49 protein-coding genes and 1 pseudogene (1 of these 50 cut by a window edge) are annotated in these 52,352 nt (G+C 60.4%); 18 read left to right on the top strand and 32 right to left on the bottom strand.

Annotated elements, in window-relative coordinates; genetic code table 11:
- Nucleotides 1–348: 348 nt before the first annotated feature.
- A complete protein-coding gene (copD, locus tag AACY18_RS18545) occupies nucleotides 349–1,206 on the bottom strand; it encodes a copper homeostasis membrane protein CopD (RefSeq protein WP_339434172.1) in 858 nt (285 codons plus the stop codon).
- Between the two features lie 3 nt (nucleotides 1,207–1,209).
- On the bottom strand, nucleotides 1,210–1,575 hold the full coding sequence (copC, locus tag AACY18_RS18540) for a copper homeostasis periplasmic binding protein CopC (RefSeq protein ID WP_339434171.1): 366 nt from the start codon (nucleotides 1,573–1,575) through the stop codon (nucleotides 1,210–1,212).
- Between the two features lie 140 nt (nucleotides 1,576–1,715).
- Here copC and AACY18_RS18535 point away from each other — a divergent pair, with 140 nt between their 5' ends.
- Nucleotides 1,716–2,336: a TetR/AcrR family transcriptional regulator gene (locus AACY18_RS18535; RefSeq protein WP_339465641.1), complete on the top strand. Its 621-nt coding sequence runs from the start codon at nucleotides 1,716–1,718 to the stop codon at nucleotides 2,334–2,336.
- A 122-nt stretch (nucleotides 2,337–2,458) separates the two neighbouring features.
- Here the strand turns inward: AACY18_RS18535 and preA are convergent, their stop codons facing one another.
- The 3 genes from preA to hydA form a co-directional block, all read right to left on the bottom strand.
- Nucleotides 2,459–3,733 carry an NAD-dependent dihydropyrimidine dehydrogenase subunit PreA gene (preA, locus tag AACY18_RS18530; RefSeq protein ID WP_339432749.1) on the bottom strand — a complete coding sequence of 425 codons (1,275 nt, stop codon included), beginning with the start codon at nucleotides 3,731–3,733 and terminating at the stop codon, nucleotides 2,459–2,461.
- Nucleotides 3,734–5,101: an NAD(P)-dependent oxidoreductase gene (locus AACY18_RS18525; RefSeq protein ID WP_339465640.1), complete on the bottom strand. Its 1,368-nt coding sequence runs from the start codon at nucleotides 5,099–5,101 to the stop codon at nucleotides 3,734–3,736.
- Nucleotides 5,102–5,257: 156 nt separating this feature from the next.
- A complete protein-coding gene (gene hydA / locus AACY18_RS18520; RefSeq protein WP_339432747.1) occupies nucleotides 5,258–6,697 on the bottom strand; it encodes a dihydropyrimidinase in 1,440 nt (479 codons plus the stop codon).
- 623 nt (nucleotides 6,698–7,320) lie between these two features.
- On the opposite strand from hydA, the gene AACY18_RS18515 reads away from it, so the two are divergent.
- The 3 genes from AACY18_RS18515 (at nucleotide 7,321) to AACY18_RS18505 (ending at nucleotide 11,191) form a co-directional block, all read left to right on the top strand.
- Nucleotides 7,321–8,805, top strand: a complete 1,485-nt coding sequence (locus AACY18_RS18515; protein WP_339465639.1) for an NCS1 family nucleobase:cation symporter-1 — start codon at nucleotides 7,321–7,323, stop codon at nucleotides 8,803–8,805.
- A gap of 77 nt (nucleotides 8,806–8,882) precedes the next feature.
- Nucleotides 8,883–10,166: a Zn-dependent hydrolase gene (locus AACY18_RS18510; RefSeq protein WP_339465638.1), complete on the top strand. Its 1,284-nt coding sequence runs from the start codon at nucleotides 8,883–8,885 to the stop codon at nucleotides 10,164–10,166.
- 83 nt (nucleotides 10,167–10,249) lie between these two features.
- Nucleotides 10,250–11,191, top strand: coding sequence for a DHH family protein (locus AACY18_RS18505; RefSeq protein WP_339465636.1), 942 nt, complete (start codon nucleotides 10,250–10,252; stop codon nucleotides 11,189–11,191).
- A gap of 77 nt (nucleotides 11,192–11,268) precedes the next feature.
- Here the strand turns inward: AACY18_RS18505 and AACY18_RS18500 are convergent, their stop codons facing one another.
- Complete coding sequence (locus tag AACY18_RS18500; RefSeq protein ID WP_339432743.1) at nucleotides 11,269–12,039, bottom strand: alpha/beta hydrolase; 771 nt, start codon at nucleotides 12,037–12,039, stop codon at nucleotides 11,269–11,271.
- Between the two features lie 112 nt (nucleotides 12,040–12,151).
- On the opposite strand from AACY18_RS18500, the gene AACY18_RS18495 reads away from it, so the two are divergent.
- The gene (locus AACY18_RS18495) at nucleotides 12,152–13,096 is read left to right on the top strand and encodes an aldo/keto reductase (protein WP_339432742.1); all 945 of its coding nucleotides are present in this window, start codon (nucleotides 12,152–12,154) and stop codon (nucleotides 13,094–13,096) included.
- Nucleotides 13,097–13,102: 6 nt separating this feature from the next.
- Here the strand turns inward: AACY18_RS18495 and AACY18_RS18490 are convergent, their stop codons facing one another.
- A complete protein-coding gene (locus tag AACY18_RS18490) occupies nucleotides 13,103–13,996 on the bottom strand; it encodes a LysR family transcriptional regulator (protein WP_339465635.1) in 894 nt (297 codons plus the stop codon).
- 96 nt (nucleotides 13,997–14,092) lie between these two features.
- On the opposite strand from AACY18_RS18490, the gene AACY18_RS18485 reads away from it, so the two are divergent.
- Complete coding sequence (locus tag AACY18_RS18485) at nucleotides 14,093–14,569, top strand: (R)-mandelonitrile lyase (RefSeq protein ID WP_339465634.1); 477 nt, start codon at nucleotides 14,093–14,095, stop codon at nucleotides 14,567–14,569.
- 58 nt (nucleotides 14,570–14,627) lie between these two features.
- On the opposite strand, the gene paoC is transcribed toward AACY18_RS18485, so the two are convergent.
- From paoC to AACY18_RS18465, 4 genes are all read right to left on the bottom strand, one after another.
- Complete coding sequence (gene paoC / locus AACY18_RS18480; protein ID WP_339465633.1) at nucleotides 14,628–16,826, bottom strand: aldehyde oxidoreductase molybdenum-binding subunit PaoC; 2,199 nt, start codon at nucleotides 16,824–16,826, stop codon at nucleotides 14,628–14,630.
- Nucleotides 16,823–17,779 carry an FAD binding domain-containing protein gene (locus tag AACY18_RS18475; protein ID WP_339465632.1) on the bottom strand — a complete coding sequence of 319 codons (957 nt, stop codon included), beginning with the start codon at nucleotides 17,777–17,779 and terminating at the stop codon, nucleotides 16,823–16,825. Before AACY18_RS18475 ends, paoC begins: the two co-directional genes overlap by 4 nt.
- A complete protein-coding gene (paoA, locus tag AACY18_RS18470) occupies nucleotides 17,776–18,399 on the bottom strand; it encodes an aldehyde dehydrogenase iron-sulfur subunit PaoA (RefSeq protein WP_339432737.1) in 624 nt (207 codons plus the stop codon). The genes AACY18_RS18475 and paoA overlap by 4 nt, the downstream gene beginning before the upstream one ends.
- Nucleotides 18,400–18,673: 274 nt before the next feature.
- On the bottom strand, nucleotides 18,674–18,949 hold the full coding sequence (locus AACY18_RS18465) for a hypothetical protein (protein ID WP_339432736.1): 276 nt from the start codon (nucleotides 18,947–18,949) through the stop codon (nucleotides 18,674–18,676).
- 211 nt (nucleotides 18,950–19,160) lie between these two features.
- Between AACY18_RS18465 and AACY18_RS18460 the strand changes: the two genes are divergently transcribed.
- Both AACY18_RS18460 and AACY18_RS18455 read left to right on the top strand, forming a co-directional pair.
- Nucleotides 19,161–20,240 carry a hypothetical protein gene (locus AACY18_RS18460; RefSeq protein ID WP_339465630.1) on the top strand — a complete coding sequence of 360 codons (1,080 nt, stop codon included), beginning with the start codon at nucleotides 19,161–19,163 and terminating at the stop codon, nucleotides 20,238–20,240.
- A 2-nt stretch (nucleotides 20,241–20,242) separates the two neighbouring features.
- Nucleotides 20,243–20,596: a DUF1428 domain-containing protein gene (locus AACY18_RS18455; RefSeq protein WP_339432734.1), complete on the top strand. Its 354-nt coding sequence runs from the start codon at nucleotides 20,243–20,245 to the stop codon at nucleotides 20,594–20,596.
- Nucleotides 20,597–20,714: 118 nt separating this feature from the next.
- Here AACY18_RS18455 and AACY18_RS18450 read toward each other — a convergent pair whose 3' ends face one another.
- Nucleotides 20,715–20,909 carry a hypothetical protein gene (locus AACY18_RS18450; RefSeq protein WP_339432733.1) on the bottom strand — a complete coding sequence of 65 codons (195 nt, stop codon included), beginning with the start codon at nucleotides 20,907–20,909 and terminating at the stop codon, nucleotides 20,715–20,717.
- Nucleotides 20,910–21,014: 105 nt separating this feature from the next.
- Between AACY18_RS18450 and thpR the strand changes: the two genes are divergently transcribed.
- Nucleotides 21,015–21,554: an RNA 2',3'-cyclic phosphodiesterase gene (gene thpR / locus AACY18_RS18445; RefSeq protein ID WP_339432732.1), complete on the top strand. Its 540-nt coding sequence runs from the start codon at nucleotides 21,015–21,017 to the stop codon at nucleotides 21,552–21,554.
- A 239-nt stretch (nucleotides 21,555–21,793) separates the two neighbouring features.
- Here the strand turns inward: thpR and AACY18_RS18440 are convergent, their stop codons facing one another.
- The 5 genes from AACY18_RS18440 to AACY18_RS18420 form a co-directional block, all read right to left on the bottom strand.
- The gene (locus tag AACY18_RS18440; RefSeq protein ID WP_339465629.1) at nucleotides 21,794–22,891 is read right to left on the bottom strand and encodes a polyamine ABC transporter substrate-binding protein; all 1,098 of its coding nucleotides are present in this window, start codon (nucleotides 22,889–22,891) and stop codon (nucleotides 21,794–21,796) included.
- An 86-nt stretch (nucleotides 22,892–22,977) separates the two neighbouring features.
- Nucleotides 22,978–23,856, bottom strand: a complete 879-nt coding sequence (locus AACY18_RS18435; RefSeq protein WP_339432730.1) for an ABC transporter permease subunit — start codon at nucleotides 23,854–23,856, stop codon at nucleotides 22,978–22,980.
- Entirely contained in the window at nucleotides 23,853–24,734 is an 882-nt protein-coding gene (locus AACY18_RS18430) for an ABC transporter permease subunit (protein ID WP_339432751.1), read from the bottom strand. The genes AACY18_RS18435 and AACY18_RS18430 overlap by 4 nt, the downstream gene beginning before the upstream one ends.
- A 29-nt stretch (nucleotides 24,735–24,763) precedes the next feature.
- Nucleotides 24,764–25,906 (bottom strand): ABC transporter ATP-binding protein, encoded by a 1,143-nt coding sequence (locus AACY18_RS18425; RefSeq protein ID WP_339465627.1) that lies wholly within the window; start codon nucleotides 25,904–25,906, stop codon nucleotides 24,764–24,766.
- Nucleotides 25,907–26,277: 371 nt separating this feature from the next.
- The gene (locus tag AACY18_RS18420) at nucleotides 26,278–27,039 is read right to left on the bottom strand and encodes a gamma-glutamyl-gamma-aminobutyrate hydrolase family protein (protein WP_339432728.1); all 762 of its coding nucleotides are present in this window, start codon (nucleotides 27,037–27,039) and stop codon (nucleotides 26,278–26,280) included.
- A 282-nt stretch (nucleotides 27,040–27,321) separates the two neighbouring features.
- On the opposite strand from AACY18_RS18420, the gene AACY18_RS18415 reads away from it, so the two are divergent.
- The 3 genes from AACY18_RS18415 to AACY18_RS18405 all read left to right on the top strand — a co-directional run bounded on the left by AACY18_RS18415 (nucleotide 27,322) and on the right by AACY18_RS18405 (nucleotide 31,711).
- Nucleotides 27,322–28,698: a glutamine synthetase family protein gene (locus AACY18_RS18415; RefSeq protein ID WP_339432727.1), complete on the top strand. Its 1,377-nt coding sequence runs from the start codon at nucleotides 27,322–27,324 to the stop codon at nucleotides 28,696–28,698.
- A 189-nt stretch (nucleotides 28,699–28,887) separates the two neighbouring features.
- Nucleotides 28,888–30,378 (top strand): aldehyde dehydrogenase, encoded by a 1,491-nt coding sequence (locus AACY18_RS18410; RefSeq protein WP_339432726.1) that lies wholly within the window; start codon nucleotides 28,888–28,890, stop codon nucleotides 30,376–30,378.
- Nucleotides 30,379–30,427: 49 nt separating this feature from the next.
- A complete protein-coding gene (locus tag AACY18_RS18405; RefSeq protein ID WP_339432725.1) occupies nucleotides 30,428–31,711 on the top strand; it encodes an NAD(P)/FAD-dependent oxidoreductase in 1,284 nt (427 codons plus the stop codon).
- Between the two features lie 93 nt (nucleotides 31,712–31,804).
- On the opposite strand, the gene AACY18_RS18400 is transcribed toward AACY18_RS18405, so the two are convergent.
- Nucleotides 31,805–32,044: a hypothetical protein gene (locus AACY18_RS18400; RefSeq protein WP_339432752.1), complete on the bottom strand. Its 240-nt coding sequence runs from the start codon at nucleotides 32,042–32,044 to the stop codon at nucleotides 31,805–31,807.
- Here AACY18_RS18400 and AACY18_RS18395 point away from each other — a divergent pair.
- The 4 genes and pseudogenes from AACY18_RS18395 to AACY18_RS18380 form a co-directional block, all read left to right on the top strand.
- Nucleotides 32,000–32,158 (top strand): annotated as a pseudogene (locus AACY18_RS18395) (LysR family transcriptional regulator); the annotation flags it as partial. The gene AACY18_RS18400 and the pseudogene AACY18_RS18395 sit on opposite strands and share 45 nt — an antisense overlap.
- 258 nt (nucleotides 32,159–32,416) lie before the next feature.
- Nucleotides 32,417–33,913 carry a helix-turn-helix transcriptional regulator gene (locus AACY18_RS18390; RefSeq protein ID WP_339465626.1) on the top strand — a complete coding sequence of 499 codons (1,497 nt, stop codon included), beginning with the start codon at nucleotides 32,417–32,419 and terminating at the stop codon, nucleotides 33,911–33,913.
- Nucleotides 33,914–34,051: 138 nt separating this feature from the next.
- Nucleotides 34,052–34,309 (top strand): DUF1652 domain-containing protein, encoded by a 258-nt coding sequence (locus AACY18_RS18385; RefSeq protein ID WP_339432723.1) that lies wholly within the window; start codon nucleotides 34,052–34,054, stop codon nucleotides 34,307–34,309.
- A gap of 324 nt (nucleotides 34,310–34,633) precedes the next feature.
- The gene (locus AACY18_RS18380) at nucleotides 34,634–34,855 is read left to right on the top strand and encodes a hypothetical protein (RefSeq protein ID WP_339432722.1); all 222 of its coding nucleotides are present in this window, start codon (nucleotides 34,634–34,636) and stop codon (nucleotides 34,853–34,855) included.
- 169 nt (nucleotides 34,856–35,024) lie between these two features.
- Here the strand turns inward: AACY18_RS18380 and AACY18_RS18375 are convergent, their stop codons facing one another.
- On the bottom strand, nucleotides 35,025–35,792 hold the full coding sequence (locus AACY18_RS18375; protein WP_221732683.1) for an SDR family oxidoreductase: 768 nt from the start codon (nucleotides 35,790–35,792) through the stop codon (nucleotides 35,025–35,027).
- Between the two features lie 22 nt (nucleotides 35,793–35,814).
- On the bottom strand, nucleotides 35,815–36,882 hold the full coding sequence (locus tag AACY18_RS18370; protein WP_339432721.1) for a phosphotransferase family protein: 1,068 nt from the start codon (nucleotides 36,880–36,882) through the stop codon (nucleotides 35,815–35,817).
- 190 nt (nucleotides 36,883–37,072) lie between these two features.
- Between AACY18_RS18370 and AACY18_RS18365 the strand changes: the two genes are divergently transcribed.
- Nucleotides 37,073–37,468, top strand: coding sequence for a DUF4280 domain-containing protein (locus AACY18_RS18365; RefSeq protein WP_221732681.1), 396 nt, complete (start codon nucleotides 37,073–37,075; stop codon nucleotides 37,466–37,468).
- 115 nt (nucleotides 37,469–37,583) lie between these two features.
- Here AACY18_RS18365 and AACY18_RS18360 read toward each other — a convergent pair whose 3' ends face one another.
- The 12 genes from AACY18_RS18360 to tssB all read right to left on the bottom strand — a co-directional run bounded on the left by AACY18_RS18360 (nucleotide 37,584) and on the right by tssB (nucleotide 51,923).
- Nucleotides 37,584–38,126 (bottom strand): toxin-antitoxin system YwqK family antitoxin, encoded by a 543-nt coding sequence (locus tag AACY18_RS18360; RefSeq protein WP_339432720.1) that lies wholly within the window; start codon nucleotides 38,124–38,126, stop codon nucleotides 37,584–37,586.
- 12 nt (nucleotides 38,127–38,138) lie between these two features.
- A complete protein-coding gene (tssI, locus tag AACY18_RS18355) occupies nucleotides 38,139–40,148 on the bottom strand; it encodes a type VI secretion system Vgr family protein (RefSeq protein ID WP_339465623.1) in 2,010 nt (669 codons plus the stop codon).
- Between the two features lie 31 nt (nucleotides 40,149–40,179).
- On the bottom strand, nucleotides 40,180–40,848 hold the full coding sequence (locus AACY18_RS18350) for an endonuclease/exonuclease/phosphatase family protein (protein WP_339465622.1): 669 nt from the start codon (nucleotides 40,846–40,848) through the stop codon (nucleotides 40,180–40,182).
- A gap of 49 nt (nucleotides 40,849–40,897) precedes the next feature.
- A complete protein-coding gene (locus tag AACY18_RS18345; RefSeq protein WP_339465621.1) occupies nucleotides 40,898–41,845 on the bottom strand; it encodes a hypothetical protein in 948 nt (315 codons plus the stop codon).
- Between the two features lie 107 nt (nucleotides 41,846–41,952).
- Nucleotides 41,953–43,449, bottom strand: coding sequence for a hypothetical protein (locus AACY18_RS18340; protein ID WP_339465619.1), 1,497 nt, complete (start codon nucleotides 43,447–43,449; stop codon nucleotides 41,953–41,955).
- Between the two features lie 78 nt (nucleotides 43,450–43,527).
- On the bottom strand, nucleotides 43,528–46,071 hold the full coding sequence (tssH, locus tag AACY18_RS18335) for a type VI secretion system ATPase TssH (protein ID WP_339432716.1): 2,544 nt from the start codon (nucleotides 46,069–46,071) through the stop codon (nucleotides 43,528–43,530).
- Nucleotide 46,072: 1 nt separating this feature from the next.
- On the bottom strand, nucleotides 46,073–47,098 hold the full coding sequence (gene tssG / locus AACY18_RS18330; protein WP_339432715.1) for a type VI secretion system baseplate subunit TssG: 1,026 nt from the start codon (nucleotides 47,096–47,098) through the stop codon (nucleotides 46,073–46,075).
- A complete protein-coding gene (tssF, locus tag AACY18_RS18325; protein ID WP_339465617.1) occupies nucleotides 47,062–48,855 on the bottom strand; it encodes a type VI secretion system baseplate subunit TssF in 1,794 nt (597 codons plus the stop codon). Before tssF ends, tssG begins: the two co-directional genes overlap by 37 nt.
- Entirely contained in the window at nucleotides 48,839–49,282 is a 444-nt protein-coding gene (tssE, locus tag AACY18_RS18320) for a type VI secretion system baseplate subunit TssE (protein WP_339465614.1), read from the bottom strand. Before tssE ends, tssF begins: the two co-directional genes overlap by 17 nt.
- 15 nt (nucleotides 49,283–49,297) lie before the next feature.
- Nucleotides 49,298–49,795: an Hcp family type VI secretion system effector gene (locus AACY18_RS18315; RefSeq protein ID WP_221732671.1), complete on the bottom strand. Its 498-nt coding sequence runs from the start codon at nucleotides 49,793–49,795 to the stop codon at nucleotides 49,298–49,300.
- A 73-nt stretch (nucleotides 49,796–49,868) separates the two neighbouring features.
- Nucleotides 49,869–51,350 carry a type VI secretion system contractile sheath large subunit gene (gene tssC / locus AACY18_RS18310; protein WP_339432712.1) on the bottom strand — a complete coding sequence of 494 codons (1,482 nt, stop codon included), beginning with the start codon at nucleotides 51,348–51,350 and terminating at the stop codon, nucleotides 49,869–49,871.
- 30 nt (nucleotides 51,351–51,380) lie between these two features.
- Nucleotides 51,381–51,923, bottom strand: a complete 543-nt coding sequence (gene tssB / locus AACY18_RS18305) for a type VI secretion system contractile sheath small subunit (RefSeq protein ID WP_339465613.1) — start codon at nucleotides 51,921–51,923, stop codon at nucleotides 51,381–51,383.
- Between the two features lie 228 nt (nucleotides 51,924–52,151).
- Between tssB and AACY18_RS18300 the strand changes: the two genes are divergently transcribed.
- On the top strand, nucleotides 52,152–52,352 hold the 5' end (the start) of the coding sequence (locus AACY18_RS18300; protein ID WP_339432710.1) for a type VI secretion protein. The gene runs 246 nt beyond the window's last position; 201 of the gene's 447 nt are visible here — the first part of the coding sequence; the start codon lies at nucleotides 52,152–52,154; its stop codon lies beyond the right edge, outside the window.

Raw genomic sequence — 52,352 nt, 5'->3', positions numbered from 1 at the left:
ACATCGTTGGGTTTTACAACAACGAACGACTGCACTCGAAACTGGGATATCTGCCACCGACCGTTTACGAACGGGCGATGGCGTCAAAATCACCTATCGAGGTGTCCGGAATTAGTTGACCACTACAATCAAAAGCTTACCCCCTCACCCCAACCCTCTCCCCCAAGGGGGCGAGGGGGAAAGGGAGCAGATTTTGTAGTTTACGGCACATTCAAGCCAAATCAGCACAAGGCCTTTCAATGGATTGATGCGCCCTGGGATGTCGGTGGTGGTGAGTATTGATACGGCGGCGGGCGACACGCAGCCTCATTGATCAACACAACGCCTACAAAGGCTTTGCGGTGGTGTTCAGGCCGCAATCATCGGCGGCAGGGTGCCGAGTAGCGAGACGGCGGCAACTGCCCCGATCCCCAGCAACCATTCGATCATCACACTGCGTCTGAGCGCGCCGATCCGCTGTTCGCAATCCTCGCTTCGCGAGCGATTGAACAACGCCAACCCCAGCATTCCCAGCACCAGCAATGCCTTGATCAACAGAATCAGGGCGAACCCGCTGAACAATGGTGTTGGCCACCACTGGCCGGTCAGCACGCGAACGTTGATCAACCCGGTGATCAACAGGCCTGCAACCAGCGCATAGCCGACACCACTGAAGCGCCGCAGGATCTGGCCCATGGGTTCGCTTGGCGCGCGCAGCAGCATCACCAGCAACAACAGCCCGCCGAGCCACGCTGCCACACAAATCAAATGCAGGGCCTGATTGAGGATCAGCAGTTGTCCGCTCAGACCCTCCAGCATCGCGCCGTGACCGACCGGCGCCAGTGTCACCGCCAGCAGCGCGCTCAGCCCCAGCCGCAAGGGTGTGCTTGAACGCCAGGGTGTAAACAGCAACGCCAGCAGCGCTGCGTTGAGCAGCAAATGCCAGCGCCAGACTTGACCAAAAAATGTTTTGCCAAACACCAGCGCAAGCGTGTCCGGATCGAATGCCGCCGCCGTTGAACCGGCCATACTCGCGGTGATCAGCAACGCCCAGGCCACCCCGCTGAGCAGCGCAACGGTCGCCAGCCAACGGGCCAGTCGCGCGGTACGAAGGTCTAGCACCCGCGCTTCGCCCTTGAGCAGCAACGGTCTGAACAACCAGACCCCGAACAACATCAACACCACGCTCAAATGCAGGAACCGGCACAGCACCAGCGCTTCACTCATGAATTACTGACCAACCTTGAACTGATAGGCGCCTTCGCTCTTGTGCGTGTCGACCGACACCGCGTGCCATTCGACTTTGTACTCACCGCCAGTCAGCGGTGCCGCAGGGGTGACGATCAGGGTTTTCTTGTCTTTGTCCTGGGTGGTCAGCGCTTTGACCGCGACCGGCACGCCATCCTTGGTCAGCGTGACTTTGGTGAAACTGGCTTCCACACCCTCGGAGAACGTCAGGCGCAGATCCGCAGGTGCGGCGACGGTGCTGTCGGCAGCCGGGGTCTGGCTTTTCAGGTGGGCGTGGGCCCATACCGAAGAGGCGGCGAACAGCGAGGCGAGCAAGGCCGTGGTGGTCAGAACGTTCTTGAACAGCATCGCAGGTACCTCTGGGGCAGGATCGAATAAGGGGGCAGTTTAGCCATGCGACTGCGTCTATACGAAGTTTTGTTTTCAGCGGTCGCCCCAGTGGCAGAGCGGGTGCTAGTCTTGGGCGAGGTTGTTGTCAGGGAGCCCACATGGGCAATCACAAGATCGAGATTCGTCGCAGTAACGTCGAAAAAATTCTCCTGGCGGCGGAAAAGGTTTTCGCCGAAAAAGGTTTCGGTGGCACCGCCATGGCCGACATCGCCGCCGAAGTGCAACTGCCGCGCTCCAACCTGCACTACTACTTCTCAACCAAGAGTGAGTTGTACAGCGCCGTGCTGTTCGACCTGCTGGAAGTGTGGAAGCAGGATGCGTTGTGCTTCGAGATGTTCGACGATCCGCGTGTGGTGCTCAGCAGCTATATCCGCGCCAAGATGAACCACTCGCGCAGCCGGCCGTACGGTTCAAAAGTCTGGGCCAACGAAATCATCCACGGCGCGCCGACGCTGGGCGAAGCGCTGGACGCCAGCCTGTACGACTGGGCGAAGATGAAGGAAGCGAAGATTCGGCAGTGGGTCGATGACAAGCGGATTTTGCCGGTGGAACCGTCGAGCCTGCTGTTCATGATCTGGGCTTCGACCCAGCACTACGCCGACTTCGACCATCAGGTGAATATCTTGAATGATCACCAGCCACTGTCGGACATGCAGTTCGAGCGGGCGGTGCAGACGGTGACCAGTGTGATCTTGCGCGGGATCGGGTTGGAGCCCTGAGACGTGGGGCGCGGCTGCCAGCCTCTTCGTAAGCAAACCCGCTCCCACAGGAAAATACATTCCAACTGTGGGAGCGGGCTTGCTCGCGAAGGCGTCAGGTCAGACGCCTCAAGCCTCAAGCCTCAAGCCGAAACGTGATACGGATTGCGCGGATCATGATTCCAGTCCAGAAAGGGCTTGCCCGTCTCCATCGGTACCATCTCGATGCAATCAGCCACCGGACAGGTGATCTGACACAGATTGCAGCCCACACACTCGTCATCGATCACTTCGTATTTATGCGTCCCGTCGGCCTGCTTCAGGCTGCTGATCGCCTGATGTGAGGTGTCCTCGCAAGCAATGTGGCAACGCCCACAACCAATGCACGCCTCCTGATCAATTTTCGCGATGACCTGATAGTTGATATCCAGGTACTTCCAGTCGGTGGTATTGCCCACCGCACGCCCGGAAAACTCGGCGATGTTGGCGTAACCCTGACTGTCCATCCACCGCGACAAGCCGTCTTTCATCTCCTCGACAATCCGGAAGCCATGCAACATGGCCGCCGTACACACCTGTACCGCGCCGCTGCCCAGCGCCATGAATTCCGCCGCATCGCGCCAACTTCCGATGCCGCCAATCCCGCAGATCGGCAGGCCTTGGGTCTGCGGATCGCGGGCGATTTCCGCGACCATGTTCAGCGCAATCGGCTTGACCGCCGAGCCGCAGTAACCACCGTGGGTGCTTTTGCTGCCGACGGTGGGCAGGGCGACCATGTGTTCCAGATCGACGCTGGTGATCGAATTGATGGTGTTGATCAGCGACACCGCATCGGCACCACCGCGATGGGCGGCGCGGGCGGCGACGCGGATGTCGGTGATGTTCGGGGTCAGTTTGACGATCACCGGCAGCGAGCTATACGTCTTGCACCAGCGGGTGACCTGCTCGACATATTCCGGCACCTGACCGACTGCCGCACCCATGCCACGCTCGGGCATGCCGTGAGGGCAGCCGAAATTCAGTTCGATGCCATCGGCGCCTGTGGCTTCCACCAGCGGCAGGATGTGTTTCCACGACTCCTCCACACACGGCACCATCAACGACACGATCAGTGCGCGATCCGGCCAGTCCTTTTTCACCTGAGTGATTTCGCGCAGGTTGATTTCCAGCGAGCGGTCGGTGATCAGTTCGATGTTGTTGATGCCCAGCACTTCGCGGTTGTTGCCGTAATGGGCTGAGTACCGTGACGACACGTTGACCGCCGCCGGGTCTTCTCCCAGGGTCTTCCAGACCACGCCGCCCCAGCCCGCCTCGAAGGCACGCACCACGTTGTAGGCCTTGTCGGTCGGCGGCGCGGAGGCCAGCCAGAAGGGGTTGGGGGCTTTGATGCCGGCGAAGACAATCGAGAGATCGGCCATTTACGCAGCCTCCACATTGAGCATCAGTTGAGCGTTGATGGCCTCGGCGGCCCGTTTGCCGTGCTGCACGGCTTGCACGGTCAGATCCTGGTCGAGGCTGGTGCAGTCGCCACCGGCATACACGCCTTGAATGCTGGTGCGCAGATTGGCGTCGACCTGGATTCGTTCGCCCTGACGCTTGAGTTCGCGAGCCAGCGGGTCGGTGAGGGCGCTGCTGTCGAAGGCCTGGCCGATGGCTTTGAAGATCGCATCGGCGGCCAGTTCGAAGGTTTCGCCCGTGGTTTGCAGGCGACCGTCGACCAGATCGGTGCGGGCAAAACGCATACCGCACACGCGGCCCTGATCGTCGAGCAAGACTTCTTCCGGCTGTGCCCAGGTCAGCAGGCGTACCTGATTGGCTTTGGCGATGTCCTGTTCGTGACCGGTCGCGCCCATGTCCGCCGCGCCACGGCGATACACCAGATTGACGTCTCGGGCACCGAGGCGGGCCATTTGCACGGCCATGTCGATGGCGGTGTTGCCAGCGCCGAGGACGATGCAGCGCTGCGCCAATGGCAGTTGCGTGAGGTCATCGGCCTGGCGCAGTTCGCGGATGTAATCGGTGGCGGCGAGCAGCCCTGGCGCCTCTTCGTGGGCCAGACCGAGTTGTTTGCTGGCATTGAGGCCCAGGCCAAGGAACACCGCATCGAACTGTTGGTGCAGTTCGCTCAGAGTCAGATTGTCGCCGAGTTTCTGCCCGTGACGGATTTCGATGCCGCCGATCTGCAGGAGGAAATCCAGCTCCTTTTGCGCGTAATCGTCGACCAGTTTGTACTTGGCGATCCCGTACTCATTGAGGCCGCCGGCCTTCTCCCGCGCTTCGAAAATCACCACGTCATGGCCGTGCATCGCGCTGCGGTGCGCGCAGGACAACCCGGCCGGGCCGGCACCGACCACGGCAATCCGTTTGCCGGTGGTGGCAGCGCGCTGGAACGGGTGTTCGCTGAAGTGTGCGTTGTCCACGGCGTAGCGCTGCAACAGGCCGATCAGCACCGGCGCGCATTCCTGGGCGTTGTTGCGCACGCAGGCTTGCTGGCAAAGGATCTCGGTCGGACAAACCCGCGCACAACTGCCGCCGAGGATGTTCGCCGAGAGGATTTTCTGCGCCGCGCCGGGCACGTTGTCCTGATGGATATTGCGGATGAACGACGGGATGTCGATCTCGCTCGGGCACGCATTGACGCAGGGCGCGTCGTAGCAATACAGGCAGCGCGACGCTTCCAGATGCGCCTGCCGGGCATTGAGCGGCGGCGCCAGATCGGTGAAGTGGCCGGCGAGGGCGGCTGCGCTTTCGTGCGGATGCGGAAGATGGTTCAGGGTCTCGATCACGGTTTTTTGCCTCACGGTTATTGAGGTGCTCTGCCTCTGATGGGCAGTGGTTTTTGTAGTGTCCGGGCGGGCCCCTTCGCGAGCAGGCCGCTCCCACATTTGGAATGCGTTCCCCTGTGGGAGCAGGCTTGCTTGCGAAGGCCGAAGGCCTGGTTCTCAGCGTTTCACCGCAGTGGGCTTGTGCATCTGTGCCCGTTTACTCAGCAAATCAAACACCGCCGGATACGCCGGTCGTTCGATATACCGTCCGGCACCACGCTCGGCGCGCAGGTCGCCATCGGCCCAGACCACTTTGCCCTGGCTGACGGTATGGCTCGGCACACCGCGCACGGTCTTGCCTTCGAAGATGTTGAAGTCCACCTGCTGATGGTGGGTTTTGGCGGAGATGGTGCGGGTGCCCTGCGGATCCCACAGCACCAGGTCGGCATCGGCACCGACGCGAATCGCGCCTTTGCGCGGGTAGAGATTGAAGATTTTTGCGGTGTTGGTGGAGGTGAGGGCGACGAAGTCCTGCATCGACAAGCGCCCGCTGTTCACGCCTTCATCCCAAAGCACGGCCATGCGGTCTTCGATGCCGGCGGTGCCATTGGGAATCTTGCTGAAGTCGTCGCGCCCGGCGGCTTTTTGCTCGGCACAGAAGCAGCAGTGATCGGTGGCGGTGGTGTGCAGGTTGCCGTTTTGCAAGCCGTGCCACAGCGCCTCTTGGTGACCCCGCGGACGGAACGGCGGACTCATCACGTAACCGGCGGCGGTTTGCCAGTCCGGGTGTTGGTAGACGCTGTCATCCAGAAGTAAATGCCCGGCGAGCACTTCGCCGTACACCGGTTGACCCTTGCTGCGGGCGTAGGTGATTTCGTCGAGGGCTTCTTTGGTCGAAACGTGGACCAGATACAGCGGCGTGCCAAGGGTTTCGGCGATACGAATGGCGCGACTTGCCGCTTCACCTTCGACCTGCGAAGGACGCGACAGAGGATGCGCTTCCGGCCCGGTAATGCCCTGCGCCATCAACTTGCGTTGCAGGTGATAAACCAGTTCGCCGTTTTCCGCGTGGACGGTCGGCACCGCCCCCAGTTCCAGGCAGCGTTCGAAGCTCGCCACCAAGGTATCGTCGGCGGCCATGATCGCGTTTTTGTAAGCCATGAAATGCTTGAAGCTGTTGACCCCGTGATGGCTGACCAGTTCGGCCATTTCCTCACGCACCTGCTCGCTCCACCAGGTGATTGCAACGTGAAAGCCGTAGTCCGAGGCGGATTTTTCCGCCCAGCCGCGCCATTGATCAAACGCCTCCATCAGCGACTGCTGCGGGTTGGGAATCACGAAGTCGATGATTGACGTGGTGCCACCGGCCAGACCGGCCGCCGTGCCACTGAAGAAGTCTTCACTGGCCACGGTGCCCATGAAGGGCAGTTGCATATGGGTGTGCGGATCGATGCCGCCGGGCATCAGGTATTGGCCGCTGCCGTCGAGCACTTCGGCACCGGCGGGAACATCAAGGTTTTCACCCATGGCTTTGATCACGCCATCAGCGCAATAGACGTCGGCGCGGTAACTTTCATCGTGGGTAACAACGGTGGCGCCACGGATCAACAGAGACATTCCGAGTTCCTCGCAGGCATGACCGACTTGTGTCGGTTCTAGATGTTTTATTGAGGTACAGCGTTGATCGGTGTATTCCTGTCATCGCTGTCAGGAATAGAAACTAGTCGCAGTTTTGCAATAGTTCAAGATAATTTTTTATAAGCTTATTGTTGGACTAAGACATTGATAAATAAGGATAAAAAGCAAAAATCACCAAAATGGTGAGGCCTCTCACCATTTTGACGCACTTGACAGGATGGAAATATGGTCAAGATTTCTTATGTGAAATCAGCCGCTTGAAGTTGAGCTGCGGTTGATCGCTCATGAATAAAAAAATGCAGTGCACCAGATTGAGTCCTGACCATTCGGACAACTTGCCAAGTGTTTAGCCTGAGCGCTCAGACAAGTTTTACCGGATACCTCGGGTGAATAATTAAAACTGATGAATATCAGAAAGTTGCACCACGTTTGAAGCTCGGCGCGAGGGGCAGGCGGAGTACCCGGCACGTTTATTGATGCCGCCGCTGACACCATGGCCGGTGCATGAAAGTTGTCAGTTCCTCCGGCCATCGTCCGGCTTGTGCGTTCATACGTCAGCCGCCTGATGAGCAAAAAATAATCAGAAGAACAGTGGAGCGGCCATGCAACAGAACAGATCGCAAGTGACCGAGCGCGACGGCTTGTTTGAACTCGAAGCCGGCAGCGACGTCCTCGACAGTCCCCGTTACAACCACGACATGGCACCGACCAAGGTGCACGAACGAACCTGGAACAAATGGCATATCACCGCGTTGTGGGTCGGCATGTCGATCTGCGTGCCGACCTACACCCTGGGCGGCGTGCTCACCGCGTATTTCGGCCTGTCGGTGGGCGAAGCGTTGGTGGCGATTCTGTTTGCCAACCTCATTGTGCTCATCCCCCTGACCCTTAATGCCTTCCCCGGTACCAAGTACGGCATACCGTTTCCGGTGTTGCTGCGCTCATCCTTCGGCATCCTTGGGTCCAACGTGCCGTGTCTGATTCGCGCCTTGGTGGCCTGTGGCTGGTTCGGTATTCAGACAATGTTTGGCGGGTTGGCCATTCACCTGTTTCTCGGTTCGGTGTTCGACGGTTGGAAATCGCTCGGTGGAACCGGGGAGGTGATCGGCTTCATGATTTTCTGGGCGTTGAACCTGTGGGTGGTGATCCGCGGTGCCGAGTCGATCAAATGGCTGGAAACCTTGTCTGCGCCGTTGCTGGTCGCGGTCGGCATCGGCTTGCTGGTGTGGGCGATGCCCAATGTATCGATGACCGAGCTGATGGCGATCCCGGCCAAGCGTCCAGAAGGGGCAAGCGTGGTCAGTTACTTCGCTGCCGGACTGACCGCCATGGTCGGGTTCTGGGCCACGCTGTCGTTGAACATTCCTGACTTCAGCCGTTACGCCAAGAGCCAGAAGGATCAGATCCTCGGGCAGATCATCGGTCTGCCGTTGACCATGTTTCTGTTCGCCGCCCTCGGTGTGGTGATGACCGCCGCGTCGGTCAAACTGGTTGGCGTCACGGTCTCCGATCCGGTCACGTTGATTGGCCATATCCAGAGCCCGGTGTGGGTGGCAGTGGCGATGGCGCTGATCATCGTCGCCACGCTCTCGACCAACACCGCCGCCAACATTGTTTCGCCAACCAACGATTTTCAGAACATTGCCCCCAAGGTGATCAACCGCACCAAAGCCGTGTTGCTGACGGGCGTTGTCGGCCTCGCGCTGATGGCCCATGAACTGCTGAAAAAACTCGGCTGGATTGTTTCCGATGTCAGCCTGGAGTCTGTGTATTCCAACTGGCTGCTGGGTTATTCGAGCCTGCTAGGGCCGATTGCCGGGATCATGGTGGTGGATTATTTCCTGATCAGGAAACAACGACTGGATCTGGCCGGGCTGTACCGCGACGACGTCTATCCGGCGTGGAACTGGGCCGGTTTTGTTGCGTTTGGCGTACCGGTGGTGTTGACCCTGATGTCGCTGGGCAGCGATGCGTTCAGCTGGTTCTACAGCTATGGCTGGTTCACCGGCTCGGCGCTGGGCGGGATTATTTATTACGGGTTGTGCGTGATGCGTGCGCAGCCCTCTGCCGTTAAAACAGCGGTGTAGCGGATGGCCTGTTCGCGATAGCGGTCTACCCGACACCACAGCAATATCCATAAGAAAAGCAGCCTGAGGAGATCCCCATGAACGCAGCCGTAGACGTTCTGCAATCGAGCCATCAGCACATCAACCGTGATCGCCTGTGGGCCTCGCTCATGGAACTGGCCAGGCTCGGTGCCACGGTCAAGGGCGGGGTTTGTCGCCTGGCCCTGACCGATCTCGACCGCCAGGCCCGCGACCTGTTTGTGCAATGGTGCAAGGATGCCGGATGCAGCGTCACCGTCGATGCCGTCGGCAACATCTTCGCCCGGCGCCCCGGGCGCAATCCCGATTTGCCACCGGTGATGACCGGCAGCCACATCGACACCCAGCCCACCGGCGGCAAGTTCGACGGCTGCTTCGGCGTGCTTGCCGGCGTCGAAGTGCTGCGCACGCTCAACGACCTCGGCGTGGAAACCGAAGCGCCGCTGGAAGTGGTGGTCTGGACCAACGAAGAAGGCTCACGATTTGCCCCGTGCATGATGGGCTCCGGGGTGTTCGCCGAGAAATTCACCCTCGAAGAAACCCTCGCCAAAGTCGATGCCGACGGCGTGACCGTTGGCGAAGCACTCAATGCCATTGGCTATGCCGGTCCGCGAAAAGTCAGCGGGCATAAGGTTGGCGCCTATTTCGAGGCGCACATCGAACAAGGTCCTATCCTCGAAGACGAACAGAAAACCATCGGCGTGGTGCTCGGCGCGCTGGGGCAGAAGTGGTTCGACCTCAAGCTGCGCGGCGTAGAGGCGCATGCCGGTCCAACGCCGATGCACTTGCGTAAAGACGCGCTGGTCGGCGCCTCGGTGATCGTCGGTGCGGTCAACCGCGCCGCCCTCGGTCATCAACCCCATGCCTGTGGCACCGTCGGTTGCCTGCAAGCCTATCCCGGCTCGCGCAACGTCATTCCCGGCGAAGTGCGTATGACCCTCGACTTCCGTCATCTGGAACCGGCGCGGCTGGACTCGATGATTGCCGAGGTGAAGCACGTCATCGACGCCACGTGCGAAGAACATGGCCTGACTTACGAACTGACCCCGACTGCCGATTTCCCGCCGCTGTACTTCGAAAAAGGCTGTGTCGAAGCCGTACGCGGCGCGGCGAAAGGTTTGGGGCTGTCGCACATGGACATCGTCAGCGGCGCCGGCCACGACGCGATCTTCCTTGCCGAGTTGGGGCCTGCCGGGATGATCTTCGTGCCGTGCGAAGGCGGCATCAGCCACAACGAAATCGAAAACGCTGCACCGGATGATCTGGCGGCGGGCTGTGCGGTGTTGTTGCGGGCGATGCTCGCGGCTTCGGCGATGGTGGCGCAAGGGCAGCGGGCGGCTTGAAGATCAAAAGATCGCAGCCTGCCGCAGGCTGCGATCTTTTTGCTGTCACCCAAATGTCATCAATCCATGCGATGTTGCCGCCCATGAAAATCATCACCTCGGGCGCGGCCTATCTGGATATCGATGCCTATGCCTGCTGTATCGCCTACGCAGAACTGTTGAACCTGCAAGGCATTCCCGCTCGTGCCGTCAGCAGCACACAACCCAACGCCAGCGTGTCGAAAACCGTGCTCGGTTGGGGCCCCAGTCTGCACGTTTACGCCGCGAAGCCGAACGACGAATTCGTCCTGGTCGACGTGTCCGACTATCACCATGTCGACCCAATAGTGGTGCTCGATCAGGTGGTGGAAGTGATCGACCATCATCCGGGTTATGAACATTACTGGGCGCAGAAGCTTGGGACTGCCGCCGATATCCGACCGATTGGCGCGGCGGCGACGCAGGTTTTTCAGCGTTGGCAGGCGGCAGGTTTGGTGTCGCAGATCAGCGAGCAAAGCGCCGCGTTATTGGCCACGGCGATTCTGGATAACACGCTCAATTTCACCGGGCAGACGACTACGGCGGCAGATATCGGGGCGTATGCCGAACTTGCGCCAAGAGCCAAGCTTTGTGCTGACTGGGCCGAACAGTATTTCCTTGAATGCCAGGCCGGCATCGAAGCTAACCTCGCCGCTGCGTTGGCAGCCGATTTGAAACGGATGAAGCCCGACAGCCATTTGCCACATAACTTCGCGCAAATGACGGTGTGGGATGCCGATGCCTTGCTGCAAAAACACCGCCCGACGATCAACTGCTGGATCGCAGAGCAGGGCGAGGACGGGGTGCTGAATGTCATCGGTATCCGCGACAGGAAAAGCTGTTTTCTGGCGCCATCCACCGTTAGCCAACAAAAATTGAATAGGTTGTTGGCTCTCGATTGGGAGGCTGGAGTGGCTGTTGTAGCGCCTTCAATGCTGCGCAAGGAATTGTTGAAACTGGGGCTTTTTGCTGCCAGTCAAGGCGCGCCAAACAGCATCGTCCAGTAACCCTCTGCATCGCTGCGCGCTAGGCTTGCTCGCGAAGGGGCCAGTCCCGGTAACACAAATTCCCAGGCCCACCATCCTCACCGGTTTAACACATCCCCCATCCACTCCAGATACTGCCTGCGCTCGGAAATCGAGTTATGCCCGGAATCCGGCACCACTTTGAGCACGGCCACGCCCTTGGGGAAATACCCCAGCAAGCGCTCGGTGCTGGCCCGGGGAATCACCTCGTCATCACTCGCCGCCAGCAGCAACGTCGGCACACGAATATGCGCAGCGTACTTGCCCGACTCGAAACGATCCTTGAGCAACCACTTCACCGGCACCCACGGGTATTGCCGCGCCGCAATTTCTTCGAGGCTGTTGTACGGCGTCACCAGAATCAACTGCGCCGCCGGACGCTCACTGGCCAGGCGCACGGCGACGCCCGACCCCAGACTGCGCCCGACCACGGCAATCTGCGGATGGCGGGCAGATACCTGATCGAACAACGCCAGCGCATCTTCGGCAATCGCTTCTTCGGATGGCGAACCGCCGCTACCACCAAAGCCCCGATAGTGCAGGAAAAACAGCGCGTAATCGGGAAACGCTTCGGCAAACGCCGGCAGATTGCGCGATACATCCTCGGCATTGCCGCCGAAATAGATCAGCGCCCGAGGCCCGACGCGCTCGCGCGTAGCGACCCAGATGTCGGCGTCCGGCATCGACAGTTTCAAACGCGAATCGGCGCTCTCGACGGCAGCGGGCTGCGGAAAATAGATCAGCGAGCGCTGGAAAAAGAACAGCGCGGCGCACAGCACCACGTAAACGGCGACGATCAATGCGACGAGTGACATCAGGGTTCGGGACATTCGGCTACTTTTAACGGGGTGTGAGGGTTTGCTGTCGCAGTGTAGTCCAGCGGTTCGCCCCGGCAGCCCTCCAACACAACATGCAACAGACTCACGCAGCGGGGGAGGCAGCATGAGCCACACTGAGGGTTACTCCCGTCGCCGATTGCTCACGCTGGCTGCCGGGGTTTCGGCGGTCTTCACCTTTGAACGGGCGCTGGCCGCTGTCACATCGTGCGCCGCTACCGGAGGCCAAGCCATGCAGACCCGTGTCATCCCTTCAAGCTCGGAGCCCCTGCCTATGGTGGGACTGGGCACCTATCGCGGTTTTGATGTTGTGCCGGGCGATCTGGCCTACAAGCAACTACCGGCGGTGCTCGATGAATTGTTCGCCAAGGGCGGTACGGTGGTCGATAGCTCACCCATGTATGGCCGCGCCGAACAGACCACCGGCGAATTGCTGTCGATCCACGAACCGCGCTCGCCGGCGTTTCTGGCCACAAAGGTGTGGACGCGCGGGCGCAAGGAAGGCATCGCGCAGATGGAGCGGTCGTTCAGCCTGCTGCGCACCGAGCAAATCGACCTGATGCAGATCCACAACCTGCTCGACTGGCAAACCCACCTGCCCACCTTGCGTGAATGGAAGGAGCAGGGGCGCATCCGCTACATCGGCATCACGCATTACACGCCTTCAGCCTATGACGAAGTTGAAGCGCTACTGAAGGCCGAACAGCTGGATTTCCTGCAGATCAACTACGCCCTCGACGACCGAGGCGTGGAACAACGCATCCTGCCACTGTGCCGCGAACGCGGGGTGGCGGTGATCTGTAATCGGCCATTCGGCGGCGGTGGTTTGCTCGCCCGGCTCAAGGGTAAACCGCTCCCGGCGTGGGTCTCGGATGTGCAGGTCAACAGTTGGCCGCAACTGGCGCTGAAGTTTTTGCTGGCGCATCCGGCGGTGACTTGCGTCATCCCGGGTACCGGGAATCCGCGTTACATGGCCGATAACGTCAAGGCCGGATTCGGTCCGATGCTGACTGATGCGCAACGCCATCAGTTGATTGCATGGGTCGGTTAGGCCCGTTCAACCGCGAAACCGCAGCGCCTCCAGCAACAACGCAAACGCCGGTGCCGCCTGGCGCCGACTCGGGTAGTAGAGGTGATAACCGGCGAAGCGCGGGCACCAGTCTTGCAGAACTTGCACCAGCCGACCCTCTGCCAGATGCGCCGTGACGAGGTTCTGCGGGATGTAACTCAGGCCAAAACCGTCCAGTGCCGCGTCGAGTAACGGGTAGACACCATTCAGCGTGATCTGCCCGGACACCCGCACCTTGAGGCTTTCGCCGTCCTTTTCAAACTCCCAGGTGTACAGCCCGCCATTGGTGGGCAGGCGCAGGTTGTTGCAGGCGTGGTCGGTCAGGTCACGTGGCGTTTGTGGCGGTGGACGGCTGGCGAAGTAGGCCGGTGAGCCGACGACCACCATGCGCATGTCCGGGCCGATGCGCGTGGCGATCATGCCTTGGGCAACGTCTTCGCCCAAGCGCACGCCGGCATCGAACCCTTGCCCGGCGATGTCAACGAAGCCGTAATCGCAGCAGACTTCGACGGCGATGTCGGGGTATTTCGGCAGGAACGCCTTGAGTACCGGGCGCAGCAGCCAGTCCAGCGAGTGATCGGTGGCGCTGATGCGAATCTTGCCCGCCGGGGTTTCACGCAGGTTGCTCAGGGCGGCGAGTTCCAGTTCGATCTCTTCGAAGCGCGGGCCGATGGTTTGCAGCAGGTGCTCGCCGGCCTCGGTGGGGGAGACGCTGCGAGTGGTGCGCATGAGCAGGCGCAGACCAAGGCGCGCTTCGAGGGCGCGGATGGTGTGGCTGAGCGCGGACTGCGAGATGCCAAGTTTGGCGGCGGCTTTGGTGAAGCTGCGCGCGCGCGCCACGGCGAGGAAGGCGAGCAGGTCACTGGCGTTTTCGCGAAGCATTAATGAGTTTCCTGCATAAGTTATTTCGAACTCTAGTCGATTATCTGAAGAGTCGGCGCCGGTAAAGTTCAGGCATTACTTGCTGGAGAGACCGCCATGAACCCGATTGCCGCTTCTGCGTTGACCCTTTCCTTGCTGGCCGCCGACGCCCAAGCCAGCGAAATCCCGCGAGTCACCGTTACGCCCAACGGCTCACAACCGTCGGCCCAGGGGCCGGAGGATTGGTTCACCGGAACCGTGCGGATCGATGCGCCGTTCAAGGGCACTGATCGGGCGCGGGTCAGTGGCGCTACCGTGACGTTTGAGCCGGGTGCGCGCACGGCGTGGCACACCCATCCGCTGGGGCAGACGTTGATCGTCACGGCCGGAGCGGGGTTTGTGCAGGAGTGGGGGCAGCCGGTGCGGCAGATTCGCCCTGGCGATACCGTGTGGATCGCGCCCGGCGCCAAGCACTGGCATGGCGCCGCACCGACCACGGCGATGACGCATATCGCCATCGCTGAAATGCAGGATGGAGAAGTGGTGAAGTGGATGGAGCAGGTTGGTGAGGCGCAGTATCCGCGCAGCGAGTGAACCCATGGCCCTCGTCCCAGGCCTCTCCCTGAGTGAGAGGCCTGGGCCGAGGGGTTTTTCAGATCATTTCCGGTAATGACGAAAGAATCTTGTCCAGCGTAATCGGATACTCACGCACCCGGGCACCGGTGGCGTTGTAGATCGCATTCGCCACCGCCGCGCTCACACCGCAAATCCCCAATTCACCGACACCTTTGGCCTTCATCGGCGATGAAACCGGATCGGTTTCTTCAAGGAAAATGACCTCCTGATGCGGGATGTCGGCATGCACCGGCACTTCATATCCGGCCAGATCATGGTTGACGAAAAAACCCAGTCGCGTGTCCACCGCCAACGCTTCCATCAACGCTGCGCCCACGCCCATGGTCATCGCGCCGATGACCTGACTGCGCGCTGCTTTCGGGTTGAGAATCCGTCCGGCCGAACACACCGCCAGCATGCGCCGAACACGCACCTCTCCCGTAGCGGCATCCACCGCGACCTCAACGAAGTGCGCTCCAAACGTCGACTGCTGATATTGCTCGGCGAGGTCAGCAAACTCGATGCTGTCTTCAGCCTGCAGCGCACCATCCTGTGCGGCGTTGCGCAGCGCAACCTGCTGGTCGCCGACGCGCACCAGACCGTCGCTAAACTCAGCCTTGTCGGCAGCCATGCCCAACTTGCCTGCCACTGCTTCGCGCAGTTTCATGCACGCGGCATACACCCCGGCCGTCGAGCAGTTGGCACCGAACTGGCCGCCTGATCCGGCAGACACCGGGTAACTCGAGTCGCCCAGCCGTACGGTCACGTCCTGGAGTCCAACGCCCATCATTTCAGCGGCGGTCTGGGCAATGATCGTGTAACTGCCGGTGCCGATGTCGGTCATGTCGGTTTCCACCGTGACCTTGCCGTCGCGCTCCAGTCGCACCCGCGCGCCGGATTTCAACAGCAGGTTGTTGCGGATGGCCGCAGCGACGCCCATGCCGATCAGCCAGCGGCCCTCGCGGCGCGTGCCGGGTTGCGCATTGCGCTTGTCCCAGCCGAATTTTTCGGCACCGGTTTGCAGGCACTCAATCAAATGACGTTGCGAGAAGGGCCGCTCGGTGTTCACCGGGTCGACTTGCGTGTCGTTAAGGATGCGGAACTGAACCGGGTCGAGTTTGAGCTGCTCAGCCATTTCGTCCATGGCGATTTCCAGCGCCATCAGGCCCGGGGTTTCGCCGGGGGCGCGCATGGAGTTGCCTTCGGGCAGGTCCAGCGGCGCCACGCGCATGGTGACCAGACGGTTTTCGGCGGCGTAGAGTAATTGGCTCGGTTGCGCCGCGACTTCCACCTTGCCGTCCTCCAGATTGCCAGACCAGCCTTCGTGGGCGATGGCCGTGAGCTTGCCATCCGCTGTCGCGCCCATGCGAATGCGCTGGAGGGTGGCGGGGCGGTGGGTGGTGTTGTTGGCGATCTGCGGGCGGGCGATGGAGAATTTCACCGGGCGGTTGGCCATGCGCGCACCGAGGGCCGCGAGGATCGCGTCGGCGCGGATGAACAGTTTGCCGCCGAAGCCACCGCCAATGTATGGCGAGATCAAACGGACGTTCTCCTTCGGCAGACCGAGGGTTTGGGCAACGTCGCCGACGCTCCAGGCGATCATCTGGTTGGAGGTCCACAGGGTCAGTTGATCGCCTTTCCAGGCGGCCAGTGTCGCGTGGGGTTCCATCATCGCGTGGGACTGATCGGGGGTGGTGTAGGTCTGATCGAACTGCACCGGCGCGGCAGCGAAAGCCTTGGCGAAATCGCCGTGGGTGACGTCCGGCAATTCGTCCTTCGCTTCGACACCCTGGTCGCGCACGCTGGCCAGATCGAACTCGCCTTTGGTCGCGACGTAATCGACTTTGACCAATTGCGCGGCGGCCCGTGCCTGTTCAAAGGTTTCGGCCACCACCAGCGCCACGGCCTGGTGATAGTGCTGAACCTGAGGCCCGGCCAGCAAGTGCGCCGAGTTGAATTTGCCTTTGCCGAGTTTGCCGGCGTTGGCCGCGGTGACGATCGCCAAAACCCCTGGCGCTGCGTTCGCCTCCTCCAGATCAATGTGGCTGATTCGGCCCTTGGCGATGGCCGCACCGACCATAAATCCATAAGCCTGATTGGCCACCGCTTCATGTTGCTCGTAGGCGTAAGGCGCCTGGCCGCAGGTTTTCAGTTTGCCTTCGATACGGTCGGTGGGTTTGCCGATGACCTTCAGTTGGTCGATCGGGTTGGTGGTGGCGGGCGTGTCGAATTTCATGCTTGCTCCCTCGCTTGCGCCAACACCGAGCCGAGTGTGCGCTCGACCAGGGTCAGTTTGAACTGGTTGTCGTGGGTCGGCGTGGCGCCGTCTAGCAGGCGCGCGCTGACGGCTTTTGCGCCCTGGGGCAGCAGGGCTTCAGCCGCTTCCACCCGCCACGGTTTTGGCGCGATACCGCCAACGGCAACGCGGCCGCTACCGTCCTTTTGCAGAATCAAACCGACGGACACCAGGGCAAACGCGTAGGACGAACGATCACGCACCTTGTGATAAATGTGGGTGCCGCCCACCGGCGCCGGCAAAGTCACTGCGGTGATGAACTCGCCAGCGGTCAGGCTGGTTTCGATGTGCGGCGTGTGCCCCGGCAACTGATGAAAGTCCGCCATGGCGATGCGACGGGTGCTGCCATCGGGCTTGACCGTTTCAATCTGTGCGTCGAGGGCGCGCATCGCAATCGCCATGTCGCTTGGGTGGGTGGCGATGCAGGCATCGCTGACGCCGATAATGCCCAGTTGCCGACTGACCCCGCCAATCGCCGCGCATCCGCTGCCGGGGTTGCGTTTGTTACAGGCTTGATTCGTGTCGTAGAAGTAGGGGCAGCGGGTGCGTTGCAGCAGGTTGCCCGCCGTGGTCGCCATGTTGCGCAACTGCCCGGAGGCTCCGGCAAGCAAGGCACGGGAGAGCAGGGCGTAGTCCTTTCGCACGCGCGCGTCGGCGGCCAGATCGGTATTGCGGACCATGGCGCCGATACGCAAACCGCCCTCGGGCGTGGCTTCGATCTGATCCAGCCCCAGGTGATTGATATCAATCAGGTGCAGCGGAGTTTCGATGTCGAGTTTCATCAAATCCAGCAGGTTGGTGCCGCCAGCGATGAACTTTGCGCCTTCGACTTGCGCGGCTTGCGCTGCGGCTGTGGCGGGGGAGTCGGCGCGGCTGTAATTGAACGCTCTCATGCCGGCACCTCTGCGACTTCAGTGATGGCTTCGATGATGTTCGAGTAGGCGCCGCAGCGGCAGATGTTGCCGCTCATGCGTTCCTGAAATTCAGCGGCGATCATTTGCGGTGGTTCGGTCAGGCTGGCGCTGACGTGGCTGGGAATGCCGTCGCGGATCTCCTTGAGCACCGCCACCGCCGAACAGATCTGCCCCGGTGTGCAATAACCGCACTGATAGCCGTCGTGCTTGATGAACGCGGCTTGCATCGGATGCAGGTTGTCCGGCATGCCGAGGCCTTCGATGGTGGTGATCTCGCTGCCTTCTTGCATGACCGCCAGGGTCAGGCAGGCGTTGATTCGCCGGCCATCGGCGATCACCGTGCAGGCGCCGCACTGGCCGTGGTCGCAGCCTTTTTTGCTGCCGGTCATCTGCAGGTTTTCGCGCAAGGCATCGAGCAGGGTGGTGCGATTGTCGACCTCAAGGGTCTGAGGTTTGCCATTGACGTTTAAGGTGATTTTGCTCATGGCCGATTGCTCCAGGTTGGCCGCATAGGCCTTGAGGCTGATAAAGGGGGGCATCGCAAACGCCGTCGCGGTCACGGCGCCGAGGATCAGAAATTTACGTCGGGAAATCGGCATGGTTCGATTCCTTTACTCTCATCAGGGCAGCAGGGTCACAAAAGGCCCAGAGGGGCGCGCCGGCATGTTTGCCAGTCTCGTTTGAGGAATGACCGCTGGAGAGAGGAAAAGGTTTTTGCGGATTTGCGCTATAGAGTTATGCGCATGGCTCATGAATCTTCAGATTTATTGTGGGAACGGGCATGCTGGCGAAGGGGCGTTTCAATCAACGAGAGGTTGAATGATCCACCGCTTTCGCGAGCACGCCCGCTCCCACAGGGGTTGCCTTCAGCCGTTATAAAAAATGAGCGCTCGCCTGGACGCGGGATCGCGCAGGCGTCGAGGCCTCGAGATCCAGCAAATGGGTGGCGAGAATGTCGCTCAGAAAGCGGAACTGATCGTTGATGCCGACCACTTCATTGCTGAAATGATGGGTCGCGGCGGGCATCAGCAAATCGTCGAAATCGTCGTTGAACACCAACGCCTGCGCCTTGCGTTGCACGACGTGTTGTTCGTAGTAGTTGCTGCCGAACACCGGGAAACTTACAGAGAGCGTGATGGTGTGAATCATGATGTGAACGCCTCGTTGTGGTTCGGATGGCGCAATCGTGCCTTTGATGTGCGGCGGGCGGAACGCAATCGTCGCGATGTTGGATATCGACGGTATTGATGGTTGGCGCAGACCCCTTGTGGGAGCTGTATTTGACCCAATACCAGACAAACGGCCTGTCTCCCGCACCTATACTCAAATTTGCCGCTCCTTACTCTGGGAGACCAAAACCGTGACACCGCGCGCGCTGCTCGTTGCCGCCCTGTTTCTGCTGGCCGGCTGCGCCTCTCCGGCGCGGGCCCCTGTAACGGTGCCGGCGGTGGTGGTTTCACCCGCCACCTGGCAGCAAATCGACCGCGAAATCGTCAACGCCTCGCAACAGTCCACCGAGCAGGTCAAGCTGTTCGCCCGTGGCTCGATGGAACATTGGCGCACTCGCGTCTATCAGCAAACTGAAGAAAATTTCATCCCGTGGTTCAGCAGTTACTGGACCCAGGAATGGCTGTCGATGAAGGTCAGTTGGTACACGATCAGCGCGGGTGGTGAGGAGGACGCGTCGGCCAAGCGTCTGGCGGCGTATCTGCTTGAGCAATATCAGGAAAAGGTGTTGGCGCCGGTGGCCGTGGAGATCGATCCGGACGCGATTCTTGGCCAGGCCACGGCGTTCTATGCGCAACTGATGGCCCGGCAGATGCCGCTCATCGCTCAGCGGCATGGCGTGCCGATGGCTCAGCTCAATGGACATTTGCAGAGGATTGCGGCGATCGCCCTCGGCCCGCCGCCGGCGCGGGATGCGTCGCTGTATCAGGTCATCAGCAGCGAACCGTTGAACACGCTGCCGGCCTACGCGGCGCTGATCGACAAAATCCACACCGACGGTGGTTCGAAAGGCATTGCCTCGACCGACGCCGGTATGGCCCCGGTGGCCAAACGCGCCAGCCAGCGGATGGAGGCGCAAATGGCCCCGCGCGGCGCCGCCAGCGCAGTGGCCGCTGCGGCCGGCAAGCTGGCCGGGGCGATGATTTCGGTGGGCGTGGCGGGTATTCGCGCAATCATCCAGGCCAACGACCGCCCCGACAGTGAGGCGCTGATCCGCAGCAGTCTGGGTAACACCTTCGACAAGGCCTGGTTGAAGCTGGTGCAAAACCCGACCACCGGTGTCATGGCCGGCACGCTGCACATGGCCGGGCAGATCGAGCGCAATCTGGGCGCAGGTGAAGAGCCGTTGGTCGGGTTTGGGGCGAACCGTGTCGAATGGCAGCCGCCACCATCGACCAATCAGCAGATCGAACCCAACCTGCAAGGAGAATGACCATGGCCTACATCGATATCTTTGTCGCACCCGTGCCGACCGCCAATCGCGAGCAATACAAAAAACACTGTGTCATCGCAGCGAAACTGTTCAAGGAGTACGGCGCCCTGAGCGTCGTCGAATGCTGGGGTGAAGACGTGCCGGACGGCAAGATCACGTCGTTCCCGATGGCGGTGAAACTCAAGGAAGATGAAACCGTGGCCTCCGGCTGGCTGATCTGGCCGGACAAGGCCACCCGCGATGCGGGCATGGCGAAAATGATGGACGACCCGCGCATGCAACCGGACGTCAACCCGATGCCGTTCGACGGGCAGCGAATGATCTTCGCCGGGTTCAAATACCTCATCGAACCTTGAAACTCACGCAAGTCCCTTTGTGGGAGCGGGCTTGCTCGCGAACGCGGTATGTCATTCAAAAATAATGTTTCCTGACACACCACTTTCGCGAGCAAGCCCGCTCCCACAGGTGTGTATTTCACTCTGCCGATGGAGTAATCCGACAGCCTTTGCGATGACGAATCTGCTCATCCGTTGGCCGCTCTCGGACAAACTCGAAGCGCGGCTCACCTTCGCTGTAATGCACCAGCCAGCCCCATTCGAGCTCGGCTTCGTCCTGCCCGGGACTCGGTGGCCTGGCCCACCACGGCTCTTTGCTGAGGATCTCGCGCATGGCGGCCTCCGGTTGATGGCAATCCTTGAACTATAGACTTGTGTGGCGAGTCGTCAGAAAGGGGCAGGTAGAATCGGCAATCACAACCCTATAAGGAGCCAGGCCATGACGGATGAAAAACACGGGGATCTGCCGTCCAAGCGGCTGTTCTTTGCCCTGGACTGTCCACTGGCGCAGCGCAAGGCGATTGCCCAGTGGCGTGGGGAGTTGGGCTTGAGGGCCGGCAAACCCGTGCCCGCCGACAATTTTCACCTGACGTTATTGTTTCTCGGTGCCGTGCCATTGGCGCAGATCGGCGAAGTCTGCGAAGCCGCCAGTAAGGTACGCACGCCGGGAGAGGCTGTGCGGATTTCGCTGGATCGCTTGCAGGTCTGGCATCGCGCCGGGGTGCTGTCGTTGGCGCCCGAGCAGGCACCGCAGGCGTTATTGCGCTTGGTCTATGCGCTTGAGCAGGCCATGTTGCCGTTTGGTTTTGAGGCGCCGTCACACGCGTTTCGCCCGCATCTGACGCTGGCCCGTGATTACCGTGCGCCCGAGCCGGAAGCCGCCACACCGCCGGAGTTCTGCCTGCGTGCCGAGCGCTTTGCCCTGTTTGAATCGCACAAGGGGCGCTACCGCGTTTTGCAGGATTGGCCGCTGACCTGAGCGACAAAAAAAGGCGCCCGAGGGCGCCTGAAATTCACCTGAGCCGAGGGAGCCAGGTGAGGCCGTTCATGTGGGGGCAGCGGTGGTAAGGCGCTGCGTGAACGGGAAATCATAAATCTTCAAACCGCCACCTATCCCCTGTGGGAATGGGCTTGCTCACGAAGGCGTCAGGTCAGCCAATTCACAGGTGCCTGAGACTACGCTTTCGCGAGCAAGCCCGCTCCCACAGGGGGGGGCGGTTACTGGCCGAGTTTCACCCGCGTCCAGCCGCGGGTCATGATCCGTTGGGTGGCAATCGGCTGATCCGGCACCGCATACAACGTCGCCATCACCGCTTGCGACGGGTACGAGCCCGGATCGTTGCGGATCGCTTCATCCACCAGTGGCGTCGCCGCCGAGTTTGCGTTGCTGTAGCCGATGTTGTTGGTGACTTCGGCGATGATGTCAGCACGCATCAGGAAATTCATGAACAGGTACGCGTTGTCGACGTTCGCCGCATCACGCGGGATCGCGACCATGTCGTAGAAGCTGCCGGCGCCTTCCTTGGGGATGCTGTAGTCGATCTTCACGTTGTTGCCCGATTCCGCCGCCCGGGCCTTGGCCTGCAGCACGTCACCGGAATAACCGACGGCCACGCAGATGTTGCCGTTGGCCAAATCGGAGATGTACTTCGAAGAGTGGAAGTACGCCACGTACGGGCGGATCTTCATGAACAGCACTTCGGCTTCGAGGATGTGCGACTTGTCCTTGTCGTTCACCGGATAGCCCAGGTAGTGCAGGGCGGCCGGGAGCATTTCGGTCGGCGAGTCGAGGAAGCTGATGCCACACGCCTTGAGCTTCTCGGCGTTTTGGGGCTTGAACAGCAAGTCCCAGGAATCGGTCGGGGCGTTGGCGCCGAGCACTTCCTTGACCTTGGCCGGATTGAACCCGATACCGATCGAGCCCCACATGTACGGGAACGCGTGAGCGTTGTCCGGATCACTGGCGGAGGCGTTTTTCAGCAGCACCGGGTTGAGATTTTTCCAGTTCGGCAGCTTCGATTTGTCCAGCGTTTGATACACGCCGGCCTTGATCTGCTTGGCCAGGAAACTGTTGGACGGCACGACGATGTCGTAACCGGATTTGCCCGCCAGCAAACGCGCCTCAAGGGTTTCGTTGCTGTCGAAGACGTCGTAGGTCACGCGGATGCCGGTCTCGTCTTCAAACTTCTTGACGGTGTCCGGCGCGATGTAATCGGACCAGTTGTAAACACGCAGCACCTTGTCGTTGGCCTGGGCGCCCATGGCCATTGCGCCCATTAAGGACAGTGTCAGCAGAGTCCTGCCAAACATTTTCATCGGTACAACTCCATTGTTCTTGTTCAAAAACTCAACGCGGTAAATCTGTGGCGAGGGGGCAAGCCCCGTCGCCACAACATCCGTTATCAAGCGCTGGCAGCGGTGCGTTGCGGTTGTTGCCACGACTCATTGGCGGTCTGATCCATCGCTTCCTGAATCGCACGTTTGCGGTTGGCTTCTGCCTTGCGGCCGAAATACCAGACCAGGAAGGTCACGATCGACACCGCCAGCAGAATCAGGCTGGCCACGGCGTTGATCTCAGGCTTCACGCCCAGACGCACCGCCGAGAACACTTCCATCGGCAGGGTGGTAGAACCCGGACCCGACACGAAGCTTGCCAACACCAGGTCATCCAGCGACAAGGCAAACGACATCATCCCGCCCGCCGCCAGCGACGGCGCAATCATCGGAATGGTGATCAGGAAAAACACCTTGAAGGGTTTTGCCCCCAGATCCATTGCCGCTTCTTCAATCGACAGATCCAGTTCACGCAATCGGGCGGAAACGACCACCGCCACATAGGCTGCACAAAACGTGGTGTGGGCGATCCAGATGGTGACGATGCCACGTTCCTGCGGCCAACCGATCAACTGCGCCATCGCCACGAACAGCAGCAACAACGACAGACCGGTAATCACTTCGGGCATCACCAACGGCGCGGTGACCAAACCACCAAACAGTGTGCGCCCCTTGAAGCGTGTGACCCGCGTCAGCACAAACGCAGCCAGGGTGCCGAGGGCAACAGCGGCAATCGCGGTGTAGCAGGCGATTTCCAGCGAGCGCAGCACCGAGCCCATCAGTTGCGTGTTGTCGAGCAGGCCGACGTACCACTTCACCGACCAACCGCCCCACACCGTCACCAGTTTCGAGGCGTTGAACGAATAGATCACCAGAATCAGCATCGGCAGATAGATGAACATCAGGCCGAAGATCAGCATGAACTTTGCAAAACCGAAGCGTTTCATCCCCGTGCCTCCATCTCTTTGGCCTGGCTGCGGTTGAACAGCAGAATCGGCACAATCAGGATCAACAGCATCACCACTGCCAGGGCGGACGCCACCGGCCAGTCGCGGTTGTTGAAGAACTCTTGCCACAACACGCGGCCGATCATCAGCGTCTCCGGGCCACCGAGCAGTTCTGGAATCACGAACTCACCGACCACCGGAATGAACACCAGCATGCAACCGGCGATGATGCCGTTCTTGGCCAGCGGCACGGTGATTTTCCAGAAGTTATTGAAGTTGCTCGAGCCCAGGTCTGACGCGGCTTCCAGCAGGCTGCCGTCGTGTTTGACGAGGTTGGCGTACAACGGCAACACCATGAACGGCAGATAGGCGTAAACCACACCGATATACACGGCCGTGTTGGTGTTGAGGATTTCGATCGGGTGATCGGTGAGCCCCGTCCACATCAGAAACGCGTTGAGCAAACCGTTGTTGCTGAGAATGCCCATCCACGCATACACGCGGATCAGGATCGCCGTCCAGGTCGGCATCATGATCAGCAGCAGCAAGACGTTTTGCGCTTCCTTGCTCGCCTTGGTGATCGCGTAAGCCATCGGGAAGCCGATCCCCAGGCACATCAGCGTGCTCAGTGCCGCGACCTTCAGCGAGCCGAGGTAGGCCGACAGATAAAGGTCGTCTTCACCCAACAGGGTGTAGTTGCCGATGTTCAGCAACAGTTGGAATTTCTGCTCGGCGTAGGTGTAGATCTCCGAGTAGGGCGGAATGGCCAGGGCTGCTTCCGAGAAGCTGATCTTCATCACCAGAAAGAACGGCAGCATGAAGAACAGGAACAGCCAGATGAACGGAATGCCGATCACCAGTTTTCGCCCGCTGGGCACCAGGCGCAGGAATTGCTGATTGAAGGTTTTCATGAGCGCAGTACCACGCCGCTGTCGTCTTCCCACCAGACGTAGACCTTGTCGTCCCAGGTCGGCCGCGCGCCACGACGTTCGGCGTTGGCCATGAACGACTGAACGATCTTGCCGCCGGGCAATTCGACGTAGAACACCGAGTGGCCGCCGAGGTAGGCGATGTCATGCACTTTGCCTTCAGACCAGTTGTAGCGGAACTCCGGTTGGGTGGTGCTGACGAGCATTTTTTCCGGACGGATCGCGTAGGTGATCGACTTGTCCTGTACGGAGGTGCTGACGCCGTGGCCGACGTAGATCTTCTGCTGCAAGTCCGAGCTGTGAATGATCGCGTGACCTTCCAGGTCTTCCACCACGGTGCCGTCGAAAGCGTTCACGTTGCCGATGAATTCGCACACCATGCGGCTGACCGGGGCTTCATAGATGTCGATCGGGCTACCAATCTGCGCGATCCAGCCCAGGTGCATGATCGCGATGCGTTCGGCCATGGTCATGGCTTCTTCCTGGTCGTGCGTCACCATCACGCACGTTACGCCGACGCGTTCGATGATTTGCACCAGTTCCAGCTGCATCTGCGAACGCAGCTTCTTATCCAGTGCGCCCATCGGTTCGTCGAGCAGCAACAGCTTCGGACGTTTGGCCAGCGAGCGGGCGAGGGCGACGCGCTGACGCTGGCCGCCGGACAACTGATGGGGTTTGCGCTTGGCGTATTGGGTCATGTGCACCAGGCGCAGCATCTCTTCGACGCGGGCGTCGATTTCGCTGGTGGGCAAACGGTCCTGCTTGAGGCCGAAGGCAATGTTCTGCGCCACGGTCATGTGCGGAAACAGCGCGTAGGACTGGAACATCATGTTGATCGGCCGCTCGTAGGGCGGCATGTCGGTGATGTCCACGCCGTCGAGCAAGATTCGCCCTTCAGTCGGGCGCTCGAAACCGGCCAGCATGCGCAGCAGGGTCGATTTGCCCGAACCGGAGCCACCGAGCAGGGCGAAAATTTCGCCCTGATGGATCTCCAGTGACACATCGTCCACGGCGGTGGTTTCGTCGAACTTCTTGGTCACGCGATCGACTTTCACCAGAACCTTTTTCGGTTGCTGATGACCTTCAAGAGCCTTCCTGTAAGTGCTGGAGGCGTTTGCCATGTGAAACTCCCAACAGGTTTCGTTCGCCGGGCCAATGTGGCCTGGCTTAAAAGTGGATTGCAGAGCGGTCAGCGCATTGCCTGTCGGATCACATCCCCCTGTGGGAGCGGGCTTGCTCGCGAATACGTCGTGTCAATCGACATCGTTGTTGCCTGACACACCGCTTTGGCGAGCAAGCCCGCTCCCACAGGGTTTTGCGTTGTCCTGACGGGCACTGCTCTTACCGATCCGGCTTGGTCGGCGCCGCCGTCCTGGCTGCCTGGGTCGTACTTGTTGTTATTACGGTTTGTCGTTTTCACGGATGACGGATGCACAAACGCGCAGCCGCCGACCCGTGGGGGCAGTAAACAGTGATGAAATCCCGGGTTGGGTCAGCGTTGGTTGCGTCGCGTCGCCCGTTGCCGGCAAGCCTGGCCGAACGCCTGGAAAATCCTCAGGTAGTTCGGGTTATCGAGTACCTGCCATTCCGGGTGCCATTGCACACCGAGGGCAAAGGTCGGGCTGTGCTCCACCGAGATCGCCTCGATCAGGCCATCCGGCGCCACCGCTTCGGCGCGCAGGCCGGGAGCGAGGCGGTCGATGCCCTGACTGTGAATCGAGTTGACCTGGAACTCGTCCGGCAACCCCAGCGCTTCGAACACGCCGCCACCAAGCACGGTGACGGCATGGGCCGGTGCGTATTGCACGGCCACATCCGGGCTGTCGGCTTCGCGGTGATCGAGCATGCCCGGCAACTCATGCACCTTCTGATGCAGGCTGCCGCCGAACGCGACGTTCATTTCCTGGAAACCACGGCAAATGCCCAGCACTGGAACGCCCGCCGCAATGGCGGCACGCAATAAAGGGAGGGTGGTGGCGTCTCGCGCCGGATCGTGATCCGTGCCGGGGACGCTGGCCGGGCCTTGATAGTGGAAAGGTTCCACATTGGAGGGCGAGCCGGTCAGCAACAGACCGTCGAGTTGACCGAGCAGGTCATCGATTTCAGTCAGGTTGCCAAGGGAAGGAATGACCACCGGCAGCCCCAGCGCCGCAACGCTGACAGCGCGAACGTACTTGTCGCCGCTGATGTGATAGGGGTGCAGGCCAATCTGTTTGACGCACGCAGTAACGCCGATCAATGGCTTGAATGCCATTTTTATTCACCTCGAAGTTTGACACTTGAACGAGCTTTTCCGGAGCTTAGCCTCGTTGATTTTAATTAACAACTGCCATGTAAAAAATTCTAAACGCCGTTCATCCATCTTTCACGGTTTCCGGGTGTCTGGCGCTTGTGTTGGCATGAAAGTGTTAAAAAAAGCCCTAAAAATAAAGGCTGGGCGGTCAGGTGTTCGCTATTGACTTCACTTTGTCTTTCGGATTGACTGGCTCGGCGAAACAGCAGTGAACATAATAATTAACAGCTAAATAGGTGCATCATGTCGGTCCCTCTGCGTGCCGTTCAACTCAACGAAGCAAACGCATTCCTTAAGAAACATCCTGAGGTTTTGTACGTCGACCTTCTGATTGCGGATATGAACGGTGTGGTGCGCGGCAAGCGCATCGAACGCACCAGTCTTCATAAGGTTTACGAGAAAGGCATCAACCTGCCGGCCTCGCTTTTCGCCCTCGACATCAATGGCTCCACGGTCGAAAGCACTGGCCTGGGGCTGGACATCGGCGACGCTGACCGCATCTGCTACCCGATCCCTGGCACCCTGAGCATCGAGCCGTGGCAGAAGCGCCCCACCGCACAATTGTTGATGACCATGCACGAGATCGAAGGCCAGCCGTTTTTCGCTGACCCGCGTGAAGTGTTGGCCAACGTGGTGCGCAAGTTCGATGAAATGGGCCTGACCCTTTGCGCGGCGTTCGAACTGGAGTTCTATCTGATCGACCAGGACAACGTGAACGGCCGTCCGCAGTCGCCACGTTCGCCGGTGTCCGGCAAGCGTCCGGTGTCGACTCAGGTCTACCTGATCGACGACCTCGACGAGTACGTCGACTGCCTGCAAGACATCCTCGAAGGCGCGAAAGAGCAGGGCATCCCCGCTGACGCCATCGTCAAGGAGAGCGCCCCGGCGCAGTTCGAAGTCAACCTGCATCACGTTTGCGACCCGATCAAGGCGTGCGACTACGCCGTCCTGCTCAAGCGTCTGGTGAAAAACATCGCCTACGACCACGAGATGGACACCACCTTCATGGCCAAGCCGTATCCGGGCCAGGCGGGCAACGGTCTGCACGTACACATTTCGATTCTGGACAAAGAAGGCAACAACATTTTCGCCAGCGAGGATCCCGAGCAGAACGCCGCGCTGCGACACGCAATCGGCGGTGTGCTGGAGACCCTGCCTGCGCAAATGGCGTTCCTCTGCCCGAACGTCAACTCGTACCGCCGCTTCGGCGCACAGTTCTACGTGCCGAACTCGCCGAGCTGGGGCATCGACAACCGCACCGTGGCGGTCCGTGTGCCGACCGGTTCGGCCGACGCCGTGCGCATCGAACACCGCGTGGCCGGTGCCGACGCCAACCCGTACCTGCTGATGGCGTCGGTGCTGGCCGGTATCCACCACGGCCTGACCAACCAGATCGAACCGGGTGCGCCGGTGGAAGGCAACAGCTACGAGCAGAACGAGCAGAGCCTGCCGAACAACCTGCGCGACGCACTGCGCGAGCTGGACGACAGCGAAGTCATGGCCCGCTACATCGACCCGCTGTACATCGACGTGTTCGTCGCGTGCAAGGAAAGCGAGCTGGCCGAATTCGAAAACTCGATCTCTGACCTTGAGTACAACTGGTACCTGCATACGGTCTGATTTGCAGACCAACACCGACCCAATGTGGGAGCTGGATTGCTCGCGAATGCGGTGTGTCATTCAAAATCATTTTGTCTGGCATGGTGCTTTCGCGAGCAAGCCCGCTCCCACAGGGGATACGGTTACCAGGTTTTGATGAGTGGGCGATCGCCTGCCATCACCCCAATCCCCCCTTGTCGAGCCACAACAATGACTACAACCCGCAACGACTGGGAACAACGCTTCCAGTCCCTGACCCTCGAATCCCGCGCGTTCATCAACGGCGAATACCGCCCGGCGATCAGCGGCGACACCTTTGAATGCCTGAGCCCCGTCGACGGCCGTTTCCTCGCCTGCGTGGCCAGTACCGACGAAGCCGACGCCAACCTCGCTGTTGAAGTCGCTCGCCAGTCTTTCGAATCCGGCGTGTGGGCGAAAAAAGCCCCGGCCGAGCGCAAGCGCATCCTGATCCGCTTCGCCGATCTGATCCTGCAACACCAGGAAGAACTGGCGCTGCTTGAAACCCTGGACATGGGCAAACCGATCAGCGACTCCATGAGCATCGACATCCCGGCGACCGCCAACGCGATCCGCTGGAGCGCCGAAGCCATCGACAAAATCTACGACGAAGTCGCCGCCACGCCGCACGACCAACTCGGTCTGGTGACCCGCGAACCTTCGGGCGTGGTTGCCGCCATCGTGCCTTGGAACTTCCCGCTGATCATGGCCAGCTGGAAGTTCGCTCCAGCACTGGCCGCCGGTAATTCGTTCATTCTCAAGCCTTCGGAAAAGTCGCCACTGACCGCCATCCGCATCGCGCAACTGGCGCTGGATGCCGGCATTCCAAAAGGCGTGTTCAACGTCCTGCCGGGCTTTGGTCACACCGTCGGCAAAGCGCTGGCGTTGCACATGGACGTCGACGTGCTGGCCTTTACTGGCTCCACGGCGATTGCCAAGCAACTGATGATTTATGCCGGCCAAAGCAACATGAAACGCGTTTGGCTCGAGGCCGGGGGCAAGAGCCCGAACGTGGTGTTTGCTGACGCCCCGGACTTGCGCGCAGCAGCCCAGGCCGCCGCCGGCGCCATCGCCTTCAACCAGGGCGAAGTGTGCACCGCCGGTTCGCGTCTGCTGGTCGAGCGTTCGATCCGCGAGCAATTCATCCCCCTGCTGGTGGAAGCGCTGCAAGCGTGGAAACCCGGTCACTCCCTCGACCCGGCCACCACCGTCGGCGCCGTGGTTGATCAGCGTCAACTCGACAACGTGCTGCGCTACATCAGCATCGGTCGCGAGCAGGGCGCCGAACTGATCGCTGGCGGCCAACGCACCCTCGAAGAAACCGGTGGCCTCTACGTGCAACCGGCGCTTTTCGACGGCGTAACCAACGCCATGACCATCGCCCAGGAAGAGATTTTTGGCCCGGTGCTGTCGCTGATCACCTTCGACACTGTGGAAGAAGCACTGCACATCGCCAACGACAGTATCTTCGGCCTCGCCGCCGGGGTCTGGACCAGCAACCTGAGCAAGGCGCACACCTTCGCTCGCGGCCTGCGCGCCGGCAGTGTGTGGGTCAACCAGTACGACGGCGGCGACATGACCGCGCCGTTCGGTGGCTTTAAACAGTCGGGCAACGGTCGCGACAAGTCGCTGCATGCGTTCGACAAGTACACCGAGCTGAAAGCGACCTGGATCAAGCTCTAATTCTTTTACAGCGACGGTCGCAGGTGTTCTGCGGCCATCGGAGAAACGTATGAAACAACAACACGTAAACAGCTACTACGCCGCCACCCGTAACGAAGTCATCGACTTCCCGATGCTGGAAGAAGCGGTGGACTGCGACGTCTGCATCATCGGCGCCGGTTACACCGGTTTGTCCTCGGCGCTGTTCCTGACCGAAGCCGGCTATAAAGTGACGGTGCTGGAAGCGGCGAAAGTCGGCTACGGCGCCAGCGGCCGCAATGGCGGTCAACTGGTCAATTCCTACAGCCGCGACGTCGACGTGATCGAAGAGCGCTACGGCGACAAGACCGCAGAAATCCTCGGCAGCATGATCTTCGAAGGCGCCGACATCATCCGTTCGCGCATCAAGGACTACGACATCCAGTGCGACTACCGCCCGGGCGGCATTTTCGCGGCGATGAACAAGAAGCAGCTCAACGGTTTGGCCGAGCAGAAGCGCAACTGGGAACGCTACGGCAATCGCAATCTGAAGATGCTCGACGCGGCGGACATTCGTCGCGAAGTCGGCTCCGACGCCTACGTCGGTGGTCTGCTGGACATGCAGGGCGGCCATGTTCACCCGCTGAACCTGGCCCTCGGTGAGGCCGCTGCAATCACGCGCCTGGGCGGCAAGATCTACGAGCAATCGGCCGCCGTGGAGATCACCTACGGCGAGCCCAACGTCGTGCGCACCGCCAAAGGCCTGGTACGCGCCAAGTACCTGTTGATCGCCGGCAACGCCTACCTGCCGCAAGGCCTCGACAACCGCGTCACCGCGAAAAGCATGCCGTGCGGTTCGCAAATCGTCGTCACCGAACCGTTGACCGAGAAGCAGGCGCGCAGCCTGATCACCAACAACTACTGCGTCGAAGACTGCAACTATCTGCTCGATTACTACCGTCTGACGGCCGATAACCGTCTGCTGTACGGCGGCGGCGTGGTTTACGGCGCGCGGGAACCGGACGACATCGAACAACTGATCCGCCCGAAGATCCTCAAGACCTTCCCACAACTCAAGGATGTGAAAATCGACTACCGCTGGACCGGCAACTTCTTGCTGACCATGTCACGCATGCCGCAATTCGGCCGCATCGAGAAAAACGCCTACTACATGCAAGGCTACAGCGGCCACGGCGTCACCTGCTCGCACCTGGCCGGCAAACTGATCTCGGAGATGATCCGCGGCGACGCCGAACGCTTCAACGCCTTCGCCTCCCTGCCACACATGCCCATGCTCGGCGGCCGTACCTTCTCCGCCCCATTGACCGCCCTCGGTGCCGTCTACTACTCGCTACGCGACCGCTTCGGCATTTAGGTTACCTCCCCGGCGGCGGCCCCCAAGACTCCCGCCGGTTTTTTTCCTGAGTCCAGCGCTCAAACTGTGGAAGCTGATCTGCCAGCGATAGCGTCATGACGGGGTGTGCAAGGCCAACTGCTTGATCACTTCAACCACTGGCGCCACCCGTTCAGCCTGCCCATGCGGCCACACCGCATAGAGGTTGTAATGCGCCGCAATCTGCGCCAGACCGTCCGACAACACACTGGCAAACAACTGCCCGGCATCCGTCAGGTTGCTGCCGCCACCTTCACGCACGAACAGCGGCTGGCCGATGAACTGCATTTCGGTCGTGCCGCTGAGCGGTTGCATATCTGTCAGCCGCCTCTGAGCCAGCAGATTCGCCTGCTGGAAGAAGAACTCGGCACGCCGCTGTTCGAACGCAGTCATCACCGCGTCGAGCTGACAGCGGCGGGGTTGGTGTTCAAGGCGCTGACGCCACCGCTGCCGGAAGTGCCGCTGTACGCCACCTATCGGGCGGACGATGCTTCGCCGATGCTCAAGCTGTTTCTCGATACGTTGCGTGAGTGGGTGGAACACTGATCCCTGTGAGAGCGGGCCAGCCCGCGAGGAGGCCGGATAAATCAGCATCAAGTCTTATGACGGACCCTTGCAGGTGCTTCGCACGATCACGCGCCGCTGCGGTCGTAATCTTCACATGGTCGTATCACTTGTGGAGATCCAATGAGCCAGGAAGTCCTGACCCGCGAAACCAATCGTCGTCAGTTGCAACAGATCATCGCCGGGTTGTCCGACGGGGTGATTCTGCTTGAGCTTGATCAGAGCATTCTCTGGGCTAATGAAGCGGCGTTGGCCATGCACGGCGTCAACCGGATCGGCGAGCTGGGCACGAACGCCGATGAGTACGCCAAGCGCTTCAGCCTGCGTTATCGCAACAATCACCCGGTGCCGCCCGAGCACTATCCCATTAGCCGTGCCGCGCGTTGCGAAGCCTTCAGCGACGTGTTGATCGAGGTGTTCGCTGTGGATGACCCCGAGCGCATCTGGGTTCACAGCGTGCGCAGCATGGTGCTGACCGACCGTGATGGCCAGCCCGAGTCGCTGGTGCTGATCATGAGTGACGTTACTGATTGGGCCAATGCTGAGCAGCGCTTCGAAAAGACCTTCAATGCCAATCCGGCACCGGCGGTGATCTGCCGTCTCAGCGATTTGCGGTATATCAAGGTCAATCCGGGGTTCCTGGAGATGACTGGCTACACCCGCGACCAAGTGATTGGCACCTCGGCCTATGAAATCGACATCCTTGAGCAGGCCGATGATAAAGACCTGGCCATCCAGCGCCTGCGCGATGTGGCGACTATTCCGCAGATGCAGGCTGAACTGCGATTGCCCGATGGCACCACCAAGCAAGTGATCGTTGCCGGACAACCGCTGGTGCTTAATGACGAGCCGTGCATGTTGTTTTCCTTTGTCGACATGGAGTCGCGGCGCCAGGCTGAAGTGGCGCTGCGCCAGAGTGAAGAGCGGTTTGCCAAGGCTTTTCGCCTGACCCCGGTGCCGATTCTGATCTGCAGCGCCGACGAGCAACGGGTCATCGACGTCAATCAAGCGTTCCTCGATACCCTGGCCTATGCCGGCGAAGACGTCGTGGGCAAAACCGTGACGCAACTGAACGTTATCAACGACGCCGAAGAGCGCGAACGGTTGCTGGTGGCACTGGAGAAAAACGGCCGGGTTGATCGGGTCGACGTAAGCGTGCGCAAGCAGGATGCAGATTTGCTTGAATGCACGCTGTCCGCCGACACGGTCAATATTCAGGGCATACCGTGCTACCTGCTGGTGCTGATGGACATCTCCGAGCGCAAGCGTACCGAGCTTGAACTGGTGGCGGCGATTGAAGAGGTGATGAAGGACGCTTCGTGGTTCAGTCGCACGCTGATCGAAAAACTGGCCAATGTGAAGAAGGTCAACTCGCCGCAATTGCCGAGTGTGTCGTTCACCGAGCTGACCGCTCGTGAGCGCGATGTGCTGGGGTTGATCTGCGAGGGGCTGGCGGACAAGGAGATCGCGGCGCGGCTGAAACTGGCACCGAACACGGTGCGTAATCATGTGGCGACGGTGTATTCCAAACTGGATGTGCACAGCCGCAGTGAAGCAATTGTCTGGGCGCGCGAGCGTGGCTTGTTTTCGGGCGATTGGCGCAGCAAAGGCCAGCGATAGGGTGCAAATGCACTAGTGCGACAGGTGCAAATTCGTGTGTTGCTGTGAGGAGGCTGTTCTTAGTCTGGCGGGGTGCGATACGAGCCTTTTTTTGGCTTGGGATCGTGTCCCAGTGAGACAGTTCAAGGAATAGCTCCAATGATGAATCTTGCGCAGTTGCGCGCGCGGCTTGAGCACAGTTTTTCGCCGCTGGCTTGTGAGTGTTCGGTGGATGGTGATCATTCGCTGACGGTGAAGCTGTTTGACCCGGTTTCCGGGCAGGTGGATTTGGTGATCGGTGGTTTGAAACTCGATGCTTTGCGCACGTCCGGGTCTGTCGATGTGTTGATTGATGAATTGCGGTATGAGTTGCAGAGCAACTCTTTGGGGACTTCGCGGGATCCTGATCTGGCGTAGATTATGGTGTGGGCAGGTTGCTTGCTGGGGCTCTGAGTTCCTTCGTTTCGGGGCGCACCAATAGCAGCCGTGGTCGCCGACCCATTTCTGTCGGATGCCCGCGATCCCTGTGGGAATGGGCTTGCTCGCGAAAGCGGCCAGACTGGCCAGCGGCTTGTGCAGGCAACCTGCGCCGGGAGCACAACGCAAAATCGACAGCCAGTCTTCCCTGATCTGACCGTTTTACTGGCGCTTGCGAGGGGCTCGGCTATAAAGAATGAGTGGTCAGGTCTTCCGTGGTCGGTTTGGTCGCGGGAGTTTGTCTCTCTTTTCGCGGGTCGTCCTATGAACAATCTTGGGAAACGCGTGTGTTCGCCGTTGTCGTTGGTTTTTTCTGTGGCGCTGTTGGCCGGTTGTGCCAGTGCGCCGCCACCGCCACCGGTAATGCCACCTGCGCCGCCGGAACGCACCTGCCAGGTCCTCGAGAATACCGAGGTAGCCGGCGATGTGTATGCCGACGGGCAAGTGACTCGTCACATCACCACTACCCGTTGCATCACCCAATAGCGTGCGCAGGGCAATAGTCTCGGTCTGAGCTGATTGTGCTGGAGGCTGGCGAGGTGGGCGGGACGGTGTTGAGTTTCGGTTGGCAAGTGCCAAGGGTCTTGGCCTGGTACACATGCCCTGTGGACGCGAGCACGCTCACCTCCACAGGGTTATTGATTGACCGCCAGGATCAGGACAGGAACCCGCCGTCCACGTTCAGTGAGACGCCTGTGGTGTAGCTCGACGCATCACTGGCCAGGTACAGCACCGCACCGGCCATTTCACTCGGATCGGCCACACGCTTGAGCGGGATCTGCGTCAGTGCCTGTTTCAGAATCGCGTCGTTCTTCACCAGCGCCGAGGCGAACTTGGTGTCGGTAAGGCCCGGCAGCAGGGCGTTGCAGCGGATGCCGAATTGCGCGCATTCCTTGGCGAAGACCTTGGTCATGTTGATCACCGCCGCTTTGGTCACCGAGTAGATGCCCTGAAAGATCCCCGGCGAGATGCCGTTGATCGAGGCGACGTTGATGATGCTGCCACCACCGTTTTCGCGCATCAGCTTGCCCGCTTCCACGGACATGAAAAAGTAGCCACGGATGTTCACGTCGACGGTCTTCTGGAACGCGCCCAGATCGGTGTCCAGCACGTTGCAGAACTGCGGGTTGGTGGCGGCATTGTTCACCAGAATATCCAGGCGGCCGAACTGTTCCTTGATCCCGGCGAACACTTGGCTGATCTGTTCCATTTCACCGATGTGGCAGGCCACCGCGGTGGCTTTGCCGCCGTCAGCGATGATGGCGTCGGCGACGTGCTGGCAGCCGTCGAGTTTGCGACTGGAAACGATGACGTGGGCGCCTTGTTGGGCGAGCAGTTTGGCGATGGCTTCACCGATGCCACGGCTGGCGCCGGAGACGAAAGCGATCTTGCCGTCGAGGTCGAACAACTGAGTCTTGGACATAAGGGTTCCTGGGTGTGGGCCGTCAGAGGCTCGATTTCGAAATGACCTGCAAGCTCATCTGCTCCAGCAGTTTGTTCATGTGAATGAACTGCGCGAAGCGTTTGTCCTGGGTCTGGCCATGGTAGAAGCGGTAGTAGATCTGCTGCACGATCCCGGCCAGACGGAACAGGCCGTAGGTGTAGTAGAAGTCGAAATTGTCGATCTGGATGCCCGAGCGCTCGGCGTAGTAATCGACGAACTCGCGGCGGGTCAGCATGCCCGGGGCGTGGCTCGGCTGGCGGCGCATCAGTTGCACCGGCGCCGGGTCGCCCGCCTCGATCCAGTAGGCGAGGGTGTTGCCCAGGTCCATCAGCGGATCGCCGAGGGTGGTCAGTTCCCAGTCGAGCACGCCGATGATCTGCATCGGGTTGTTCGGGTCGAGGATCACGTTGTCGAAGCGGTAGTCGTTGTGGACGATGCTCGACGTCGGGTGGTCGGCCGGCATCTTGTCGTTGAGCCAGGCTTTGACCGCTTCCCAGTGCGGTGCGTCCGGGGTCAGGGCTTTTTCGTAGCGCTCGCTCCAGCCTTTGATCTGGCGGGCAACGTAACCTTCAGGTTTACCCAGATCACCGAGACCACAGGCCTTGTAATCGACGCGGTGCAGTTCGACGAAACGGTCGATGAAACTCTTGCACAGCGCCTCGGTTTTCGCTGAATCCAGACCCAGCTCCGGCGGCAGTTCCGAGCGCAGGATGATCCCGTTGACCCGTTCCATCACATAGAACTCGGCGCCGATCACCGATTCGTCGGTGCAGTGCACGTAGGCTTTCGGGCAATACGGAAAACCGTCGCGCAATTGATTGAGGATGCGGAATTCGCGGCCCATGTCGTGGGCGGATTTGGCCTTGTGACCGAACGGCGGCCGGCGCAACACGAACTCCTGCTCGGGGTATTCGAGCAGGTAAGTCAGGTTTGACGCGCCGCCGGGAAACTGGCTGATCGCAGGCAAGCCGCGCAGGCCCGGAATGTGTGCCTTGAGGTATGGATCGATCAGGCTGGCATCGAGTTCTTCGCCAGAGCGGATACGGGTGGACTGGTCAGTAAGCGCCATGCTTATCCCTTCTGCTTATTTTGGAGGCCAGACATCATTGGCTAATCTAATGGGGCGCTCGGTCGGTCACAAGCGCGGGTCGGTCTTATAGGTTAGCGTGTTGCCGGACAATCACCTTTGGGAATGTGCAGGGCGGGCCGCAGCAGACTAAGGTTTAGCGGGTATGCCGTGTCCAACAAGGAGTCGGGAAATGGGCTGTCCACAAGTCTGTGCCACTGCCACTTTGCAATGCAGCTTCGGCGCCGCACCGTCGGCGCTCAACGTGTTGCCGGTCAATCGCACGCTGACCGGCGGGATGCCGGCGGCGAACATCATGGATTACATTCCGCTGGTCAACATCCTGCCGTTCGGGGTGTGCATGAGCATGGCCAATCCGACGGTGGCGGCCGCCACCGCTGCTGCGCTGGGCGTGCTGACACCGATGCCGTGCATTCCGGCAACCGCGTCGCCATGGATTCCCGGCGGCGCGCCGACCTTGCTGCTCGGCGGGATGCCAGCGATCGATGCCAACAGTACGTTGATGTGCACTTGGGCGGGGGTGATCAAGATCGTCATGCCGGGGCAGATGCAGATGCTGATTCCCTGATTGTTGCGTTGGATGTGCCGGCCTCTTCGCGCGCAAGCCCGCTCCCACATTTGATCGCATTCCAATGGGTAAGCGGGCTTGCTCGCGAAAGGGCCAGTCAATACACCCTGAAACGTCAGGCCTGCTGCGGATCCATCCAGCGTTGATACCACCAGCGCACCCGCGAAATCGGCTTGCCATCCGCGCCCAACGGCCGTCCATCCTCGGCAAACCCCTGTTCAGGCTCCATCAACTGCCCATTCACATAACGCGCTTGCACCGCCGGTTTGCCATTGGGATGAAAGCGCTGATAGCGCCCCTCACGCACGCCATCGCGATAAAACTCAGCCTCCGCCACCTGGCCGTCAGGAAAGTAATTGAGCGCTTCCCCATGCAACAACCCGCGCCGATACGTTGCCTTGCGTTGTAAAAAGCCCTCCGGCGCGTAAAAACTGGCAACCCCTTGCAGCTTGTCGTGTACAAACGGCATCTGCGCCGAGACCTTGCCATTGGGGTGATAGAGCAGCGACGTACCCTGCAACTCGCCCTGGCTGTAGTTCAGATCGGCTTGTTTGCGCCCGTCGTCCTTGATTTGCAACGGGCCATCGAGCTGGCCGTCCTGCAAACGTCCCTTGAGCTGCTTGTCATTCTGCTGCAAGTCCAGCGGTGTGATCGCCATGGTTGCTCCCTGTCAGTTGACCTGCACCAGCCCGCCCTTGATGGTCAGCATGCCGCCGCCGTCCACGGTCTGCGAGGCCGCGCCCTTGTTGGTCAGGCTGATGCCAGCGTCGTTGGTCAGGGTGGTTCCGGCCTTGTTGTCCAGCGATGTACCGGCCTGATTGGTCAAGGCAGTGCCGGCCTTGTGGGTGATCGAGGTGCTGGCCGAGGTCGCCAGATCGGCGCCGCTCTTGATGGTGAAGCTGCCGCCACTTTGCAGGGTCAGGGTGCCGCTGACTTTGATCGTCAGGTTGCCGTCCACGGTCAGGCTGTAATCGCCCGTGACTTTGTCGGTGTAATTACCGCCCGTGCTGTGATCTTGGTCAGCGCCGACTTTTACCGTGCGACTGTCCTTGACATCGAGCGTGTCGCTGCCGGTCTGGATCGTCACACTGCGTTTGCCTTTTTCCAGGGTCACGGTCTCGTCGCCGTCCTTGACCGTGCGGGTGCGGGCGTTCTGTACGGTGAGGGTTTCGTCGTGGCCGACGGTGGCCGTGGTGTCGTTGAGCACGTTGATCTTCAGATCTTTCTGCGCCTGCAAAAACACCTCTTCGGCGTCTTTCTTGTCCTCGAAGCGCAGTTCGTTGAAACCGCCGCCACCCTTTGACGATTGGGTCTTGATCCCCGATTGCGTCTGATTGGCCGGCAAGGCGTAGGGCAGGGCGTTGTCGCCGTTGTAGACGCACCCGGTCACCAGCGGCCGATCCGGATCGCCGTCGATAAAGGTCACGATGACTTCCTGACCGATGCGCGGGATGAACTGCATGCCAAAGCCTTTGCCGCTCCACGGCAACACCACGCGCACCCAGCAGGAGCTGGTTTCATCGTTTTTGCCATCGCGATCCCAGGGGAACTGCAACTTGATCCGGCCGTATTCGTCAGTCCAGATTTCTTCGCCGGACTTGCCCACCACAATTGCAGTTTGCGGGTGCATGCGCGGTTTTGGTGTGACCCGTTGCGGGCGAAACGGCGTGGCTTTGGGGATCGCTTCGAAACGGTTGCGATAGCTTTCATGGCTGACGTCATGGGTGACCCGCGTCACCACCCAGTCGATGTTCAGGCTCGCATCGTCGTGCCCGTCGAGGGTGAACCAGTGCCCCGGGATCAGCCAGCGACAGTCGCTCTCGCCGACAAAGCGTTTCTCTTCACTGCGCAAACCGTCGACGCGTTGCTTGGTCAACGCATCGCCGCGCGCCTTGGCGTTGTAGCCGCCCGGATGTTCGTAGATCGCACGCGGCCCGGCGACCGCTTCGGCCTGGCCGTACAGTGAAGTGGCGGGCGTTGTGAACTCGTAATCCGTCGCCTTGTACACCCCGGCCACCGCTTGCAAACACACCTGGCCTGCGCGAATCCCGTGCAGCTCGCGCTGACCCAGTCCTTGCCCCAGATAGCTGACCTTCGGCCCATTAGGGATCTGCACGAAAGCGTCGTTGCTGTCGCCCAGTACGAGCGTGTGCTTGCCGTCGTCGTGGGTGAAGAACCAGAAAATGCCTTCTTCTTCCAGCAGCCGCGAGACGAAGGCGAAATCGGTTTCTCCGTATTGCACGCAGTATTCGCGCGGGGTGTAGCTGCCGGTCAGCGACAGTTTGAAATCGCTGAAACCGTGGGCGTTGAAAATCGTCGTGACGATGTCCGAGGTGGCGAGGTTCTGGAACACGCGGTTGTTGCTGGCCAGGGTCAGCCACCAGAGCCATGGCCTGAGTACAAGCTGATAGCGCTCGGCGGTGGCGTCAGCGGGGAGCTGGCGGATTTCAGCGACCAGCGCATCGAACGGACGCAGTTGTTCGTCGTTGTGCAGGGTGGTGGTGACGTGGGTGGCGACGGCGCTGATCAGGGTGAGGGCGGTGCCGTCGTTGAGGCCGTTGAGGATTTGTGAGCCGAGCAGGTTAAGGCCTTCGTCACCGGACAACGCCTCAGGGTAAAGCGCCGACAGCGACGTGGCAGTGAGCGAAAGGCTGGTGTTGCTGTCGGTGGAGCGGGGCATCGACGATCCTCTTTGACAGTGCAGGGTGAACTCAACCGGTGACGTCAAACAGAATAGGTCGGTGGTCGGGGCCAGACATATCGAATACTTGCGCCAGCCCGGTGAGGTCAACAGGCGTAACAGTGACATCCGCCGACGCCAGCACCCAATCGAGAATTCCGCCCTTATTCTGTGTTTGCAGGCCTCCCCAACATTCATAGGCAAGTCCGGCGCTGTCGAGTTTGCCAACGTTCTTGTAGTCCAGGTTCAGGTCCCCCGTCGCCACCCACTTACCGCCCAGAGCGGTGCAGGACTTGAGCTGGCTCTTGGTCACCTCGCTTTGTCCGGATTTGAAGTGCGCCAGGAACACGTAACCGGTATAGCCCCCGACACCATGCACTTCCACGGCGATCAGATCCCTGTTGAGGGCAAACAGGCTGCCTTGGCTGATTACACGCAGTTCTTCAAAGCCTTTGACCATGACGATATAGCCGTTGGAATAGCCTCCCGTGAAAGAGTAAACGTTGTAGGAGGGGTATATGGCCGCAAGGTTCTGTCGGTAATTGTCGATTTGCGCCGAATGTATTTCGCACAGGAAAACAATGTCGGCGTTCCACCAATTGCTTGAGCAACAGTTGTAGACAAAAACGTCGACCTGAGTCTGTTTGTCCAACGTTGAGGACTTGCCGTTTTTTTCGACATTGAAGCTTCCGATTCTCATGACTAGGACCTTCTTTGCTGCAAAGCGTTTGTCATCCGGCTGATTTTTTTTAGGCGTGGTTGTTCAACGTTTTCAATGTCTCCTTGGTAGGCCGCAGCTGGTTCATTTCGTTGTTGATGGTGGGGCAACGGGTGAACGCCACATGTTTTTTCCGCCCGGCATGGCTGTTGATCGTAGACACCGAGAAGCGCAGGCCCGAGAGATCGGCTCCATATTCGGGAACCTGAAACTGGTTGTCGGTGATGTTGAACGACCATGTCGAGCCGTTGTAGTGACTGAGCCAGGATTTGGCATCGAACGGCAGCACTGTGGTGTTGAACCCGGGGGTGACCAGTGTTCTGAGGTGGGCGAAGATTTCATCGTTGAAATGCGCGTCAGTGAGTTTGAACTTCACCTTGTCGCCGTAACCGGCGCTCTTGATGTCCTTACAGCCATTTCGCTCGTTAGGTGCCCAGTAACTGGACAGTTCGAGTTTTGCCCCGATGGCCTGGAGCGCCGCCCACCATGTGGCATCGCCATTGAAAGGTCGGTTTTTTTCCATGGTCGATTCAGGATCGTCGTTGCGCTGCTTGCCCTCCATGCCTGGAAAACCGCCGAACACCGGGCTGGTGCATTCGACGAACAACTTGGAAATATTGGCGGAAGCGGTTTCCGTGGCCAGTCGATCGGCCACCCCGTTGGATGTCCGCGCGAGACCATTGAGCAACCTCTGTGCCTCAACCATACCCAGCAGGCTTTTCACCAAGGTGATCTCGTTATTGCACTGGACGATGTCCTGGAACTTGGTATTGAGTGTCGTGCGGTTGGCTACAGCGGGGGGACCATCGGTCAACTGGCTGTAGTTAAGGATCACCGCCGTCTGGTAATACCCGAGCAGGCTGCCAAGGCAATAAAAATATTTCCACGGCAGCACGTGGTGGAAGGTCCATTTATCGCAATCGGGTGTTCCGCCACTGCGAGCGGCTGGCAGCTTCACGGTGAATACATACTCGGCCACGTCACGCACTCCCTTGAAAGCCTATCTCTTAAAAAGGGGACGGATTTATTTGTCTGGCAAACGGCCAACACCCATCCGTCCCCGTGGATACGTCCCCTTTTATTCAGTCACTTCCCGGCATTTTTGGCCTCAGCGGCCTTGGCCTGCTGCCACATCGGAATCGCCTTGAACGCAGTGACCATGTCGTAATCCAGCGCCACCGGTTTTGCACCTGCTGAGGTGTCCGGCCCCATCGGGGTCTTGCCGTCGCGGCTCTGGAACCAGCTCATCCAGAGTTTCGATCCGGGTTCGGCCATGACCAGTGCCGCGTCAGGGTCACTGCCCGAAAGTGGCGGATCGATGGTTTGTGGTGGCTGGCTGGAGGTGGGCAGCAAGAACGAGGTCATCGGATATTGGGCGCTGCTGTGGCATCCCAGGCATCCGGCACTGGCCAGACCGGCCGGGTAATAGTGCGAGCCGGTCCAGGCTGGCGTCACGACGGCACCGTCGTTCGGGCCTGACAATCGGCCGTCCCATCCCAGCGTTGAGACCGAATAAGCCGGCGACTGGGGATTGATCCAGTTTTCGCTGAGCTTCGGATTGACCGTGACGGGCGGCGTCAGCGCCGTTGGCGCCGTGTTGATGACGTCCGGGTTGCCGCCCCAGGTGGCGCCCAGCGGAATCATCTTGTCCCAGGCGTCTTTGCCCGGCGCGTTCTTGTCGTAGACCAGGGTCGAAAACACCCATCCGGTTTGCGGTGAGGCGACACTGTCCTTGACGATGATGTCGAACTGCATCAACGACACCTTGGTCATCGCCGGTTGAGTGGTGGTGCCCTTGAAGTCTTTGCCGACGCATTGTGTTTTATTCAGCGCGCTGCCATTGCTGGTGTTCACCGGTGCGTAGATTTCCCATTGGGCGGCGCCTTCCATGGGGGCCCAATCGCTGCCACAGGCACTGACCATGGCAAATTTGATGATGACGCTGCCTTCGGCAAACTGCGTGGTGCTCGTTTCCAGAACCGGATTCATTGCGCGTTCAGGGGTTTTGCCCCAGATGTCGCCGAGGGTTTTCGCCGCACGGGCGTCGTACAGTGTCAGCACATAAGTGGTCACGGGCAGGGTCTGATCCGTCAGTGTGCCGGCGGGAAACCCTGACCCGACATACACACCACGAATGGGTTCGCGTTCGATACCCAGCCAGATCGAGTCGTACCAGCCGCTGTCCTTGTAGTTCCAGTTGGCGTAGTCGTAGACGATCTTGCGCATGTCCGGGGAGACGTAATCTTTCAGCGCCTGAACGTAGGCACCGGCGTTGGCCTGGGTGATCTTGCCGTTGCCGGTGGTCTTGCTCCAAGGGAAAGAAGTGCCGGTCGGTAATTGGGTCGGATAATCATGGCTGAGTGTGAACAGCGGCCCCTTGTAGTTCGGCGGCGGGGAAATGGGCGAGGTCAGAAAGGGGTCAATCTGCAAGTTCGCGCCATTGAGTTTTTCGACCGTAGAGGTCAGGAAGGACACCTTGCCCACCAACTCGTTTTCCAGATGTTGGGTGTCCGCTGGTGCGGACAACGGTATTGCGACACAGGCTCCCAGCAGACTCATCGGTAATTTCAGGCTTTTTTTCATGACATTATCCTTGTCAGTTTTGGAAGAGTACCTTCCTTTCATCACGGTTTTTCGTACATCGGCGAAGGGCGATGGGGATTACTCCAGCACCCACTCCGCCAACTTCCCCGTCACTTGCGTCATCAACACATTCTCGACATCCCGCGCACCCGCCGCACTGCACTTGGCGAGCACGGCTTTGACAATTCCCGCATCAAACTCGAATTGTTTGCCGGTCGCTGCCTTGTAGCGGCCACGCAACTTCTCAAGTTTCGCCAGCACAATCCCTTCCAGCGTCGCCTCATCCAGCGGTCGATACGCAACCACGGTCATGCGCGCCAGAAATGCCGGACGGAAGGCTTGCAGGAGGACTTTATGCAGGGCTTCGTTGAAGGCGTCAGAACCGAGTTGCGCCACGGGTGTGTCGAGCAGTAACTCGGCACCGACATTGCTGGTGGCGAGCATCACGGTATTTTTGAAGTCCACCACCAATCCGGTGCCGTCCTCCATCAAGCCTTTGTCGAAAACGTTGTAGAACGCCTCCAGCACATCGGGATGGGCCTTCTCGATCTCATCGAGCAACACCACGGAATACGGCTTGCGCCGCACCGCTTCCGTCAATACACCACCGCTGCCATAACCGACATAACCGGGCGGCGCGCCTTTGAGTTGGCTGACGGTGTGGGCTTCCTGGTACTCGGAGAGGTTGATGCTGATCAGGTTGCGTTCGCCGCCGTACAACGCATCGGCCAGCGCGTAAGCGGTTTCGGTTTTGCCGACGCCGGTAGGGCCGACCAGCAGGAACACCCCGACCGGTTTTTGCGGGTCGGTGAGGCCGGCGCGATAGGCCTGCAAGCGTTGGGCGATAGTGTTGAGCGCGGTGCTTTGGCCCATGACGCGTTGGCCCATGCGGGTGCCGAGTGTGCGCACGGCATGGGCTTCGTCGGCGAGCATTTTGCCGACAGGAATGCCGGTCCATCCGGCGATCACGGCGGCGACGGTTTTGGTATCGACCTGCTCGGGCACCAGTGGATCGTCCTGGCGGATCGCATCGAGTCCGGCTTCCAGACGCAGCAGTTCAGCGGCCAGATGATCGATGCGGCTGTCAGTCGCTTCGTCGGGTTTGTCGCTGTCGGCGCGCTCGCTCAAGTCGAGCAACTCACGACGAGTGTCGAGCAACTCGCGCACGGCTACACGCTCTTCACCCCAACGGGTTTCCAGTTCGCGGATGGCTTGAACGTTGCCGCCAGATTCGCTTTCCAGCAGGGTAATGCGCTCACGGTGATCCAGCCCCGTGGCCTGTTCGCGGCGCAAGCGTTCGACTTCATCCTTGAGGCTGTTTTGCCGGTGGCGCAGGCTTTCCAGCGGCGGCGGCACGTCGTGCTGGCCGAGGGCGACGCGCGCGCAGGCAGTGTCGAGGACGCTGATGGCTTTGTCCGGCAACTGACGGCCGGAGATGTAGCGGTGCGACAGTTTCACCGCTTCGTGGATCGCCGCATCGAGCACCTGCACGCCGTGGTGCTGTTCGAGTTTGGCGGCGACACCACGGAGCATTTCCACGGCGGTGATTTCGTCCGGTTCCTCTACTTGAACCAACTGAAAGCGGCGGGCGAGGGCCGGGTCTTTCTCGAAATATTTTTTGTACTCCATCCACGTCGTCGCGGCGAGGGTGCGTAATTCGCCTCGGGCCAATGCCGGTTTGAGCAGGTTGGCCGCATCACTGCCGCCCTCGGCACCGCCGGCGCCGATCAGGGTGTGGGCTTCGTCGATGAACACAATGATCGGTTTGTCGGCGCTGCGTACCGCGTCAATCACGCCTTTGAGCCGTTGTTCGAATTCGCCCTTGACCCCGGCGCCGGCCTGCAACAGACCGAGATCAAGCACGCGCAAACTGACTTCCTGCAACGAGGGCGGCACGTCGCCGGCGGCGATGCGCAGGGCCAGGCCTTCGACCACGGCGGTTTTGCCCACGCCCGGTGCGCCGACCAGAATCGGGTTGTTCTGCCGGCGCCGCAGAAGGATGTCGATGCATTGGCGAATCTCACCATCGCGGCCCACGATCGGGTCGATGCGTCCGGCATGGGCGTCGGCGGTCAGGTCCTGGGTGTATTGATCCAGCACCGAATCCTGTCGTGGCGCAGGATGTCCAGAGGAAGCCGCGGAACGCGGGCCGACATGCTCACGGGAGTTTTCGGTCCACTCCAGCAAGTTCGCCCGCAGCGCTTCTTTGGGAATGCGCAGTAACGATGAGGCACTGTTGAGCAGCAGGCTGCGGCGCTCGTCGCGGTCAATCAACGCCAATAGCAGCAGCCCCGAACGAATGCTGTCGAGTCCCAACACACTGGCCTGCACCACCGCATCTTCGAGCAAGCCCAGGGTGTGTGACGACAGCGCTGGCGTGCGCGTGCTGCCAGCCTTGAACAGTTCCAGCGCCTTGTTGATTTCAGCGCTCAGCGCATCACGCTCCAGACCGAAGCGCGGCAGCAGAAAGGCAAAGTCGCCGCCCTCGATATCCAGCAATTCCAGCAGCAAATGCTCAATCTCGACAAAGTGATGCCCGCGTTGCAGGCACCGTTGCGCGGCGCGTTCGAGGGCGCGGCGGTTGTCCGGGTTGAGGCGTCCGATCAGGCTGGCCAGTTCCATTTCAGGTGATCTCCAGCTGACGCAGGCGGGTTTCGATGCGTTGCACTGCAAGGCTGGCCTGACGTTGCAAACCACCGTTCCAGCTCAACAACGCCGGGGCCTGACGCCCCAGTTTCATCGGCCCGGCACCGCGCACCAGCAATACCAGCGTGACATCCAGATCTGGCCCGAAGTACAACGCGGCGAGGCTCGCCAGCGCCGGGTGCGCCTCACCGTCCGGCAGGAAACGTCCGGCTTGCGCCGACAGCAACGGCCCCAGCGTCAGGCGAATGCCGGCGTGTTCATCCCAAACCCGAGTACCGGCCACGGCCGTGCGCCCCAGTTGCAGATTGCGTCCACCGGGTTTGATCACGCTGCGGCTGGCGGGCGGAATCTCGCGCCAGGCACCCTCATAAGCGTTCAGTTCGACCGGCACTTCAAACTGCTCACGGACAATGGCGGCGAATCCGGCCAGCGAGCGGCGGCCATCGGCAAACAACGCCGTACAGGCCAACACCGCACAGTCCGGAACCGCTTGGCGCTCCTGCAAGGATTTGGGCAGCAACCCCGTCAGTGCGCGCAGTTGCGCCTGTACCGGCGAAGCCCCTGGCGTGACAAAGCCAAGCGCGATCCGGTGTTTGCGCATCACCTTGTACAGCAGGCTGAGCAGGCGATGCTGAAACAGATCGAGGAATTCGGCGGGCGCATGATCCTTGGCCCGGGCGCGTTGTTGCAGCCATTCCTGATAGGCGTAGGGCAGCGGGCCGTCGGGGCCGCCGAGGCCGAAGATCGGCGTGTCGAGGGTCAGCGGTGCGCCGGGCTCTTCGCACAGATTTTCGATCTGGCTGGTGGGAAACAACGGCGTCAACGGCCCTCGCAGTTTCAAGGCCTCCGCTTGGGGCGAAGTGCCGCTGCCGAGGGTTTCGGCCTGTGGTTGTTCGCGCTCCAGCAAGAGCAGCGCCTGCAACCACTCGAACGCTTGGGGATCGCGGCGCAGTCGTTGGCTCAGGGTCAGAGCGATAGGGGCATGCCGGCTTGGGGTTGCCATGCCTTGACCTCCTTGTCGGCTTGCATCAACACCGTGCGCACAAAGCGATTGGCCGTGGCGTACACCGAGAAAAACTGCGCGAGCACTGCCGAAAACAGCACTGCGCTGCTACCGACGAAATGCTGTGGATCAAGCTGCAGTTGCACCTCCAGACCGTTGCGCCAACCGCGCCAGGCATCGACGCCGACATGGCCGATCACTCGCTCGCAACTCAGGCTCAACAACCCTTCGATCTGGCGCAAAGCGCTGGCTTCGTCACGCAGGTTGTGCAGATGCAGAATCTCTTTCAATGCGTCGAGTGCCTGCGGGCCTTCGACCAGCGACAAGTGATTGAGGGTCAGTTGCGACACCAGCCGCCAGCGCGAATCACCGTCCAGTCGCGGCATGCTCTGCGGGCTTGGCGGATTGCGCAGGCGTGCCCACGCGACCGGGCCGGGGCGTTCGAAGCCCAGCGGTGTGCCGGCGGCCAGGCTCTGAGCCAAATGACGATTGGTGCAGAGCAGTTCGGCGGTGAGGCTGTAGTCGGGCAGATCCGTTTGCGGCTCGAAGCGGGTGTCGACCACGCTCACCAGCAGGTCACTGCCGAGCCGGTTCGGGGTCATGCCGCTGACTCGCCGGGCATGCCAGTAACGCTGTTGATCACCGCCGCTGTGCTGACTGCCGTAATACGCCGGCAGGCGCTGCACGCCGGCACTGGAGCTGGCACGCATGCCGCGAATGCTGTGGATCTCGACGCTGTTCTCGCGGTGGCTGTCGGCGATCAAACGGTATTCGCTGCGGGTGCCATCGGGGCGCAGCGGCTCGGAGGTGCGCGGGAACAGGTTGATGGCGGGGGCGCAACCGAGGGCGATGTCGCTGGCCTGCAAATGCAGACGGCTGGTGGGTGCACGGTCGAAAACGATGTACAGGAAGAGCGTCTGACTGTCGCTGGAAACGCCACTGAGTGGCAGATCGAAGAAGTGGAATTTGTCCGGGAAGGCAAAGTACTCGGCCAGCAGACGCATGCCCGGATGCACGCCGTCTTCGTCGGGCAGCAGCACTTCGTCGTCGCTGAAACCGACGATCTTCGGCAAGCCTTTAACGGTCACCGGAACGCTGCCCGGCGACCCTGCCAGCACCTGCACGGCATGGGCGCCGAGCAAGTCATATAAACCGGCGTTGATCACCGGCGAAGCCGCCAGATGAATACGCAACTGCTCAATGCCCAGTTGCGCCCATTGGCTGTCACCCAGGCAGCGCAGACTCAGGCGCAATGCTGAGCGAGACTGTGCCACACCCGTAAGCGCCTGGGCTTCATCGCTGCCAAGCAACAAGGCCTCTGTGACTTCAACCGGCCACAAACGCACTGCGGCACTGGTGCGAAAGTGGATGCTTTCACCTTTGCTGGTGGTGACGAACAGCGGCGTGTCGCGGGGCAGGGGATAGCCTTCGTCGAGGTTGCCTTTGCTCGGGTCCGGTTCAAATTGCACGATGGCGCAGGACGGCAACGGGCGCATGGCCAACGGGTAAAGTTGTTCGAGCAGCGCGTCGCTGAACTCGGCGTAGTCATCGTCCAGTCGTCGTTGCAGACGTGCCGCCAGCAGCGCAAAACCTTCCAGTAAACGCTCGACATGCGGGTCCGGGCATTCGCCGGGGGACAGTTCCAGGCGCCGTGCGACTTTCGGATAGCGCTCGGCAAACTGGCTGCCGGCATGCCTGAGCCAGGTCAGTTCGCGTTGATAGTAGTCGAGCAGTTGCGGGTCAATCGAGTCGCTCATGGCGCACCTCCAGCCCTTGGCCGCCAGGCTCGATGACAAACGCCACCGGCCAGTGCTGGTGGCCGCTGCGCAACTCGCCGAGCAGGCGAATGCTCATTTGCTGAGGGTGTTCGGGCAACGGATTGACCTGAACCTCGCCCAGACGCAGGCGCGGTTCAAAATGTGTGATGGCTTCGCGAATGTCTCGCGCCAGTCGACGTCGGTCGTCGCTGCGCTGCTGTTGCAGAGCGCTCCAGTCAGCGATGCCGTAGTCGATCACGCTCGGCGGTGTGGTCAGTGTGCGCGGGCCACGGCGGGTGTTGAACAGGCGCCCGAGCTCGGCGTGCACCGAGTCGAGCAAATCCTGGCGATCAAATTTCCGCGCGCCCTCAGCCTCGCTGGATGCGAGGCGTTCGAACAGCGGGGGAAGCATGCCGGTGCCTGCCATGGCCGGGGCGCCGGGTTAGCTGACGAGCTTGTTGGCGGCCATGTCCCACGTCGACGCGGCGGTGCCTTCCTTGGTGCCGTCGTCCTTCTGCGCGGTGAGTTCCCATTTGATCTTGGTGAAGTTCAGGGAAACGGTTTCCACCGGTTTGCCTCCGGTACCGCCGCTGACGCTGACGTTCGACAGCACCACGTTGGTCAGGGTGTAGATGATGAACGGCAAGAGTTGCCCGCTGCCTTCGGCGGCGTTGCGGCCGATGGTGATCTTGGCTTCTGGAATCGGCTTGCCGGCACAGCAGTATTCGTTGAGGGAAGGCGTCGAGGTGTCGACGAATTTGGTCACGGTGAACTCGCCGACGTGAGGTTTACCGGAAGTGCGCTCCGAGTTGCTGACGTCATTGGTGACTTGCATCGCGACGTTGTGGCTGTAGGACATGACTTCGATCTTGTCCGCGTAACCCTCGAGCAGGCTGTCGCCTTTGATGTCGCCGCCGAGGTCGAGAATGATTGCATCCATCGCTTGAAACTCCTGAAAGGTGTCGCGCTAGATAAAGGACAGCCCCCGCCGCACGGGCGGCGGGGGCTGCAGGTCAGGCAGCTACCGGTGGCGGCAGGGTGGCGACCAGGCGGATCGAGGCGGTCAGCTCTTCGAGTTGAAAGTGCGGCCGCAGAAACACCGTGGCCCGATAGGCGCCCGGTTTGCCGGCGACTTCGGTGACGTCCACTCGCGCTTCGCGCAACGGGTACTGCGCCTTGATTTCCTGCGGCGCGTTGTCGTTGATCAGCACGTAGTCGGCGATCCAGTTGTTGAGGTAGGTCTGCACGTTGTCGCGGGTCATGAAACTGCCGACCTTGTCGCGCATGATCACCTTCAGGTAATGGGCGAAACGCGAGGCCGCGAGCACGTACGGCAACATCGCCGAGATGCGCGCGTTGGCATTGGCCTCGTTGGTGTTGTAGAGCTTGGATTTGTTGGTGGTCTGGCCGCCGAAGAACACGGCGACGTCGCTGTTTTTCTTGTGGCACAGGGCAATGAAACCGAGGTCGTTGAGCTCTTTTTCACGGCGGTCGGTGATCGCCACTTCGGTCGGGCATTTGAGCGACAGATCGCCCGAACTGGTGCGGAACGTGTGCGCCGGCAAGCCTTCTACTGCGCCGCCACCCTCAGCGCCACGAATCGCCGCGCACCAGCCGTACTTGGCAAACGCTTCGGTGATGCGTTGCGACAACGCCCATGCGGCATTGCCCCACAGGTATTTGCTGTGGTCGGTGCCGTTGACGTCCTCGACGTAGTTGATGCCTTCCACGGGCGAGGTGTCCGGGCCGTAAGGCAGGCGCAGGAGGAAGTGCGGCAGCACCAGCGAGACGTAGCGCGAATCTTCGCTCTCACGGAACGAGCGCCACTTGATCAGCTCCTGGCTCTCGAACACTTTCGACAGATCACGCGGCACCGCCAGTTCGGTGAAGCTGTTCATGTCGAACAGTCGCGGGCTGGCGGCGGCAATGAATGGCGCGTGCGCCGCAGCGGCGACGTTCGACAGTTTTTCCAGCAGGCCGATGTCCTGCGGGTGACGGCCAAAGGTGTAGTCACCCACCAGCAGGCTGAAGGGATGGCCACCGAAGGTGCCGTATTCCTCTTCGTAGATCTTCTTGAACAGGGCGCTCTGATCGAACTCGACGGCTTTTTCCAGGTCGTTCTGCAGCTCTTTCTGGGTCACGTTGAGCAGGCGCAGTTTCAGCCGGGTGCTGGTTTCGGTGTTCTGCACCAGCATGTGCAGGCCACGCCACGAGGCTTCGAGTTTTTGCAGGTCGGGATGGTGCAGCACCTCGTTGAGCTGGGCGCTGATCAACTCGTCGATCTGGCTGATGCGGTCGTTGATCATCGCCACGGTGTCCTTGTCGATGGCCATGCCTTCGTCGAGCACCTGGGTGGCGAATTCCGCGAGCATGTCGCGGGCGTAATCCTGCTGACTGTCATCGTGGGCCATACGGCCATCGAGAATGATCTGGTCGAGCAGGGAAAGTGTCTCGGTCGTACTGTCGCTGGCTTGGTTCTTGGCGGCGGCGGGCATGGCGAATTCTCCCCTCGGTTAAGTGGACGATCAGGCTTGCGGTTCGGCCGGCGCCTCGGCATCAGCTGCCGGGGTAGCGGTGTCTGGGCGGGCCGATTTGATTTCCTGCAAGCCTTCGGTGTTGGCGATGACGTCGCGCAACAGTTTGTCCAGGTCATCGTTGCCGTCGAGTTTGGTCAACAGGTCACGCAGACGTTGGCGGGCCTCGAACAGGCGACGCAGCGGCGTGACTTGCTCCACTACCTTGACCGGGTCGAAGTCGTCGATGTGTTTGAAATTGAGTTCGATGTTCAGCTTGCTGTCGTCGCCGCTGAGGGTGTTGTTGACCTGCAACGTGGCGCGCGGGGCGATCGAGGCGAGTACTTCGTTGAAGTTGTCGCGGTCGATTTCGGTAAAACGCCGATCGGTCAGTTTCGCCAATGGTTCAAGGGGTTTGCCCGAGAGGTCGGCGAGGATGCCGACCACCAATGGCAATTCCTTTTTCTCGATGGCGTTGCCGATTTCGACGTCGTAAGTGATTTGCACTCGGGGCGGGCGCACCCGGTCGAGCTTGTGCTGAGTACTTTCTGCCATGTCGGCGGACTCCGATGCGATGAGCGGGCGCAATGCATCGGGGGGGCCCGTTCATCGCTTTCCCTTGCTGGACCGTAGGTTAGAAAGGGTGGCAGATGAGCTGTCGTTCCTTTGACAAACCTTCTTGGATTCGGCTGTAGGAACCGAACTACCCAAGACGCTAGAACAGGTCTATAAAAATGCAAGCAAAAACATTTTTGGACACGGCCGAGAAAAGGAAAATTCATTTTGTGCGGACGATTTTTTGTAGCGTTTTGGTTGGTGCTTCTGACGGGCTGTTCTTTCTTCGAGCCGACGGTGGACCTCGACAGCCTGACCCTCGACGTAGCCCCCAAGGCCAACGACGACACGCCGATTGCCGTGGATTTCATCGCCGTCAACGACCCTGATCTGCTCAAACAACTGTCCGGTATCAGCGCCAGTCAGTGG

It is taken from the genome of Pseudomonas sp. EA_65y_Pfl2_P74, from assembly GCF_963970575.1.
GTDB lineage: Bacteria > Pseudomonadota > Gammaproteobacteria > Pseudomonadales > Pseudomonadaceae > Aquipseudomonas > Aquipseudomonas baetica_A.
Note: the sequence above shows the minus strand (reverse complement) of the source record. Positions and strands in the feature narration are given on the sequence as shown.

Coding starts and splice junctions, on each gene's coding strand:
- copD (WP_339434172.1), bottom strand. CDS start 1,206: ATGAGTGAAGCGCTGGTGCTGTGCCGGTTCCTGCATTTGAGCGTGGTG.
- copC (WP_339434171.1), bottom strand. CDS start 1,575: ATGCTGTTCAAGAACGTTCTGACCACCACGGCCTTGCTCGCCTCGCTG.
- AACY18_RS18535 (WP_339465641.1), top strand. CDS start 1,716: ATGGGCAATCACAAGATCGAGATTCGTCGCAGTAACGTCGAAAAAATT.
- preA (WP_339432749.1), bottom strand. CDS start 3,733: ATGGCCGATCTCTCGATTGTCTTCGCCGGCATCAAAGCCCCCAACCCC.
- hydA (WP_339432747.1), bottom strand. CDS start 6,697: ATGTCTCTGTTGATCCGTGGCGCCACCGTTGTTACCCACGATGAAAGT.
- AACY18_RS18515 (WP_339465639.1), top strand. CDS start 7,321: ATGCAACAGAACAGATCGCAAGTGACCGAGCGCGACGGCTTGTTTGAA.
- AACY18_RS18510 (WP_339465638.1), top strand. CDS start 8,883: ATGAACGCAGCCGTAGACGTTCTGCAATCGAGCCATCAGCACATCAAC.
- AACY18_RS18505 (WP_339465636.1), top strand. CDS start 10,250: ATGAAAATCATCACCTCGGGCGCGGCCTATCTGGATATCGATGCCTAT.
- AACY18_RS18500 (WP_339432743.1), bottom strand. CDS start 12,039: ATGTCCCGAACCCTGATGTCACTCGTCGCATTGATCGTCGCCGTTTAC.
- AACY18_RS18495 (WP_339432742.1), top strand. CDS start 12,152: ATGAGCCACACTGAGGGTTACTCCCGTCGCCGATTGCTCACGCTGGCT.
- AACY18_RS18490 (WP_339465635.1), bottom strand. CDS start 13,996: ATGCTTCGCGAAAACGCCAGTGACCTGCTCGCCTTCCTCGCCGTGGCG.
- AACY18_RS18485 (WP_339465634.1), top strand. CDS start 14,093: ATGAACCCGATTGCCGCTTCTGCGTTGACCCTTTCCTTGCTGGCCGCC.
- paoC (WP_339465633.1), bottom strand. CDS start 16,826: ATGAAATTCGACACGCCCGCCACCACCAACCCGATCGACCAACTGAAG.
- AACY18_RS18475 (WP_339465632.1), bottom strand. CDS start 17,779: ATGAGAGCGTTCAATTACAGCCGCGCCGACTCCCCCGCCACAGCCGCA.
- paoA (WP_339432737.1), bottom strand. CDS start 18,399: ATGCCGATTTCCCGACGTAAATTTCTGATCCTCGGCGCCGTGACCGCG.
- AACY18_RS18465 (WP_339432736.1), bottom strand. CDS start 18,949: ATGATTCACACCATCACGCTCTCTGTAAGTTTCCCGGTGTTCGGCAGC.
- AACY18_RS18455 (WP_339432734.1), top strand. CDS start 20,243: ATGGCCTACATCGATATCTTTGTCGCACCCGTGCCGACCGCCAATCGC.
- AACY18_RS18450 (WP_339432733.1), bottom strand. CDS start 20,909: ATGCGCGAGATCCTCAGCAAAGAGCCGTGGTGGGCCAGGCCACCGAGT.
- thpR (WP_339432732.1), top strand. CDS start 21,015: ATGACGGATGAAAAACACGGGGATCTGCCGTCCAAGCGGCTGTTCTTT.
- AACY18_RS18440 (WP_339465629.1), bottom strand. CDS start 22,891: ATGAAAATGTTTGGCAGGACTCTGCTGACACTGTCCTTAATGGGCGCA.
- AACY18_RS18435 (WP_339432730.1), bottom strand. CDS start 23,856: ATGAAACGCTTCGGTTTTGCAAAGTTCATGCTGATCTTCGGCCTGATG.
- AACY18_RS18425 (WP_339465627.1), bottom strand. CDS start 25,906: ATGGCAAACGCCTCCAGCACTTACAGGAAGGCTCTTGAAGGTCATCAG.
- AACY18_RS18420 (WP_339432728.1), bottom strand. CDS start 27,039: ATGGCATTCAAGCCATTGATCGGCGTTACTGCGTGCGTCAAACAGATT.
- AACY18_RS18415 (WP_339432727.1), top strand. CDS start 27,322: ATGTCGGTCCCTCTGCGTGCCGTTCAACTCAACGAAGCAAACGCATTC.
- AACY18_RS18410 (WP_339432726.1), top strand. CDS start 28,888: ATGACTACAACCCGCAACGACTGGGAACAACGCTTCCAGTCCCTGACC.
- AACY18_RS18405 (WP_339432725.1), top strand. CDS start 30,428: ATGAAACAACAACACGTAAACAGCTACTACGCCGCCACCCGTAACGAA.
- AACY18_RS18400 (WP_339432752.1), bottom strand. CDS start 32,044: ATGCAACCGCTCAGCGGCACGACCGAAATGCAGTTCATCGGCCAGCCG.
- AACY18_RS18390 (WP_339465626.1), top strand. CDS start 32,417: ATGAGCCAGGAAGTCCTGACCCGCGAAACCAATCGTCGTCAGTTGCAA.
- AACY18_RS18385 (WP_339432723.1), top strand. CDS start 34,052: ATGATGAATCTTGCGCAGTTGCGCGCGCGGCTTGAGCACAGTTTTTCG.
- AACY18_RS18380 (WP_339432722.1), top strand. CDS start 34,634: ATGAACAATCTTGGGAAACGCGTGTGTTCGCCGTTGTCGTTGGTTTTT.
- AACY18_RS18375 (WP_221732683.1), bottom strand. CDS start 35,792: ATGTCCAAGACTCAGTTGTTCGACCTCGACGGCAAGATCGCTTTCGTC.
- AACY18_RS18370 (WP_339432721.1), bottom strand. CDS start 36,882: ATGGCGCTTACTGACCAGTCCACCCGTATCCGCTCTGGCGAAGAACTC.
- AACY18_RS18365 (WP_221732681.1), top strand. CDS start 37,073: ATGGGCTGTCCACAAGTCTGTGCCACTGCCACTTTGCAATGCAGCTTC.
- AACY18_RS18360 (WP_339432720.1), bottom strand. CDS start 38,126: ATGGCGATCACACCGCTGGACTTGCAGCAGAATGACAAGCAGCTCAAG.
- tssI (WP_339465623.1), bottom strand. CDS start 40,148: ATGCCCCGCTCCACCGACAGCAACACCAGCCTTTCGCTCACTGCCACG.
- AACY18_RS18350 (WP_339465622.1), bottom strand. CDS start 40,848: ATGAGAATCGGAAGCTTCAATGTCGAAAAAAACGGCAAGTCCTCAACG.
- AACY18_RS18340 (WP_339465619.1), bottom strand. CDS start 43,449: ATGAAAAAAAGCCTGAAATTACCGATGAGTCTGCTGGGAGCCTGTGTC.
- tssH (WP_339432716.1), bottom strand. CDS start 46,071: ATGGAACTGGCCAGCCTGATCGGACGCCTCAACCCGGACAACCGCCGC.
- tssG (WP_339432715.1), bottom strand. CDS start 47,098: ATGGCAACCCCAAGCCGGCATGCCCCTATCGCTCTGACCCTGAGCCAA.
- tssF (WP_339465617.1), bottom strand. CDS start 48,855: ATGAGCGACTCGATTGACCCGCAACTGCTCGACTACTATCAACGCGAA.
- tssE (WP_339465614.1), bottom strand. CDS start 49,282: ATGGCAGGCACCGGCATGCTTCCCCCGCTGTTCGAACGCCTCGCATCC.
- AACY18_RS18315 (WP_221732671.1), bottom strand. CDS start 49,795: ATGGATGCAATCATTCTCGACCTCGGCGGCGACATCAAAGGCGACAGC.
- tssC (WP_339432712.1), bottom strand. CDS start 51,350: ATGCCCGCCGCCGCCAAGAACCAAGCCAGCGACAGTACGACCGAGACA.
- tssB (WP_339465613.1), bottom strand. CDS start 51,923: ATGGCAGAAAGTACTCAGCACAAGCTCGACCGGGTGCGCCCGCCCCGA.